The organism is Bordetella genomosp. 9 (genome assembly GCF_002261425.1).
In the GTDB taxonomy this organism is placed as follows: domain Bacteria; phylum Pseudomonadota; class Gammaproteobacteria; order Burkholderiales; family Burkholderiaceae_B; genus Bordetella_C.
Genome location: NZ_NEVJ01000001.1, coordinates 1 through 55,648, shown reverse-complemented (window position 1 = coordinate 55,648; position 55,648 = coordinate 1). Strand labels below are relative to the sequence as shown.

The 55,648-nt window shown below is 67.1% G+C and carries 54 protein-coding genes (1 of these 54 cut by a window edge); 19 read left to right on the top strand and 35 right to left on the bottom strand.

Going from position 1 to position 55,648, the window contains the following annotated elements; genetic code table 11:
* The 8 genes from CAL26_RS00270 to CAL26_RS00235 form a co-directional block, all read right to left on the bottom strand.
* Positions 1-439, bottom strand: partial view of an ABC transporter permease gene (locus tag CAL26_RS00270; RefSeq protein ID WP_179283268.1) — the 5' portion only. 320 nt of this gene lie to the left of the window's left edge; the window shows 439 of its 759 coding nt (coding positions 1-439); its start codon is at positions 437-439; its stop codon lies beyond the left edge, outside the window.
* 246 nt (positions 440-685) lie between these two features.
* Positions 686-2,044, bottom strand: a complete 1,359-nt coding sequence (locus tag CAL26_RS00265; protein ID WP_094844972.1) for an FAD-binding oxidoreductase — start codon at positions 2,042-2,044, stop codon at positions 686-688.
* Positions 2,028-3,251, bottom strand: coding sequence for an SAM-dependent methyltransferase (locus tag CAL26_RS00260; protein ID WP_256987823.1), 1,224 nt, complete (start codon positions 3,249-3,251; stop codon positions 2,028-2,030). The genes CAL26_RS00265 and CAL26_RS00260 overlap by 17 nt, the downstream gene beginning before the upstream one ends.
* A gap of 170 nt (positions 3,252-3,421) precedes the next feature.
* On the bottom strand, positions 3,422-4,759 hold the full coding sequence (locus CAL26_RS00255) for an NAD(P)/FAD-dependent oxidoreductase (protein WP_094844971.1): 1,338 nt from the start codon (positions 4,757-4,759) through the stop codon (positions 3,422-3,424).
* A gap of 13 nt (positions 4,760-4,772) precedes the next feature.
* Complete coding sequence (locus CAL26_RS00250; protein WP_094844970.1) at positions 4,773-5,504, bottom strand: amino acid ABC transporter ATP-binding protein; 732 nt, start codon at positions 5,502-5,504, stop codon at positions 4,773-4,775.
* A complete protein-coding gene (locus CAL26_RS00245) occupies positions 5,501-6,154 on the bottom strand; it encodes an amino acid ABC transporter permease (RefSeq protein ID WP_094844969.1) in 654 nt (217 codons plus the stop codon). Before CAL26_RS00245 ends, CAL26_RS00250 begins: the two co-directional genes overlap by 4 nt.
* Positions 6,155-6,187: 33 nt before the next feature.
* Positions 6,188-6,952 (bottom strand): ABC transporter substrate-binding protein, encoded by a 765-nt coding sequence (locus CAL26_RS00240; protein WP_086062833.1) that lies wholly within the window; start codon positions 6,950-6,952, stop codon positions 6,188-6,190.
* Positions 6,953-7,057: 105 nt separating this feature from the next.
* Positions 7,058-7,777 carry a helix-turn-helix domain-containing protein gene (locus tag CAL26_RS00235; protein WP_094844968.1) on the bottom strand — a complete coding sequence of 240 codons (720 nt, stop codon included), beginning with the start codon at positions 7,775-7,777 and terminating at the stop codon, positions 7,058-7,060.
* Between the two features lie 217 nt (positions 7,778-7,994).
* Between CAL26_RS00235 and CAL26_RS00230 the strand changes: the two genes are divergently transcribed.
* Both CAL26_RS00230 and CAL26_RS00225 read left to right on the top strand, forming a co-directional pair.
* On the top strand, positions 7,995-8,315 hold the full coding sequence (locus CAL26_RS00230) for a PsiF family protein (RefSeq protein WP_094844967.1): 321 nt from the start codon (positions 7,995-7,997) through the stop codon (positions 8,313-8,315).
* 16 nt (positions 8,316-8,331) lie between these two features.
* Positions 8,332-9,063, top strand: coding sequence for a ribonuclease activity regulator RraA (locus CAL26_RS00225; protein ID WP_094844966.1), 732 nt, complete (start codon positions 8,332-8,334; stop codon positions 9,061-9,063).
* Positions 9,064-9,091: 28 nt separating this feature from the next.
* Here the strand turns inward: CAL26_RS00225 and CAL26_RS00220 are convergent, their stop codons facing one another.
* Complete coding sequence (locus CAL26_RS00220; RefSeq protein WP_094844965.1) at positions 9,092-9,832, bottom strand: GntR family transcriptional regulator; 741 nt, start codon at positions 9,830-9,832, stop codon at positions 9,092-9,094.
* 137 nt (positions 9,833-9,969) lie between these two features.
* Here CAL26_RS00220 and CAL26_RS00215 point away from each other — a divergent pair, with 137 nt between their 5' ends.
* Positions 9,970-10,401: a VOC family protein gene (locus CAL26_RS00215; protein ID WP_094844964.1), complete on the top strand. Its 432-nt coding sequence runs from the start codon at positions 9,970-9,972 to the stop codon at positions 10,399-10,401.
* Between the two features lie 76 nt (positions 10,402-10,477).
* On the opposite strand, the gene CAL26_RS00210 is transcribed toward CAL26_RS00215, so the two are convergent.
* The 4 genes from CAL26_RS00210 to CAL26_RS00195 all read right to left on the bottom strand — a co-directional run bounded on the left by CAL26_RS00210 (position 10,478) and on the right by CAL26_RS00195 (position 14,973).
* The gene (locus CAL26_RS00210) at positions 10,478-11,635 is read right to left on the bottom strand and encodes an HPP family protein (protein WP_094844963.1); all 1,158 of its coding nucleotides are present in this window, start codon (positions 11,633-11,635) and stop codon (positions 10,478-10,480) included.
* 114 nt (positions 11,636-11,749) lie between these two features.
* Positions 11,750-12,790, bottom strand: coding sequence for a GlxA family transcriptional regulator (locus tag CAL26_RS00205; RefSeq protein WP_094844962.1), 1,041 nt, complete (start codon positions 12,788-12,790; stop codon positions 11,750-11,752).
* On the bottom strand, positions 12,787-14,025 hold the full coding sequence (locus CAL26_RS00200; protein ID WP_094844961.1) for an MFS transporter: 1,239 nt from the start codon (positions 14,023-14,025) through the stop codon (positions 12,787-12,789). Before CAL26_RS00200 ends, CAL26_RS00205 begins: the two co-directional genes overlap by 4 nt.
* Positions 14,026-14,154: 129 nt before the next feature.
* Positions 14,155-14,973: an SDR family NAD(P)-dependent oxidoreductase gene (locus CAL26_RS00195; protein WP_094845936.1), complete on the bottom strand. Its 819-nt coding sequence runs from the start codon at positions 14,971-14,973 to the stop codon at positions 14,155-14,157.
* 166 nt (positions 14,974-15,139) lie between these two features.
* Between CAL26_RS00195 and CAL26_RS00190 the strand changes: the two genes are divergently transcribed.
* From CAL26_RS00190 to CAL26_RS00165, 6 genes are all read left to right on the top strand, one after another.
* Entirely contained in the window at positions 15,140-16,129 is a 990-nt protein-coding gene (locus CAL26_RS00190) for a GlxA family transcriptional regulator (protein ID WP_094844960.1), read from the top strand.
* A gap of 176 nt (positions 16,130-16,305) precedes the next feature.
* Positions 16,306-17,274 carry a tripartite tricarboxylate transporter substrate binding protein gene (locus CAL26_RS00185; protein WP_094844959.1) on the top strand — a complete coding sequence of 323 codons (969 nt, stop codon included), beginning with the start codon at positions 16,306-16,308 and terminating at the stop codon, positions 17,272-17,274.
* Between the two features lie 43 nt (positions 17,275-17,317).
* Complete coding sequence (locus CAL26_RS00180; protein WP_094844958.1) at positions 17,318-18,088, top strand: GntR family transcriptional regulator; 771 nt, start codon at positions 17,318-17,320, stop codon at positions 18,086-18,088.
* A gap of 39 nt (positions 18,089-18,127) precedes the next feature.
* Positions 18,128-19,393, top strand: a complete 1,266-nt coding sequence (locus CAL26_RS00175) for a 3-isopropylmalate dehydratase large subunit (RefSeq protein ID WP_094844957.1) — start codon at positions 18,128-18,130, stop codon at positions 19,391-19,393.
* Complete coding sequence (locus CAL26_RS00170; RefSeq protein WP_094844956.1) at positions 19,390-19,902, top strand: LeuD/DmdB family oxidoreductase small subunit; 513 nt, start codon at positions 19,390-19,392, stop codon at positions 19,900-19,902. Before CAL26_RS00175 ends, CAL26_RS00170 begins: the two co-directional genes overlap by 4 nt.
* Complete coding sequence (locus tag CAL26_RS00165; RefSeq protein WP_094844955.1) at positions 19,899-20,762, top strand: isocitrate lyase/PEP mutase family protein; 864 nt, start codon at positions 19,899-19,901, stop codon at positions 20,760-20,762. The genes CAL26_RS00170 and CAL26_RS00165 overlap by 4 nt, the downstream gene beginning before the upstream one ends.
* A gap of 1 nt (position 20,763) precedes the next feature.
* Here CAL26_RS00165 and CAL26_RS00160 read toward each other — a convergent pair whose 3' ends face one another.
* A complete protein-coding gene (locus tag CAL26_RS00160) occupies positions 20,764-21,135 on the bottom strand; it encodes a DUF427 domain-containing protein (RefSeq protein ID WP_094844954.1) in 372 nt (123 codons plus the stop codon).
* Positions 21,136-21,288: 153 nt separating this feature from the next.
* On the opposite strand from CAL26_RS00160, the gene CAL26_RS00155 reads away from it, so the two are divergent.
* Positions 21,289-22,665, top strand: a complete 1,377-nt coding sequence (locus tag CAL26_RS00155) for an MFS transporter (protein WP_094844953.1) — start codon at positions 21,289-21,291, stop codon at positions 22,663-22,665.
* A 17-nt stretch (positions 22,666-22,682) separates the two neighbouring features.
* On the opposite strand, the gene CAL26_RS00150 is transcribed toward CAL26_RS00155, so the two are convergent.
* The gene (locus tag CAL26_RS00150) at positions 22,683-23,627 is read right to left on the bottom strand and encodes a DUF2242 domain-containing protein (protein ID WP_094844952.1); all 945 of its coding nucleotides are present in this window, start codon (positions 23,625-23,627) and stop codon (positions 22,683-22,685) included.
* Positions 23,628-24,002: 375 nt separating this feature from the next.
* On the opposite strand from CAL26_RS00150, the gene CAL26_RS00145 reads away from it, so the two are divergent.
* Positions 24,003-25,193, top strand: coding sequence for a GGDEF domain-containing protein (locus CAL26_RS00145; RefSeq protein WP_094844951.1), 1,191 nt, complete (start codon positions 24,003-24,005; stop codon positions 25,191-25,193).
* 130 nt (positions 25,194-25,323) lie between these two features.
* On the opposite strand, the gene CAL26_RS00140 is transcribed toward CAL26_RS00145, so the two are convergent.
* The 11 genes from CAL26_RS00140 to CAL26_RS00090 all read right to left on the bottom strand — a co-directional run bounded on the left by CAL26_RS00140 (position 25,324) and on the right by CAL26_RS00090 (position 35,426).
* Positions 25,324-26,127, bottom strand: coding sequence for a DUF3800 domain-containing protein (locus CAL26_RS00140; RefSeq protein WP_256987820.1), 804 nt, complete (start codon positions 26,125-26,127; stop codon positions 25,324-25,326).
* A gap of 216 nt (positions 26,128-26,343) precedes the next feature.
* Positions 26,344-27,108 carry an amino acid ABC transporter ATP-binding protein gene (locus CAL26_RS00135; RefSeq protein ID WP_094844950.1) on the bottom strand — a complete coding sequence of 255 codons (765 nt, stop codon included), beginning with the start codon at positions 27,106-27,108 and terminating at the stop codon, positions 26,344-26,346.
* The gene (locus CAL26_RS00130; RefSeq protein ID WP_094844949.1) at positions 27,105-27,779 is read right to left on the bottom strand and encodes an amino acid ABC transporter permease; all 675 of its coding nucleotides are present in this window, start codon (positions 27,777-27,779) and stop codon (positions 27,105-27,107) included. The genes CAL26_RS00135 and CAL26_RS00130 overlap by 4 nt, the downstream gene beginning before the upstream one ends.
* Positions 27,780-27,877: 98 nt before the next feature.
* Entirely contained in the window at positions 27,878-28,711 is an 834-nt protein-coding gene (locus tag CAL26_RS00125; RefSeq protein WP_256987819.1) for a transporter substrate-binding domain-containing protein, read from the bottom strand.
* Positions 28,712-28,939: 228 nt separating this feature from the next.
* Positions 28,940-29,650: an aspartate/glutamate racemase family protein gene (locus tag CAL26_RS00120; protein ID WP_094844948.1), complete on the bottom strand. Its 711-nt coding sequence runs from the start codon at positions 29,648-29,650 to the stop codon at positions 28,940-28,942.
* 52 nt (positions 29,651-29,702) lie between these two features.
* Complete coding sequence (locus CAL26_RS00115; RefSeq protein WP_256987818.1) at positions 29,703-31,055, bottom strand: FAD-dependent oxidoreductase; 1,353 nt, start codon at positions 31,053-31,055, stop codon at positions 29,703-29,705.
* A complete protein-coding gene (locus CAL26_RS00110) occupies positions 31,042-31,308 on the bottom strand; it encodes a 2Fe-2S iron-sulfur cluster-binding protein (protein ID WP_094844946.1) in 267 nt (88 codons plus the stop codon). Before CAL26_RS00110 ends, CAL26_RS00115 begins: the two co-directional genes overlap by 14 nt.
* Positions 31,305-32,483, bottom strand: coding sequence for an NAD(P)/FAD-dependent oxidoreductase (locus CAL26_RS00105; protein ID WP_094844945.1), 1,179 nt, complete (start codon positions 32,481-32,483; stop codon positions 31,305-31,307). The genes CAL26_RS00110 and CAL26_RS00105 overlap by 4 nt, the downstream gene beginning before the upstream one ends.
* 97 nt (positions 32,484-32,580) lie before the next feature.
* Positions 32,581-33,717, bottom strand: coding sequence for a DSD1 family PLP-dependent enzyme (locus tag CAL26_RS00100; protein WP_094844944.1), 1,137 nt, complete (start codon positions 33,715-33,717; stop codon positions 32,581-32,583).
* A 7-nt stretch (positions 33,718-33,724) separates the two neighbouring features.
* The gene (locus CAL26_RS00095; protein WP_256987812.1) at positions 33,725-34,744 is read right to left on the bottom strand and encodes a tripartite tricarboxylate transporter substrate-binding protein; all 1,020 of its coding nucleotides are present in this window, start codon (positions 34,742-34,744) and stop codon (positions 33,725-33,727) included.
* A gap of 13 nt (positions 34,745-34,757) precedes the next feature.
* Complete coding sequence (locus CAL26_RS00090) at positions 34,758-35,426, bottom strand: HAD family hydrolase (protein ID WP_094844942.1); 669 nt, start codon at positions 35,424-35,426, stop codon at positions 34,758-34,760.
* Positions 35,427-35,500: 74 nt separating this feature from the next.
* Between CAL26_RS00090 and CAL26_RS00085 the strand changes: the two genes are divergently transcribed.
* The gene (locus CAL26_RS00085) at positions 35,501-36,460 is read left to right on the top strand and encodes a LysR family transcriptional regulator (protein WP_094845934.1); all 960 of its coding nucleotides are present in this window, start codon (positions 35,501-35,503) and stop codon (positions 36,458-36,460) included.
* 17 nt (positions 36,461-36,477) lie between these two features.
* Here CAL26_RS00085 and CAL26_RS00080 read toward each other — a convergent pair whose 3' ends face one another.
* The 4 genes from CAL26_RS00080 to CAL26_RS00065 form a co-directional block, all read right to left on the bottom strand.
* Positions 36,478-37,020 (bottom strand): MOSC domain-containing protein, encoded by a 543-nt coding sequence (locus CAL26_RS00080; protein ID WP_094844941.1) that lies wholly within the window; start codon positions 37,018-37,020, stop codon positions 36,478-36,480.
* 121 nt (positions 37,021-37,141) lie between these two features.
* Positions 37,142-37,813 carry an RraA family protein gene (locus CAL26_RS00075; protein ID WP_094844940.1) on the bottom strand — a complete coding sequence of 224 codons (672 nt, stop codon included), beginning with the start codon at positions 37,811-37,813 and terminating at the stop codon, positions 37,142-37,144.
* 55 nt (positions 37,814-37,868) lie between these two features.
* Positions 37,869-38,837, bottom strand: coding sequence for a Bug family tripartite tricarboxylate transporter substrate binding protein (locus CAL26_RS00070; RefSeq protein ID WP_094844939.1), 969 nt, complete (start codon positions 38,835-38,837; stop codon positions 37,869-37,871).
* 84 nt (positions 38,838-38,921) lie between these two features.
* A complete protein-coding gene (locus CAL26_RS00065) occupies positions 38,922-39,779 on the bottom strand; it encodes a DUF1932 domain-containing protein (RefSeq protein WP_094845933.1) in 858 nt (285 codons plus the stop codon).
* Between the two features lie 306 nt (positions 39,780-40,085).
* Here CAL26_RS00065 and CAL26_RS00060 point away from each other — a divergent pair, with 306 nt between their 5' ends.
* Together CAL26_RS00060 and CAL26_RS00055 are read left to right on the top strand one after the other, a co-directional pair.
* Positions 40,086-40,739, top strand: a complete 654-nt coding sequence (locus tag CAL26_RS00060) for a GntR family transcriptional regulator (protein ID WP_094844938.1) — start codon at positions 40,086-40,088, stop codon at positions 40,737-40,739.
* A gap of 66 nt (positions 40,740-40,805) precedes the next feature.
* The gene (locus CAL26_RS00055) at positions 40,806-41,273 is read left to right on the top strand and encodes a MarR family winged helix-turn-helix transcriptional regulator (RefSeq protein WP_094844937.1); all 468 of its coding nucleotides are present in this window, start codon (positions 40,806-40,808) and stop codon (positions 41,271-41,273) included.
* 56 nt (positions 41,274-41,329) lie between these two features.
* Here the strand turns inward: CAL26_RS00055 and CAL26_RS00050 are convergent, their stop codons facing one another.
* From CAL26_RS00050 to CAL26_RS00035, 4 genes are all read right to left on the bottom strand, one after another.
* Complete coding sequence (locus CAL26_RS00050) at positions 41,330-42,646, bottom strand: MFS transporter (protein WP_094844936.1); 1,317 nt, start codon at positions 42,644-42,646, stop codon at positions 41,330-41,332.
* Between the two features lie 57 nt (positions 42,647-42,703).
* Positions 42,704-45,832 (bottom strand): cytochrome c, encoded by a 3,129-nt coding sequence (locus CAL26_RS00045; RefSeq protein ID WP_094844935.1) that lies wholly within the window; start codon positions 45,830-45,832, stop codon positions 42,704-42,706.
* Positions 45,829-46,392, bottom strand: a complete 564-nt coding sequence (locus CAL26_RS00040; protein WP_094844934.1) for a (2Fe-2S)-binding protein — start codon at positions 46,390-46,392, stop codon at positions 45,829-45,831. Before CAL26_RS00040 ends, CAL26_RS00045 begins: the two co-directional genes overlap by 4 nt.
* A 94-nt stretch (positions 46,393-46,486) precedes the next feature.
* Positions 46,487-47,644: an FAD-dependent monooxygenase gene (locus tag CAL26_RS00035; protein ID WP_094844933.1), complete on the bottom strand. Its 1,158-nt coding sequence runs from the start codon at positions 47,642-47,644 to the stop codon at positions 46,487-46,489.
* Between the two features lie 273 nt (positions 47,645-47,917).
* On the opposite strand from CAL26_RS00035, the gene CAL26_RS00030 reads away from it, so the two are divergent.
* Genes CAL26_RS00030 through CAL26_RS00010 form a run of 5 tightly spaced genes read left to right on the top strand, consistent with a single transcriptional unit; the run spans position 47,918 to position 53,696 of the window.
* The gene (locus CAL26_RS00030) at positions 47,918-48,694 is read left to right on the top strand and encodes a maleate cis-trans isomerase family protein (protein WP_094844932.1); all 777 of its coding nucleotides are present in this window, start codon (positions 47,918-47,920) and stop codon (positions 48,692-48,694) included.
* A complete protein-coding gene (locus tag CAL26_RS00025; protein ID WP_094844931.1) occupies positions 48,691-49,542 on the top strand; it encodes an alpha/beta fold hydrolase in 852 nt (283 codons plus the stop codon). The genes CAL26_RS00030 and CAL26_RS00025 overlap by 4 nt, the downstream gene beginning before the upstream one ends.
* A 31-nt stretch (positions 49,543-49,573) precedes the next feature.
* Entirely contained in the window at positions 49,574-50,647 is a 1,074-nt protein-coding gene (locus CAL26_RS00020; protein WP_094844930.1) for a 2,5-dihydroxypyridine 5,6-dioxygenase, read from the top strand.
* Positions 50,644-51,294 (top strand): isochorismatase family protein, encoded by a 651-nt coding sequence (locus tag CAL26_RS00015; protein WP_094844929.1) that lies wholly within the window; start codon positions 50,644-50,646, stop codon positions 51,292-51,294. Before CAL26_RS00020 ends, CAL26_RS00015 begins: the two co-directional genes overlap by 4 nt.
* Positions 51,295-51,332: 38 nt before the next feature.
* Entirely contained in the window at positions 51,333-53,696 is a 2,364-nt protein-coding gene (locus tag CAL26_RS00010; protein ID WP_094844928.1) for a xanthine dehydrogenase family protein molybdopterin-binding subunit, read from the top strand.
* A 316-nt stretch (positions 53,697-54,012) separates the two neighbouring features.
* On the opposite strand, the gene CAL26_RS27975 is transcribed toward CAL26_RS00010, so the two are convergent.
* Positions 54,013-55,212, bottom strand: coding sequence for a HEPN domain-containing protein (locus CAL26_RS27975; RefSeq protein ID WP_143277326.1), 1,200 nt, complete (start codon positions 55,210-55,212; stop codon positions 54,013-54,015).
* Positions 55,213-55,648 lie beyond the last annotated feature (436 nt).

Sequence of the window (55,648 nt, the reverse complement as noted above, 5' to 3'; positions counted from 1 at the left end):
CCGCCATGCTGGCCGTCACCAGCCGCACGGTCCATGGAATGGTCAGGCATACATGGGCCGCGACCAGGCCGCCGTAGGTGCCGACGATGTCGTGGTCCAGCAGGTTTTCCGCGCGCAGATAGAACAGGTAGATGGCGATGCCGGCGACGATGCCGGGCACCAGCAGCGGCGACAGCAGCATGGTGTTGACCCAGGCCGCCCCCGCGAAGCGATAGCGCGTGAGCGCCAGCGCGGCCATGACGCCCAGCACGACGCCGCAAGCCGCCGCCAGCAGGGCCACCTGCAGGCTGAAGACAAAGCCGTTGGCGAACGCGTCGTTGGCCCAGGCCTTGACGTACCACTGGACGGTATAACCCGACGGCGGGAAATACAGGATGGCGTCCTTGAAGAAACTGAGCCACACCACCACGACCAGGGGGCACAGCATGAAGCCGTACATCAAGGCCACGAACGCGCGATGCAGGAACCTGGCCCAGGGGATGCGGGCGCCGCGCCGCGCCACCGAGGTCGCCGCACCCGCGGTGGAATGAGCTGTACTGGCCAAGAAACTTGTCCTCCGAACGTATCGCGCCGGCGGCAGGGAAAACCCCCGCTAGAAAGACAACGGCCACGATGGTGGAACCGGCATCTTAGGAAGCCGGGCCGCGGGTTGGAATAATGGTTAACCTCAATACAATCCCCGGCGCTAACGCCGGCCCACGCATTTTTCGTAGAGGCCCAGCATCGCCCCGCCGGGGTCGTAGCGGTCCTTCAGCGCCTGGTATTGCCGCATCGCGTAGGCGCGATCGAATTCCTCGCGGCTGAAATACACGTCCGAGTACAGGGACTTGATGCCCTCGCAACGCAGGACTTCCTGTTCGATCAGGCGGTTGAAGTGGCCTTCGCCATGCGGCTCCCTGGCTTGCACCACGTCCCAGAAGCCGAAGTTCACGTAGAGCTGTCCCGCGCGCACGGGATAGAGCGTGAAGCCGGGCCCCGACGCCGGCGTGCGGATCGGGCAGATCCAGATGGGCAGCACGCCGATTTCGCGCAGCAGGAATTCCAGGAAGCCGGCGGCGCGATCGATGGGGATGTCGACGTCCTGGATCACCGATTCCGGATGCAGGCCGCGCCAGCGCGCCAGCCGGCGCGTCAGGCCCCAGCGCGAATTCCAGCGCATCAGCCGCGTATAGGTGCGCGAGTTCAGGCGCGCGCGGCCGTACAGGCGCCGCAGCAGCGGCTGCTGGGCGCCCAGGTTCTTCGAGCACCAGAACCAGTCCGTATCCCAGCGCCAGAGATAGCCGTAGGTGGTCAGGTGATCGACCTGCCTTTCCAGCAGAGACCGATAGTAGATATGTTCATAGGTGTAGTCGCTGACCCTGGCGGCGTCCGCGACGAAACGGCCCTCGCTGAGCACCATGGTATCGGCGCCGAACACGACGCCGTCGACAAAGTCCGCTTCGCCATCGCAGGCCCGCGCCAGCGCGTCGAAGAACGCGCGCGGCGCGGCGCAGCGGCTGTGCTCGACCCGCACGTAGGGCTGCACAGGCAGGGTCCGCATGACCATGCGCAACGCATAGCCCAGCGTCCCGTAGGAGTTGGGAAAGCCATGGAACAGGTCGCGGTGCGCGTTGTCGGGCGTGCAGGTCACGATGTCGCCGCCCGGTAGCAGCACGTCGAGCGACAGCATGGTGTCGTGCGCCAGCCCCTGGCGGAAGGACGTCGCTTCGATGCCGACGCCCGCGACCGCGCCGCCCACGGTGATCGTCTTCAACTGCGGCACCACCGCCGGCATGACGCCATGCGGCAGCGTCGCGTCGACCAGGGCTTCGTAGGTCGCCAGGCCTTCCACTTCCACCGTGCCCGCGGCCGTGTCCACGCCGTTCACGTGGTGGAAGGCGCCCAGGTCCAGCCGGCGCTTCGCCCCTTCGGCGCGGTCGCGGAACAGGTTGGAGGTGCGCTTGGACAAGCCCAGCGGCGCGCCTTGCGGGCCGGCCCCCTGCCGCCGCAATTCGGCCCGCAGGGCGGCGACGCGCCCGGCGTAGGTATCAGCGTTCGCGGTCATACAGGTGCGCCCGCGACATCGGGTAGTTCGCGCGCGTGATGTTGCCCTTGCTGAATACGATCTGGAACAAATGTGTATAACCATTGGACAGCCGGAACATCTCCGCGCAGCCCGTCAGGTAGGTCATCCAGACGCGGCGGAAGCGCTCGTCGAAACGGCGCGGATCCAGCGCCTGGATGGTGTCCCAGCCGGCCTCGAAGCGGCTGGCCCAGGCATCCAGCGTGGGCGCGTAATGGCGGCGCAGGTTCTCGATGTCGACCACCTCCAGTCCGGCGCGCTCCATCTCGACGATGACGTCCGCCAGGCCGGGGATCCAGCCGCCGGGAAAGACGTGCTTGCGGATGAACAGCTCGGTTTCGAAACGGCCCACGTGGCCGATGAAGTGCAGCATGCCCAGCCCGCCCGGCTTGAGGAAATCCGCGTGCGCGCGCACCACGTCGCGCAGCTGGTCGCGGCCGGCGTGTTCCAGCACCCCGATGGACACCACCTTGTCGTACTGCCCGTCGACCTCGCGGAAGTCCGCTTCGCGCACGGCCAGGCGCTCGCCCAGCTGGCGGCGGCCGATTTCCTCGCGCAGCCAATCGACCTGCTCGGTGGTGGTGTTGAGCCCCACGCCCGAGGCCTGGTGGCGTTCCGCGGCATGGAACATGAAGCCGCCGAAGCCGCAGCCGATGTCGATGAAGCGCTCGCCCGGCGACAGCAGGATCTTGCGGCAGACGTGCTCGACCTTGTTGCGCTGCGCTTCCTCCAGCGTGCGGGTGTTCTCGTCCCAGTAGCCGCAGGTGTACATCATCAGCTCGCGGTCCAGCCACGGCGTGTAGAACGGCGTGCCCAAGCCGTAATGGAAGCGCGCATTCGCCTTGGCACGTGCCGGATCGCGATTGGAATGCCGCCATTCGTGCAGGCGGTTCTCGGCGATGTTGGCGATCCTGGGCCGCGTTTCGAAGCCGCCGGACATGGCGGCGGCCAGCGCGGCGCCCAGGTTGTCCACGTCGACCTGCTGGTCGAAGTAGGCTTCCAGCAAGCCCATGTGCCCGCGCAGCGCGGTGGCGATCACGGCGCGGCGCGTGTGGAACGTCAGGGTGAAGGCCGGATCGCCGCCGCCCATCGCATGCCTGACGCCACCCGGCAGCTGCACCGCGAAGGGCGCTCCCGTGAGCATGCTGAGGTTTTCCAATGCACCGTTCAAGGCGAGTGACAGCGTCATCCGGAAATCCTTTACCGTGATGGCCGCGGGGCCACGGTGTTAGTCCAGGAGAGAAGCGCAGACAACTCTAACCGCGGGCCGCGCGGCCGCAAACACCCGCGCCTGCCGGTTACGTACCACGATGCTACAAGGTCTTACCGCCGCCGGATTGATCCGGCTCAAACGATGCGTCAAACGCCGCCGTCCGTCAGCCGATACCAGGTCACGACGGCATTCACGTAGATACGCCGCAAGCCGTACAGCGGAAAAGGCTTGATGGGCGACAGCGGCACCGGCAGCGCCGCGGCCGAGCCGGTGGCCACGTAGTCGGCCATCGCCTTGCCCATGGCGGTCTGCAAGCCGACGCCACGCCCCTGGCAGCCGATGTCGATCAGCAGCCCGGGCTCGGGTTCATGCAGATGGGGCAGATAATCGCGCGTGATGGCGACCCGGCCGCACCAGCGGAATTCGAACGGCACGCCGGCCACGCGCGGGAACATCTTGACCATGACGCGCTCCAGGTGGCGCCAGTCCGCCACGCCGCGCGGCTCGCGGAACGGTCCGCGCCCGCCCATCAGCAGACGGCCCTGGTGATCCATCCGGAAGTACAGCAGCAGGTTGCGCGTATCGGAGCAGACCTGGCCCTGCGGCAGGATGCCGGCGCGCACGTCTTCCGGCAGCGGCCGCGTGGCCACCTGGAAGGTGTTGGCGTCGATGATCGTCGGCTTCAGCCCGGGCCACAGGCCGGCGCCGTAGGCGTTGGTGCACATCACCACCCGGTCGGCCGCGACGGTGGCCCCGGACACCGTCGTGGCGATCCATTTGCCGCCGTCGCGCCGCAGGTCCGCCACCGGACTTGCCGTGTGCACGCGGGCGCCGGCATTCATCGCCGCGCGCGCCAGTCCGCGCACGTAGCTCAGGGGCTGTATGGCGCCGGCGCGGGTGTCCATCCAGCCGCCCAGGTATTTGTCGGTGCCCAGCAGCGCGCCGACCTGTTCGCGGTCCAGCGGGCGCGCATCGACCCCGCGCCGCGCCCACTGCGCCGCGCGCTTGTGCGCCAGCGCCAGCGCCTGCGGAGTGTGGGCGCCCTGGATCCAGCCGGTGCGTCTGCGCGGCACGTCCATGCCGTGCCGTTCGATCAGATCGAAGACGATATCGGCCGTGCGCCCGGCGAAGTCGATGACCTGCTCGCCGCGTTCCGGTCCGTAGTGCGCCAGCAGTTCGTCCGGGTCGTACTTCAAGCCGGGGATGACCTGGCCGCCGTTGCGGCCCGAGCCGCCGAAGCCGATATCGCGGGCCTCCAGCACGACGACGTTGACGCCGCGCTCGGCCAGGTGCAGCGCGGTGCTCAGGCCGGCGTAGCCGCCGCCGATCACCAGCACATCGGCGCTGGCCGCGCCCGCCAGGGCCTCGGTGGGCGGCGCCGTGCCGGCGGTGGCCGCCCACAGGGACGGCGACAGCGGGAACGGTCCCTTGCCGTCGCCATCGAATACGCCGTCGTCGGCGCTGCGGCTCTGAGCTTGCGGCATGATGAAGCGGTCCTTACATGGGATGCAGCACGCGGCGCAGGAAGTCCTGCGTGCGCGGATGAGTGGGATGATTCAGCACTTCGCGCGCGACGCCCTGTTCCACCACCACGCCGCCGTCGAAGAACAGCACGCGGTCGGCCACTTCACGGGCGAAGCTGATTTCATGGGTGACGACGACCATGGTCATGCCGTCGTCGGCCAGCTTGCGCATGACGCCCAGCACGTCGCCCACCAGTTCGGGATCCAGCGCGGAGGTCGGCTCGTCGAACAGGATGGCCTTGGGCTGCATCGCCAGCGCGCGCGCGATCGCCACGCGCTGCTGCTGGCCGCCGGACAGCTGCGGCGGATGCGCATCGGCCTTGTCGGCCAGGCCGACGCTGGCCAGCAATTCCCGCCCGCGTTCGGTGGCCTGCGCGCGCGGTTCGCCCTTGACGTAGATCGGCCCTTCGATGACATTCTCCAGCGCGGTTCGATGCGGGAACAGGTTGAAGCGCTGGAACACCATGGACACCTGCGTGCGGATCGACACGATGGACGCGGCGTCGCAATCCACGCGTTGCCCGTCGACGGTGATCTCGCCCTGGTTGTAGCGCTCCAGTCCGTTGATGCAGCGCAGGATGGTCGACTTGCCCGAGCCCGACGGGCCGATGATGCACACCACCTCGCCCTTGCTGATTTCGGCGTCGATGCCCTTCAATACCTCCAGGGCGCCGAACCGCTTGTGCACGCCTCGCATCGCGATCATTTGGCGGCGCTCCTTTTTTCCAGGTGGCGCACCAGCAGGATGAGCGGCACGCACATCACCAGGTACATCAGCGCGACCAGCGTGAATACCGTGGCGTTCTTGAAGGTCGACACGGCGATCAGCTTGCCCTGCAGCGCCAGTTCCGCCACCGTGATGGTGGACGCCTGGGAAGAATCCTTCAACATCATGATCATGATGTTGCCGTAGGGCGGCAGCACGATGCGCACGGCCTGCGGCAGCACCACGCGGCGCATGGTCAGGCTCCAGCTCATGCCCATCGCCATGGCCGCTTCCACCTGCCCGCGGTCGATGGCCTCGATGCCGGCGCGGAAGTTCTCCGCCTGGTAGGCGGAGTAGGCGATGCCCAGGCCGATGATGGCGGCCTGCACCGCCGTCAGCGCGATGCCGGCATCCGGCATGACGAAGTAGATGTAGAACAGCAGCACGATGATGGGGATGCCGCGCAGCACATTGATCAGGCCGGCGCTGAACCTGGACAGGGCCTTGATGCCGGACACGCGCATCAGGGCCCAGACCAGGCCCAGCACGGTCGACAAGGCCAGCGAGCCCACCGTCACCAGGATGGTGAGCTTGGCGCCCTGCAGCAGGATGGGCAGGTATTCCCGCGCATCCTGGAAGAATTCCATCATCGTTTTATCCCCCGTTGCCTGGGTGCGCCAGGATCAGGCCAGGCCCCACTTCTTCAGGATGGCGTCGACCGTGCCGTCGGCCTTCAGCTTCTTCAGCGCCGTATCGATCTTCTTCAGCAATTCGGGATCGTCCTTGCGCGTGGCGATGCCCACGCTGCCGGTCACGGCGGGCTTGTAGCTCTTGACCATGCGCAGGTTGCTGAAGGCGCCGCTGGCATTCTGGTTGATGGTGTAGGCCGCGATCGGATAATCCATGAAGCCGCCCTGGATGCGGCCCGCGTTGACGTCGCGCATCATGTCCGGCGGATTGTCGTAGAGCTTGACCTCCTTGAACACGCCGCTGTCCTGGATGGGCTTGACGAAGGCCGTGCCGACCTGCACGCCCACGGTCATGCCTTTCATGTCGGCGAAGCTGGTGTATTCCTTGGTGTCGCTCTTGGGCACCATCAGGCCTTCGCCATAGGTGTAGACGGGATCGGAGAAGGACACCACCTTCTGCCGTTCGGGCGTGATGAACATCGCCGCGGAAATCACGTCGATGCGCTTGGATTGCAGCGAACCGATCAAGGCGGAGAACGCCATGGGTTCGATCTGCACCTGGAAGCCGGCCTCCTTGCCGACCGCCTTCATGATGTCCACCATCACGCCTTCGATGGAGTTGGTCTTGGTATCCAGAAAGGTGAACGGACTGCCGGTGGGCGTGGAGCCCACCTTCACGACCGCCTGCGCGCCGGCCGTGGCGGCCGCGGCCAGCGAAATCGCGGCGAACAGGGATGCGGCGATGGATCTGAGCTTCATGGATCGTCCTTTTGTGCGTGAAGTGAAATCGCGTGACGTTGACGTGCCGGCGGCGGCGGACCACGGCCCGTTGACGTTGAAGAAAAGTCCTTCGGTCAACGGGCGCTAGGTTCGCCGGCGCCGTCCTTCCCGAGGCCGTGGCGGCGGTGCGTTCGCATCGCCGTCCGTATCAGCCGCGATATTGCTGATGGCCCAGATCACTTCCGTGCGGACATCGCCCGGATTGCGCCAGCGGCGCGGCGTGCGGCTGGCATAGCAAAAGCTGTCGCCCGCGCGCAGCAGCATGACGCGGTCTTCGATGCGCAACTCCAGCAGGCCGCTCAGGACCACGCCCACCTGCTCGCCCTTGTCCGTGACGAACAGGTCGTCGCCGGTGGAGCCGCCGGGCGCGATGGAGATACGGCACAGGTCCATGGTGCGCGCGGCGGGCGGCGTCACCACTTCCTTGGCAATGCCTTTTTCGTCCAGGCGCAGCATGCGATGCGTGCCGGCGCGTTCGACGTTGTCGCCAGCGGCCGTGTCGTCGCATTCGGCGTTGCGCAACAGCGTATCGGCCGACACGCTCAGCTCGCGCGCCAGCACCCGCAGCGTCTTCACCGATATCGAACTCAGTCCGCGCTCGATCTGGCTAAGCAGGCCCAGCGACATGCCGCAGGCCGCCGCGACGTCGGCCAGCGAGCGGCCCTGGTCCTTGCGCAGCTGGCGAAGTTGTTCGCCCAGCCAGAGATCGACCAGCGAATGCCCCTGGCGCACGGCGCGCGGCCGGATCGCGGCTCGCGCGTCCGGCGCCGGCGTAGGCTTGCGTGCGGCGGTCGACAGGGCCATGGAAATGAAATTTTCACGATTCTGGAATTTTCAATGCTAGCGGCGCGCCGCTGCCAGCGGCAACCTAGGGACATCCCGCGTTTGCCCCCTTGCGAGCGGCCCCGCTTTGGAACATGATCGCCGCACCGGCGGAGCGCGCCGGCGTGTGCAGGGGCGGCAGGCGTACGCGCGAGCATGCAGGACGGCACGCGGCCGGCCCTCTTATCGAGAGGACATCATGCTTTTTCGACATCGCACGTTGATCATGGCCGCCATGGCGGCAAGCCTGGCCGCTTCGGTATCCATCGCGCAGACCACCGCGCCCGCCAAGACTCCCACGCCGCAACAGGAGCGGATGGCGAAATGCAGCGCCGCCAACAAGGGGAAGACCGGCGACACCTACAAATCCGCCATGAGCGCCTGCCTGAAAGGCGAACAGCCCGCCGCCACCCTGACGCCGCAGCAACAGAAGATGAAGGACTGCAATGCCCAGGCCAGCAAGCAGGCGCTGAAGGGCGACCAGCGCAAGACCTTCATGAGCACCTGCCTGAAGGGTTGACCAGGAGAAGACCCACATGACCACGCAAGCCGCACCGCTGGATGGCAGTATCGTCCAGGCCCTGACGCACATCACCACGGCGACGCTGACCACCGTTTTGCTGAAGAAAGGCCTGCGCAATGTGTGGATCCGCGGCGCGGCGCCATTGCGGTCGGACAGCCCCCGCATCGTGGGGCGGGCCTTCACCCTGCGTTTCGTCCCGGCACGGGAAGACCTGGCGACGCCGGCATCATGGGCGTCGCCGATTTCCACGCGGGCCGCCATCGAGGCGATGCCCGATGGCGGCATCGCCGTCGTCGACGCGCTCGGTGTGACGGACGCCGGCATCTTCGGCGACATCCTGTGCGCGCGCATGCGCAAGCGCGGCGTGGCGGCGCTGGTCACCGACGGCGTGGTGCGGGACCTGGCCGGCGTGCTGGGCACGCAGCTGCCGGTCTGGTGCCGCGGCGCGGCGGCACCGCCTTCGGTCGCCGGCCTGACCTTCGTCGGCTGGCAGGAACCCATCAGCTGCGGTGGCGTGGCGGTGTTTCCCAATGACGTCATCGTGCTCGATGCCGACGGCGCGGTGCTGATACCCGCCGCCCTGCTGGAAGAAGTCGTGCAGGCCGCCGTCGAACAGGAACAGCAGGAAGCCTGGATCATGGAACAGGTGGAAGGCGGCGCGCAGTTGCCGGGCCTGTATCCGCCCAATGCCGAGAACCAGGCGCGCTACCAGGCCTGGCGCGCGCAGCGGCGCGATCGGCCCTGAACCCGCCCGCCCACGGGAGTCGGGCGGATCAATCCTGCAAGCCGCGCACGTTGCGATACGCGCAATGCCGCGTGTCCACGTAGCGCCGCCGGAATTCGACCGGCTTGTCCTGGAAGGTGTATGCCGTACGCTCGACCTGGAGCACCGAGGTCCCGGGCTTGAGCCCGAAGGCCGCGGCCACGCCGGCGTCGGCATCCGCCGCGGTGACGTCCTCCTGCACGCGCACGACCGACACGCCGTAGCGTTCCTGGTAGTACCCGTAGATCGAACCGCGCCGCGCCGCGAAATCGTCCCCGGACAAATTCGGGAACACGTTCAAGGGCATCCACAGGCGGTCCAGCATTACCGGTACGCCGTCCATCCGGCGCAGGTTCTCCACATGGGCGAGCGAGCCGTTGCGTTCGATGCCGAACAGCGCGGCGAAACGCGCGGTGGCGCGCTCCCTGGCGAAGGACAGCAACTCGGCCGTCACCTTGATGGCCGCGCCCGTCGGATCGACGTAGTTGAAATACAGGTCGAAGGCGTGGTCGTCGGTAAAGCGCGCGACTTCCGTGCCGCGCCCGGCACGGCGCGTCAGCAGCCGCTCGGCCACCAGCGCTTCGACCGCCCTGCGTACCGTGCCGATGCCGACGCCGAACAATCTGGCCAGCTCGGGCTCCGGCGGCAGGCGGTCGCCGGCGGTCCACACACCGGTGCGCAGGCGCTCGACGATTCCGGCACGGACGATTTCATAGAGAGGCTGGTCGTAAGAAGGCGCGCTGGCGGGCATGGCTGGGATCCGGCGGAAGGCTGGCCGCCATTGTATCAATTCGAATCATTCGAATGATTCGTTTGACTCGTGCGGGGCCCGAGGCCTACACTCGCCGCACGCCATGCCGGACGGCAGGCGCCACCAGGAGGACTGACATGCCCAATCCCATCAAGCACATCGCCTTCCGGGTCGAAGACCTGGACAGGGAAAGCGCGTTCTACGAGAACGTCTTCGGCTATACCCACGTGAACACGGTACGGCGCAAAGGCAAGCGCGGCGACCACATCTCCCGCCACATGACCGACGGCTACATGGACCTGACGCTGATCCAGTACGAATCGGCGGATGCTGACGAAGCGGAATTCGCCGGCCCGTCGCCGTGCATCCACCACATCGGCATGGAGGTCGACGATCTGGACGCCTTCATCGCGGCGATAAAGAAAAACGGCGGGGAGATCCTGACCGAGCCCGGCCATCTGCCGGTCAAGTTCCGTTCACCGGGCGGGCCAGTGGCCGAAGTGGTGCCGCGCAAGCGCTGGGAAAGCGAAACGCTGGCCGCCGGCGTGCACGGCGAAGTGCTGCAATAGGCCACGACGCCGGCTGCCGCGCATCGGCGCGGCGTGGTCAGTCGGCGTGGTCGATTGGCGTGCTCAGTTGGCGTGCTCAGGCGGCCACGTCCAGGGCGCGTCTCGCCGCGGGATTGCCCGCCGCGGAATCGCCGGAAGCCAGCGCCAGCTGATACAGGGCGTCGATCAGTTGCGACGCATGGATGACGCCGACCAGCCGACGGGCATCGTCCACGACCGGCACGCAGGCGATGCCGGACGCCATCGGCCGGGCCAGCTCGATGGCCGGCATGGCGGGCGTGGCATAGGCCACTTCGGAGCGCATGCAATCGCGCGCCAGCGAGGCGCGTGAAGGCGCTCCGGGCGCCGACGCCAGCCGCACCGTGCGGGCGGACGCGTCGCCGTGCGCCAGCAGGCCGAGCAGATGGCCCTGGCCATCCACGACGGGCAGGGCTGCCAGCCGATGGCGATCGAGCAGGCGCAGGGCGGCGTCCAGCGGCTCGTCATCGCGCACCACGACCGCGTCCCGCAGCATGACCTGCCCGCAGGCCAGGCCGCCGAAGCGCCGCAGGCTGGCACGGCGTTCCGCCTCCAGCACGATATCCGCCAGGTCTTCCCGGCTGATGTCCAGCAACTGGTCATGCGAACGCAGGGCTTCGTCCAGATCGGCGCCGGTGAAGCCCAGCGGCGTGGCCGCGCGGTTCAGCGCGGCCGGCGCCGCCTGGACGTGGCGGTGCGGATAATTGCGCTTGAGCACGCCATTGAAGACCACCGCGATGCACAGCAGTACCGCGGAGTTCACCGCCACCGGGTACAGGGCATAGCCATAGCCCAGCTGCGCGATGGAAGGGCCGCCCAGCACCGCGGTCAGCGCGACCGCGCCGCTGGGCGGATGCAGGCAGCGCAGGGCAAACATGACGGCGATGGCCGCGGCGACGCTACAGGCCGCCGCCAGGCCCGGCGCCGGAATCAGGTGCGAGAAGAACACGCCGACCAGCGCGGCGCTGACGTTGCCCACCATCAACGACCAGGGCTGCGCCAGCGGGCTGGCCGGCGCGGCGAACGCCAGCACGGCCGACGCGCCCATCGGCGCGATGAACCACGGACTAGCCTCGCCCAGCGCATGGCGGGCGATCCATTCCGTGCATGACAGGCCGAGCAGCGCGCCCAAGGCGCCCAGGATTTTGTCGCGCCGGCTGGCGCCGACGGGGGCCGGCGCGTATGCGCCCAGGCCTTGCTTGAACCAGCTGAACACGCGTTGTCTCCAAGCCGGCGCCTATGGACTGGAACGTGGTGGCGCGCGGACGGCCGTGAAATTTATCACGCGGCTACATAGCTGAAAGGCATACCGTTATGCGCCGCGCGGCGCTCATGCGTGCAGCGGATGATTCGGCGCGAAGCGCGCCCGATACTGCTGCGGCGTGACGCGCAGCCGGCGCAGGAACAGGCGGCGCAGGTTCTGCTCGCTGCCGTGCCCCGTATCGACGGCGATGCGCTTGAGCGGCGCGACGCTGGCTTCCAAGGCCCGGCAGGCCGCTTCGAAACGCATACCTTCCACCGTCTTCGCCGGCGTCCGGCCGACCGCCGCCACGTAGGCGCGGGCGAAGGTGCGCGGCGCCATGCCGGCCTGTTCGGCCAGCCGCTCCACGCGCAGGTCTTCGTGCAGGTGCGCGGCCATCCAGGCATGCAGTTCGGCGAACTGCGGCTGCCCGGATTCGTGCTGCGCGAGCAAAGGCACGCTGAATTGCGACTGCCCGCCCGGCCGCTTGATGAACATGACCAGGTCGCGCGCCGTCCCCAGCGCGATGCGATGGCCCAGGTCGGCCTCGACCAAGGCCAGCGCCAGGTCGATGCCCGCGGTGACGCCGGCCGAGGTCCAGATGTTGTCCTGCTGGATGAAGATGGGATCCGCATCGACGCGCAAACCGGGATACATGGCCTGCAGGCGGCCGGCCCAGCGCCAGTGCGTCGTCACGCGCAGCCCCTGCAGCAGACCGGCTTCCGCCAGCAGGAAGGTACCCGTGCACACGGAGCACAACCGCCGCGCCTGGCTGGCCTGCCGCGCGATCCAGCGCGCCAGCGCCGGCTCGGCGACCGCCTGGCCATCGGGACTGCCGCCCGGCGCGATCAGGGTATCGATGGCCCGGCCCGCCAGCGCATCCAGCGCTTCGGTGGCGACCGCCACCCCCGCGCCGGTCAGCACGGGACCGCCGTTTTCCGAGGCGACGACGATCTCGTACGGCGGCGACCGCTGTTCGCCCGACGCCACGGCCTGCCGGTTCGCCGTTTCGAAGGCCTGCACGGGCCCGCTGATGTCCAGCAGGTTGGCGCCGCGATAGCTCAGCATCACGACGAGTCTCCGCTGCGCGGGTAATGCGTCCTCGGGTACGTCCAGGCTTGCGCGCGTCATTCCATCCTCGGTGTTTTCAGGTGCCACCATAGGGTCATGGCGGCCGCCAGCGCTACCACCGGCAGCATAGCCGCGTTCAGCGTGAACCAGCCGAAGCGTTCCAGCACCGGGCCCGCCGCCAGCGTGGCGAGCGCGGTCGCGACGTAGCGCAGCAGCTCGGCGCAGCCCTGCGTCGCCGCGCGTTCGGCCGGACGGTAGCTGCGCGCCAGCAAGGTGGTGCCGCCCACGAACATGAAATTCCAGCCCACGCCCAGCGCGAACAGCGAGACGTAGAACGCGTCCAGGCTGGTCGACGCCATGGCCGCCAGCGCGCTGATCACGTTCAGCGCCATGCCCGCGTAGAGTACCGCCGGCAGCCCGAAGCGGGCGATCAGCGCGCCCGCGAAGAACGAGGGCGCGTACATCCCCACCAGGTGCCATTGGATGATGCCGGCGCCCTGGTCCATCGTATGGGAGCACGCCACGGCGGCCAGCGGCGCGGCCGTCATCACCGCCATCATCGATACCGAGCCGACGACATTGTTGGCGATGGCGGCCACGAACACCGGCTGGCGCGCGATCCGCGCCAAGGGCCGCTGCGCCGGGCTGGCGGTTCCCGGGGACGCGAGCCCGCCCGCCGTAGCGGACGCGGGAGCAGAGGCGGCATGGGGGTCCGGACCGTCGCGGTAACCTGTCCACAGGATCGCCGCCGAGATAAAGCCCAGCAGGGCCACCATCAGATAGGCCCCCGCGAACAGGACGGCCGGGAATAGATCCTTGGCCCAGTTCGCCAGCGCCGGCCCCAGTATCGCCGCCACCACGCCGCCCGCCAGCACCAGCGAAATGGCGCGGCTCTTGTCGGCATTCGGCACGGCGTCGGCGGCCGCCAGGCGGTAGTACTGGGCGAACGCCTGGAAGACGCCGACCGCGGCGGTGCCGGCGCAGAACAGCCAGAAATTGGCGTGGAAGACGGCCCACACCGACACCAGGCCGCCCGCGCCGCAGGTCATGGCCCCCAGCACGAAGCCCGCGCGCCGTCCCCAGCGTTGCAGCAGGAAGGACGCGAACCAGGTGGTCACCGCGCCGGCCACCGTGATCAGGGCGAATGGCAGCGTCGCCAGCGACTTGTCCGGCGCCAGTTGGTAGCCGGTCAGGCCGGTCAGCGTCAGGTCTATGGATATCGCGCAGGTATACAGGCCCTGGCAGAGCGCCAGGACGCGGGCGTTGCGTCCGCCCGCGGCAGCCGTCGTGAACATCGTCGTCTTGTTCCATGCACCCGGGCGCCGACGTGGCGCCCGTGACGAACTAGGCTATCGAGGCGGCGGCGCGTGCGTGGGACAACAAACCTTCAATTCCTGCCAAACCCTGCAAGACTCCCCGCGGACTCAGCGTCCCACGCCGTAGCGCGGGCCCGGCTTGCCCACCGCCAGCCGCTGCGCCAGTTCCTGGCGCTGGGCGTCGTAGCGCAGCCAGTCCTCGCCGTCCTGCAGCGACGGGATGGTCACGGCTTCGCCCTGGTCCAGGCCGGCCAGCGACGCGTCCACCATGTCCTCGGCGCTCATCACCCAACCCTCGGGCAGCTTGGCGTGGTCCATGCCGGCGACGCCCCAGAACTCGGTGGCCGTGGGGCCAGGCAGCACCGCCTGCACCCGCACGCCCTTGTCGCGGAGTTCATATTGCATCGCCTGCGACAGCGCCAGGACATAGGCCTTGGTGCCGCTGTAGACGCCGTTCAACACATCGGTATTGATGGCCGCGATGGAAGAAATATTGATGACGTCGCCCTTGCCGCGCGCCAGGAAAGCCGCGGCGGCGGCGTGAGCCAGGCGCGTCAGCGCCGTGACGTTCAGGTCGATCATCGCTTCCATGCGATCGAGGTCGGCCTGCAGGAAAGGCGCGACCAGGCCGAAGCCGGCGTTGTTCACCAGGACGTCGATGCTGGCGTCATCGCGCAGCAGCGCTTCGACGCGGCGCTGGCCGTCGCGCTGGCCCAGGTCGGCCACCAGCACGGCGGCCTTGCGGCCATGGGCTGCCTGCAGCCGATCGGCAAGTTCCCGCAGGCGTTGTTCGCCGCGCGCGGCCAGGATGAGGTCGTAGCCGCGCCGCGCCAGGCGGTCGGCATAGATGGCGCCGATGCCGGACGACGCGCCGGTGACGAGTGCGGTGCGCTGGCGGGAAGCGGTGTGGCTGGTGGTGGCATTCATGATGTGATCCGGAAAGGTTTTCGATGCCGCCATTCTGCGGGCCGGAGCCCGGGTCTCAAATGACGCAAAACCCACTTTTCCTGCCATGACGGAAAATACGCCGCCGGAGCCTTGGCGGCCTACAATGCCGTATCGACCAACGCCCCGACCAACCCCGCGAGACATCATGGCCACGCGCATCGCCCTTGTGGTATTTCCCGGCTTCCAGATCCTGGACCTGTCCGCGCTGACCGTCTTCGAACTGGCCAACCTGCACCTGACCGACCGCGGCAAGGACGCGCATTACGCCATGGACGTGGTTTCGCAGGACGGCGGGCTGGTGCCGTCATCGTCCGGGGTCGCCATCCAGACCCGGCCCATCGGCCGCAGGCACTACGACACGCTGATGGTAGGCGGCGCGGTGGAAATTCCCGCCAGCACGCCGGCGCTGATCGCCAGCCTGCGCCGCGTCGCGCGCCGCACACGGCGCGTCGCCAGCATCTGCACGGGCGCCTTCCTGCTGGCCGAAGCCGGCCTGCTCGATGGCCGCCCGGCCACGACGCACTGGGCCCTGGCCCACGAGCTGCAACGCCGCTATCCCGCGATCCGCATGGACGAAGACAAGATCTTCGTCAGCGACGGCGTGCTGTGGACCTCGGCCGGCATGACGGCGTGCATCGACCTGGCCCTGGCGCTGCTGTCGGACGACCTGGGCCCGGACGCGGCGCGCGCCGTGGCGCGCAAGATGGTCATCCACTACCGCCGCAGCGGCGGCCAGTCGCAGTTTTCCACGCTGGCCGAGCTGGAGCCGGATTCCGACCGCATACGCGCCGCGCTCGACTATGCGCGCGAGAACCTGCGCGAACCGCTCAGCGTCGAACAGCTGGCGGACCAGGTGCACTGGAGCCCGCGGCATTTCAGCCGGGCGTTCCAGGCGCAGACCGGGCTGTCGCCCGCCAAGGCGGTGGAGAAGCTGCGGCTGGAAGCGGCGCGCGCCTTGATCGAGGAAGGCGAAAGCTCGATCGCGCGCGTGGCGACGCTGACCGGATTCGGCGACGAGGAACGCATGCGGCGCGCCTTCCTGCGCACCCTGGGCCGGCCGCCGCGCGACCTGCAGCGGGAAGCGCGGCGCCGGACGTCCGCCGCGCCGCTCGCCGGCCTGGCCGCAACGGCCTGAACCACCCTGGTTGCCATGGCCTGAACCGGTCCGGCCGCCGTGGCCTGAACCGGACCCGGATGAATCGGATCGCTTGAACCGGACCCGCCCGGACCGTCTACGCGGGTTGCTACGCCCGCGCCACAGGTTGTATTCTTATCAATACAACCATACATCAACGATACCGGAGACAAGATATGCGAGCCTCTCGCCGCGCCTTCGCCATTTCCCTCGCGGCCCTGGCCGCCGCCAGCGCCGCCATCCCCGCCCACGCCCAGCAGACGCCGCCCATCAAGCTGGTGGTCGGCGCGCCGCCGGGAGGCACCACCGACACCGTCGCGCGCAGCATCGGCACGACCATGGGCAAGGAACTGGGCCGCACCGTGATCGTCGAAAACCGTCCTGGCGCCGGCGGCAATATCGCCGCGGACTACGTCGCCAAGAGCGCGGCCGACGGCAATACGCTGCTGGTGAGTTTCAACAGCTTCTCCATCAACGCCAGCCTGTACAAGAACCTGCCCTTCGACCCGCGCAAGGACTTCACGCCCATCAGCATGCTGGCCAGCGTCCCCAGCGTACTGGTGGCGCGCAAGGACTTTCCCGCCAGCAACATGGCCGAACTGATCACGCTGGCCAAGGCCCATCCCGGCAAGTACACGATGGCCCTGGGCGGCATCGGTTCGTCGCTGCACATGGCCGGCGAGCGCATGAAGATGATGGCGGGCCTGGACATCATCAATGTTCCCTACAAGGGCACGACCCCGGCCGTGACCGACCTGCTGGGCGGGCAGGTGGACATGATGTTCGGCAGCACCCTGAACGTCATCCCGCACGTCAGGAGCGGATCCTTGAAGGCGCTGGGCGTCAGCAGCGCCAAGCCGCTGGAATCGCTGCCCGGCGTGCCGCCCATCGGCGACACCATCAAGGGCTTCGAGTCCAACGCCTGGTTCGCGCTGTTCGGACCGGCCAGACTGCCAGCCGACACCCTGGCCAGGCTGAACGACGCCGCGCGCAAGGCCGTCGCGGCGCCGGATTTCCGCCGCCTGCTGGAACGGGAATCGGCCACGGCCGTCAGCAGCACGCCAGAAGAACTCGTTAAATTCGTCAACGAAGACATCGACCGCTATGCGGAAGTCGTGAAGTTCACGGGCGCCACGGTGGAATAAGGCGCGTCCGGGGCGCCGCGCATGCCCGCACCACGAAGGACACATGAACAGCCCGCTGCCGCTCTATCACAAGGTCTACCTGCTGCTGCGCCAGCGCCTGCTGGACGGCGTATACCAGGCCGACCAGCCCTTGCCCGGCGAAAACGCGCTGGCGCAGGAATACGGCGTGTCGCGCCTGACGGTGCGGCGCGCGCTGGACGCGCTCGCCAGCGATGGCCTGATCGCGCGGCGCCAGGGGCGCGGCACCTTCGCCCAGGCGCCGTCCCAGCTATCGGCGCCGCAGCGGGGCGGCACCGTGGACGCGTTGATGGCGCACCTGGCCCGCATGGGCATGAGCACCCAGGTCAAGCTGCTGGAGCTGGCGACCGAAGCCGCGCCGCCGGCCGTCGCCGCGCGCCTGGAAGTGCCGCCCGGCTCGCTGGTCCATCGTTCCGTGCGCGTGCGCAGCCACCAGGGCGAACCCTTCTCCTATCTGCGCACCTACGTGCCGGACGCCATCGGCCGCCGCATCTCGCGCAAGGCGCTGGGCAGCAAGCCGCTGCTGCAGATCTTCGGCGAACTGGGCATCCGCGTCTCGGGCGCGGAGCAGGCCATCAGCGCGGTGCTGGCCGACCCGGCGGAGGCGGAAGCCCTGGGCGTGCCGGTCGCCTCCGCGCTGCTGAACATCCGCCGCCTGGTGCGCGACGCCGCCGGCAGGCCGGTGGAATACCTGGACGCCCGCTACCGTCCCGATCGTTTCGAATATCGCCTGGACATGGCCGCCCACGAAACCGCCGGCACGCCGGTGTGGCTGCCCGCCGGGCCGGGTGCGTAATACCGCGCGCCATGACATAAGGACATAACGGAGACTCGCATGCCTTCCCAGACATTGGCCCAGAAACTCCTGGCCGCCGCCAGCGGGCGCGCCGCCGTCGCGGTCGGCGAAATCGTGACCTGCCGCGTCGACCTGGCGATGTTCCACGATTCCAGCGGGCCGCGCCGCCTCAAGCCCATGCTGGAATCGCTCGGCACCGGAATCTGGGACCGCGACAAGGTCGTGCTGGTCATGGACCACTACGTGCCCGAGGCCGACGACGAATCGCGCAAGATCGTCCGCATCGCCCGCGACTGGGCCGCGGAGCAGGCGTTGCCGCACGTGTACGACTCCGTCGGCATCTGTCACGTGGTGGTGCCCGAACATGGCCACATCCGGCCGGGCATGCTGTGCGTGGGCGGGGATTCGCACTCGCCTACCGGCGGCGCGTTCGGCGCCTACATGTTCGGCGTGGGCAGCACCGAAATGCTGGGCGTGGTCGCCAGCGGCGAGATCTGGATCCAGGTTCCGCAAACGCTGATGATGCAATGGGACGGCGCGCTGGCGCCGGGCGTCACCGCCAAGGACATGATGCTGCACATGATCGGCCGCTTCGGCATGAACGGCGGCCGCTACCAAGCGGTGGAGTTCTGCGGCGACGCCGTGCGGGCGCTGTCGATGCAGGAGCGCATGACCCTGTCCAACATGTCGGCGGAGATCGGCTCGCAGGTCGGGCTGGTGGCGCCGGACGACACGACGGCCGCCTATCTGGCGCAGGCGGGGGTCGACGAGCCCATCGACGTCGCCCGCTGGCAGTCCGATGCGGACGCGCAGGCCGAGCGCTACCGTTTCGACGCCGGCACGCTGGCGCCGCACGTCGCCGCGCCGCACAGCCCCGCCAACTCGCGCCCGATCGCCGAGTATGAAGCGACGCCCATGCAGGTCGCCTACATCGGCGCCTGTACGGGCGCCAAGCTGGAAGACCTGCGCGCCGCCGCCAGCGTGCTGCGCGGCCGGCGTATCGCGCCGGGCATGTCGCTGATGGTGGCCCCGGCCAGCCTGCGCGACCAGCGCCAGGCCGACAGCGAAGGCGTGATGGCCGCGCTGGTGGACGCGGGGGCGACCTTGCTGCCCAATTCGTGCGGCGCCTGTTCCGGCTACGGCGGCTCGATTCCCGAAGGCGCCAACGTCATCGCCAGCACGGCGCGCAACTTCCAGGGCCGTATGGGCGCGCGCACCGCGCAGGTGTACCTGGCCTCGCCCTACACCGTCGCCGCGGCCGCCGTGGCCGGCCACCTCATCGACCCCAGGGAGATGCTGCAATGACCACGCACCGAGCCTGGCGCCTGGGCGCCGACGTCGACACCGACCAGCTCGCGCCCGGCGCCTACATGAAGTTCGGCATCGACGAGATCGCCCGCCACTGCCTGGAGCGGGTGCGGCCCGACTTTGCCGCCGCCGTCCGGCCGGGCGACGCCATCGTCGCCGGCCCCAACTTCGGCATCGGTTCTTCGCGCGAACAGGCCGCGTCCGCGCTGGTCGCGCTGGGCCTGCGCGCCGTCATCGCGCCCAGCTTCAGCGGCCTGTATTTCCGCAATGCCTATAACGTGGGCCTGCTGCTGCTGACCTGCCCCGATGCCGAATCCATCCAGGAAGGCGAAGCGATCACCATCGACCTGGATGCCTGCCGCGTCGTCCGCGCCGACGGCACCGCGTTGGCCTGCGAACCCATCCCGGATTTCCTGCGGGACATGGTGCGGGCCGGCGGCCTGCTGAACCTGTTGAAACGCCGCCTGGCCGACGGCACGCTGAAACCCAATCCCGTGAGAGCATGATGCCGCATACCCTGAAACAGAAACTCGCCGCCGGGCAAGCCGTACTGGCGCCTGGCATCTACGACGCGCTGTCGGCCCTCATCGCCGAACAGGCCGGCTTCGATGCGCTGTACCTGTCGGGCGCATCCATCGCCTACACGCGGCTGGGCCGCTCCGACGTGGGCCTGACCACCTATACCGAAGTGGAACAGACGCTGGCGCGCATCACCGAACGCGTGGCCTGCCCCGTCATCGTCGACGGCGATACCGGCTTCGGCAATGCGCTGAACGTGCAGCGCACCGTGCGCGGCTTCGAACGCGCCGGCGCCGCGATGATCCAGCTGGAAGACCAGGGCTTTCCCAAGCGCTGCGGCCATCTGAACGGCAAGAGCGTCGTCCCGGTGGCGGAGATGCGCGGCAAGCTGCGCGCCGCGCTGGACGCGCGCCACCATGCCGACACCTTGATCCTGGCGCGCACGGATGCCGTCGCCGTCGAAGGCCTGGACGCGGCGCTGGAACGCGCCGAGCAGTACCTGGAATGCGGCGTGGACGCGATCTTCGTCGAAGCGCTGCGCACCGACGAACAGATGGAAGCCGCCTGCAAGCGCTTCGGCAAGCGCGTGCCGCTGCTGGCCAATATGGTGGAAGGCGGGATGACGCCGGTGAAGAGCGCGGCCGAGCTGGCCGCCAAGGGCTTTTCCATCGTCATCTTCCCGGGCGGCACCGCGCGCGCCGTGTCCCACCTGCTGCAGCGCTACTACGGCAGCCTGCGCGAACACGGCACCACCGCGCCGTGGCGCGACGCCATGCTGGACTTCGATCAGCTCAACGCGCTGATCGGCACGCCCGAACTGCTGGCGCTGGGCAAGACGTACGAGTAGGTCAGTCCTTCTCCTCGATCGCGTCGACGCGATCGGGGTAGAAGGCCAGATGCCCGGCGATCTGCGCCACCGCGGGATGCGGGTTTTCGTAGGTCCACACCGCATTCGCCGCCCTCGCGCCGCCATGCGGGATGCTGTAGTACGAACAATCTCCCTTGTACGGACAGTACGTGGCGTGATCCGTGCGCTGCAGGCTCGCCATGTCCGCATCCTTGCGCGGGATATACTGCACCGCAGGGTAGTTGGCCTCGCGCAAGGTCAGCGCCTCGCGCGTATCGGCGATCACGCGCCCCGCCAGCGTTACGACCACGCGTCTCGGATTGTGCTCGATGATGATCGGGTGATCGGGACCAGGCGTCTTGACCGGTTTCATAGCAGCTTTCCTTTGCGCCACGCGCATGAAGATCCGTGCTTCCGCCCTGCGTGCATGAGCACCCGCGGGCTTGGACGGGCAATCCAAGCCCATCCATCGTAAGGCCGCCGCGCGGCATCCCCCGGCAAACCCACGTTAACGACAGGAGAATCGATGGCGATATCCAAAGCCACACCGCAAGCCCCCAAACACGTATTGAATCGCGCCATCGCCGCTTCGGCGATAGGCAACGCCACGGAATGGTTCGACTACGGCATCTACGCCTACGGCGTGTCGTACATCTCCGCGGCTTTCTTTCCCGGCGATGTGCAGCAGGCCACGCTGTTCGCGCTGGCGACCTTCGCCATATCCTTCCTGATGCGTCCCTTCGGCGGCCTGTTCTGGGGCCCGCTCGGGGACCGCCTGGGACGCAAGGCCGTGCTGGCCCTGACCATCCTGCTGATGTCGGGCGCGACCGTCTGCATCGGCCTGATCCCCACGCACGACACCATCGGCCTGTGGGCCCCGGCGCTGCTCATCCTGCTGCGCATGGTGCAGGGCTTTTCGACCGGCGGCGAGTACGGCGGCGCGGCGACGTTCATGGCCGAGTACGCGCCGGACAATAAACGCGGCTTCTGCGGCAGCTTCCTGGAACTGGGCACGCTGGGCGGCTTTTCGCTGGGCGCCCTGCTGATGCTGGGCTTTTCCGTCGCGCTGGACGACGCGGCCATGCACGCGTGGGGTTGGCGCATTCCGTTCTTCATGGCGCTGCCCATGGGGATGGTCGGCATGTATCTGCGTTCGCGCCTGAAGGAAACGCCGGTGTTCCGCGAAGCGGAAGAGGCCCTGAACCAGAACGCCGAACCGCGGACGGGCGGCGTCAAGGAAGTGTGCACGGACTACAAAGGGCAGGTGCTGTCCATGGCGGGCCTGGTGGTCGCGCTGAACGTCGTCAACTACACGCTGCTGAGCTTCGCGCCCACCTATTTCGCCAACCAGCTGGGGCTGAGCACGCAGGAAGCGCTGATCGTGCCCATCATCGGCATGGTGTTCATGATGATATGCCTGCCCTTCATCGGGCGGCTGTCCGACCGCGTCGGCCGCAAGCCGGTATGGTGGGTATCGCTGGTCGGCCTGTTCGTCCTGGCGATCCCCATGTTCCACCTGATGGCGGCGGGCCTGGCGGGCGCCATCATCGGCTACGCGGTGCTGGGCCTGTTCTATGTGCCGCAGCTGGCGACCATCTCCGCCACCTTTCCGGCCATGTTCCCGACGCATGTGCGTTTTGCCGGCTTCGCCATCGCGTACAACGTCTCGACCTCGCTGTTCGGCGGCACCGCGCCCGCGATCAACGAATGGCTGATCGCGCGCACGGGCAGCAGCATGGTGCCGGCGTACTACATGATGGCCGCCTGCGTCGTCGGCGCCTGGGCGCTACGGCATGTCGTCGAAACCGCCGGGCATTCGATACGGGGTTCGGAAATCCCCGGCACGCGCGCCTCGGTGGCCGAGGTGCGCGACCTGGACACGCAGCAGGCCGGCGGGACCTGAACGCCGGGCGCGGCGTATCACGGGTTCGTGGTCTTGCCGGGGTCCTTGCTGGCGTCCTGGCCGCCGTCCTGGCCGGCATCCGTGCTGATGCCCGGATCGTGGGCCGGCTTGGCGGCGCCTGCGTCCTGGCCCGCGCTGGTCGCGCCCGCATCCTGGCCCGGCTTGCCGGTGTCGGCGGCGGCCGGTGCGGCGGCAGGGGTCGCGGCGGGAGTCGCCGCCTTGTCGGCCGGCGCATCCGCGCCCTTCGCCGCCGGCGTGGGTGCGGCCGTGGGCGCGGGTGGGGATGCGGGCGTAGATGCGGGCGTGGCCGCTGGCGACGGCGTGGCCCCCGCGCCATTGGCGGCTGCCCCTTGCGGCGGAGCAACCTTGCCGCCGGCCTCGGCCTGGGGCAGATAACGCTGCACCAGATCGAAGAATCCCTCGTAGAACCCGGGCGCGGATATGGTCTCGCTGCTCACCTTGGACAGCGAATCCTCATAGGAACCGAAGGGCATGGACACCGACCCCAGCACGCTGAGCCCGACACCCGCCGACGCGCTGGTCTTCTTGATGATGTAGCGGTCCTGCACCGCGTTCACGAAGACGGTGGTGTGCGGCGAGGCCTGCTGGTCCGACGTGCAGACCACATGGAAGGAAATCACCTGGTGCTGCTGATCGTCGTCCTTCACCTGGAAATTCTTCTGGCCTTCCACGCCGTCCTTCTGCGCCTTGCCTATGGTGTAGCCCTGGCTGAGCAGCGCGCGCCGCGCCGCTTCGCAGGTGGCCGAATCGCTGGCCGGATAGTTACGTGAATAGGTATTCGTATCCTGGAAGGTTTCCGGGTAGGCCTGCCTGCTGGCGCCCGAGCAGCCGGCCAGGGCCAGGCAACCCAAGGCGAGCGCCGCGGTCAACCGGGCGGGGCCGTCCCATCCACGGGTCTGGACGGTAGGGATGTAGCGATCAGGAGACAGCGGGCTGGGCATGGTGTGCGCCTTGTAATGAACGCCCTCAGGGTACCTTCGGCTCGTCCTATTCCTAGAGGCGTGACGGTTTCAGATGTTTCGCACGGTTAATCGTGCCTACGGCGCGCTCCGTATGGGGACGGAGCGCGAGGCGCGTGCGAGATTTCAGGGCCTGCTCATCCGTACGCGCTCGCCGGCCCGGCGACGCAACACGCCCGTGATAAAAACGCGTCCCTGCAATTAATTACATTGTTTACGGGCAATAATAAGATTTCTCCGATTGACGGCCCCCGCCTCCGTCGTGATGGCTTGACGGCTTGACGGCGCTCCCCCCGTTGCCGGGCCGACGCCCCACCTCGCTCCTACCGATCGCCGAACTTGCCGGCGCGCCCCCGAATGCATTTGGACCTGTTGACGCTTTATCTGCTCGCCATCGGAACGCTCCTGGCCAGCGCCGGGATGATGTTCTGGGAGCATCGGGGCAATCCCGCGCGTGGCGGCACGCTGCGCACCCTGGCCGCCGCCTTCGCGGTGATCGCGATCGGCTGCGCGGCCGCCTTGTTCCGGCGCGCGTTGCCAGGCGTCGCCGGTTCTGCCATCAGCAACCTGGTCATCCTGACCGGCTACCTGCTCGTGCTCGAAGGCGTCGCGTCCCTGAGCGGCCGACGCCATCGCGCCGCGTCGGCCGGCCTGCTGGTCGCCATGGCACTGGTGTGGCTGGCGGGCGGCACGCGCTGGCAGGACGTCATATGGAACTACCTGAGCGCGATTCCCATCGCCCTGGTCAGCGGCATGACGGCGTGGGAAATGCTGCGATGTCCCGCGATGAAGTCCCTGCCGTCGCGCTACATCGTGGCCGCGGTGACCAGCGTGCACGCCCTGGCGTATGCCGGCAGGGCGCTGATCCTGCCCTGGCTGGTGACCGACTACGGCGGCGCGATACAGCTGGTGGCCAGCAAGATCACGATGTACGAAGGCGTGCTGTATTCGGTCCTGCTGCCGATGAGCCTGCTCAAGCTCATGCGTGAAGAATCGCACGCCCAACTGCTGCGCGAATCGCGTACGGACTACCTGACGCGCCTGGGCAACCGCCGCTGGTTCTTCGAAGAGAGCGCACGCATCGCGGGCGGCGAGGACGCCCGCCACCCGCTGTCGATACTGGCGTTCGACCTGGACCACTTCAAGGCGATCAACGACCTGCATGGTCACCAGACCGGCGACGAAGTGCTGAAGTCCTTCGCGGAAATCGCGCGCGGCGTGGTGGGTCCGGATGTCGTCCTGGCACGCATCGGCGGCGAAGAGTTCGCCGCCCTGCTGGCGGGCCGCGACGCGCTGCGCGCACAGGCCCTGGGCGAAACCGTCGCGCGGCGTTTCGCCGAAACGATCTCAGACCGCATCGCCAGCCTGGGCGTGCCGGCCACGGTCAGCATCGGCCTGGCGCGATTGGATGCCCAGCGTGACGATGCCAGCACGGGCGGCAACAAGGCCTCCGCCCTGGCGGAAGCCCTCGCCGCCGCCGACCGCGCCCTGTATCGCGCCAAGTCCCTGGGCGGCAATCGCCTGGAACTGGCGGATGGCATCGCCTAGCCACATCTGCCCAGGATCCGTCATCGCTCAATGGCCGTTGGCTTCAAAACCCAGCCCTAGTACAATGCACCTAAGTGGACTGGGAGTGCCCGGTCGGCGTCACGGCCCCGTTATCGGGGCCTTTCGCTTTTCAAGGCCACACCTGCAGCCCTCTATCCTGGGATCCTCGAGAGCCGGAATTCAGGTTTGAGCGATAGAGCTTACGCTTGATGACTTCAAAAGCCCTGTTGGGCTGGTGCGGCCGCAACACACTGATTCCAATCGGCCGCGCAACCAGATCAGCCAGTTGCAAACCCGGCGAGTTCGCTTTCTTATCCGCGAATATGATCTCGAAGGGCAAACAGATCTTGAGACAGTTTTGCCCGCTGCAAATACGGCGGAATTCCAACTCAAGCTCGTAGTCTTCTTTCTTGCCGCGACACTCCACAACGATGTGCGTAATGCCATCCTCCTCGCCTTTCTCAGCGACGTATTCGTACATAGCTTCCAGGCAAAGGCGCAGCGCAATATGGTATGGATTTTCGCACCGTTCGGGCCGTAGCAGTAATCGTCTTTTGTCGATTACGCAGCAGATCAAGACGACTTCGGCAGCGTCCACGATTTGCGTGAGGCCCTCCAGGAACTGTTGCTTGTGCAGGCGATCGCGAAATCGGAAGTGACCTTTCTCTTTCCGGATGTCGTGTTCGTGCAGCACCGTCAAATCGTGGCCGAAATGTCGAAATTTGAAGTGGTGCAATGCGGGTACGACCCGTTCTGCATAGTGACTTTTGTCAACGGCACAGAGTGCGAGTACGAAAACAGGATAGTCACGGTCCAATGTGGGCATACAGTGGTCGCCGCTCTCGTCCACATAAGCCACGAAAGGACTGAACTTCACGGCTTCCTTTTTTGTCTCCCGGCCGCCTTGCGTCCTTGCTGTGCCGTCACTGATCACGCCCTGACATCCTTAATCTCAGTCCTGCGGCTCGCGTACGCCGCCCTTGAGAGAGTATGTGAGTCATGGCGAGGCAACCACGAGGCTGCTGAAGATAGGACGCTCCCGTAGACCATGGTCATCGTCCCTATCATTTCGCTTCGGCAGGGGCCGACGGCGACGATGATTCCGCGCAAGGACATCACCGCCGCAAAAGCGACCTCGCCTAAGCTCCCGTCAGGACTTGTTGAAGCGCGCCAGGAATGACTGCGTGGCCGGCTGCGTGGGATTGTCGATCACCTGCCGCGCAGGGCCGGCTTCGACCACGACGCCGTCGCGCATGAAGACCACCTGGTCCGCGACTTCGCGCGCGAAGGCGATTTCGTGCGTGACCAGGATCATGGTCATGCCGTCTTCCGCCAGCGCCTTGATGACCGCCAGCACTTCACCGACCAGTTCGGGATCCAGGGCGGACGTCGCCTCGTCGAACAGCATGACCTCCGGCCGCAGCGCCAGGGCCCGCGCGATCGCCACGCGCTGCTTCTGGCCGCCCGACAGCATGTCCGGGTAGCTGTCCGCCTTGGCGGCAAGCCCCACGCGGGTCAGCAGATCCATGGCCTGCTCGCGGGCCTCGGGCTTGGATACCCGCTTGACCGTGACCGGTCCTTCCATGACGTTCTGCACCACCGTCATGTGCGGGAACAGGTTGAAGTGCTGGAACACCATGCCCGTGGTCGCGCGATAGCTGGCCAGCTCCTTCTCATGCATGCGGCGGCCCTGGCCGCTGTTGAAATCCATGCTGCGGTCACCCACGCGTATCGTGCCGCCGTCCGGCATGGTCAGCAGGTTGATGCAGCGTAGCAGCGTGGACTTGCCCGAGCCCGACGGCCCGATCATCGCCACCGCCGTGCCCTTGGGCACCTGCAGCGAAATATCCTTCAGCACGACATGGTCGCCGAAGCGCTTGCTGAGGTTGCCGATCTCTATCATCGCGTCGCTCATGCCGCGCTCCTGTCCTGCTTGGCGAGACGATTCTCGATGCGCTTGGACCACAGCGTCGCGGGGAACAGCACGATGAAATAGCACACGGCGGCGATCGTGTAGATCTCCAGCGGACGATAGGAATCGTGCGCGGCGGATTGCGCCTGGTACAGCAGGTCGGGCACCGCGATCACCGACAGCAGCGAGGTGTTCTTCAACTGCATGATGGATTGGCTCATCAGCGGCGGCACCATGTGGCGGAAGGCCTGCGGCAGGATGATGCGCCGCATGACCTGCTTGTTGCGCATGCCCATGGCCAGCCCCGCCTCGGTCTGGCCCCAGTCCACGCCCAGTATGCCCGCGCGCACGATCTCCGAATAGAACGCGCCGCCGTACAGGGTCAGCGACAACGCGGCCGCGCTGGTGGGCGACATCTCGATATTCGTCAGGATGGGCAGGGCGTAATAGAACCAGATCAGCTGCACCAGCACCGGCGTGCAGCGGAATACTTCCACATAGGCGCGCAGGATGCCCGCGATGAAACGCGGCGCGCGCACTCGCCCGATGCCGACGACCAGCCCCACGGCCAGGCCGGCCGCCACGACGATGACCGTGTACACGATGGTATAGGCCAGGCCGCTGAGCAATAGCTTGTGGTAGACCCAGACGGCGCCAAAGTCCCAGTGGTACACAACAACTCCTTGATAGTCCCGCTATAGTGGACCGCGCCCCGGGCATGGCGCGGCCTGTGCGAAGGGAGGACGGCCGCCGTGGCGTCCCTCCCCGCCGGTCAGAACGTGGCTTCCTTGGGGAACAGCTTGGGATCCACGCCGGCCAGCTTCTGCATGTTGTCAACGATGGTCTGCTTGATCAGGCCCTTGGAGCGCTCGGTATTCAGCCACTGGTTGACGTACTCGGTGAAGGCCTGGTCGGGCTCCTTCTGCACGCCGATCGCGGTGGGCGCGGTGGCGGCCGGCGTGGGGATCACCAGATGGCCCAACTGGGGCGACTTCGACAACACGGTGGCGGCCAGCAGGATGACCAGGACCTGCGCGTCCACGCGTCCGGTCTGCAGCGCCAGCGTGGCGTCGCCCGAAGTCTCGAAGCGATTCAGCGTCGCCTTGGGCAGCGATTGCGTGGCGAAGGTGTCCTGGTTGGAGCCCTGGTCGACGGACAAGCGGACTTCCGGCTTGTTCACGTCGTCCCAGGTCTTGGGATCGAAGCCCTTCTTGGCGACCAGCGTGAAAGTGTTCTGGAACAGCGGATCGGTGAAGCCGACGGTCTTCTTGCGCTGCTCCGTGGGCGCCAGGCCGAACATGCAGTCGATCTTGTTCGATTGCAGGTCCAGCACCGCGTTGCCCCAGGTGGTGTCGATGGCCTGCAGCTTCACCCCCATGGACTCGGCCAGCTGGTTGGCGAAGTCCACGCAGAACCCCTGCCATTGCCCGGTGGCGACCGATTTGACGAAGTAAGGCGCGGCGCCCGCGACGAAGCCGGTGCGCAGGACCTTGGTGCGCTTGATGCGCGCCATGGTCGATTCGGTCTGCGCCAGCGCCGGCATCGAGATCATCGAGCCCAGACCGAACGCGCACGTGGCCGATACGAAACTTCTACGTGTGATCAAGGAATTCTCCTGAAGGCGTAAAGCGCCTGGAAGCGTCAAGGACGTCCGGTGCGTCAGGCCCGGACATATCCACCGGAAGGCATTCTAATCGCGCCCATCCTTCCACCAGGGCCCGGAGGCCCGGAAATCGCGGGGATTTTGGCATCCGATGGCCCGGACGTTGCCGAATTGCCTACCCTGCCGGCCAGGAGGCCGGCGGCAATGCGGGCAAACCCTAAAAACGCCCGCCTACCGCAACGAGCCGATGAACCACTTCAGCATGCCCACCACGTCGAATACCGGCACGCCGGTCGCCGCGCGCACGGCGGCGGCGAAGGGCGGCATATTGGTGCACTCGCAGACGATCGCGCCCACGTCCGGATGCTGGGCCATGAGCGCACGCGCGGCGTCGACCATTTCCCTTTCCAGGACGGCGTAATCGGCCTCGTCCGGGCCCGCGCGATCGGTGAAGACGCGGCGGAACAGGCTGTCGTCCGGCATGCCCACGATGGGCGTGGCGGGGTCGACGCCGACGGCGGCAAGATGCGCCCCGGTCAGGGACTGGCGATCGATGGTCAATATGCCGACGCGCCGGCCGGCCGGCAGCATGCTTGCGACCATGGGCACCTGCAGCAGGGAGCTGGTCGCCACCGGCACCGGCAGCCGCTCGCTCAGTTCGCGCTGGAACAGGGCCAGGAAGCCGCAACTGGTGGTGATGCCGCGCACGCCCAGGTCGACCAGTTCCAGCGCGGCGTCGACGAAGGGATCCAGCAGGCCGCGGCCGCGGTCCTGGATCACGCGCTCCGGCGTCGCGCCGCGCACGATCCTGTACTGCAGCGGTACCGACCAGGTCGCGCCGTTGCCGATCTCGCCGGGGAAGCGCACGAAACGGGTATCGAGCATGAGCACGCCCAGCGTCAGGCCGTGGACGACGGGGCGGGAAGTCGGGTTGGAAGTCATGGCGGACCGGATGGAGTGGAGTCGGATGGGCAGGCGCGGCGCTGTCGTTCGTTCATAGATCCCCGGCGTCGGCCAGCGCCTTCACGGAAACGGGGCGGATGGGCCAGCGGGGGACATCGCCGTCGATCTCGGCCAGCGTCAGCGCGTTCGCCTCGTCGCCCGCCCGGGTCGCGGCATGGGCGCAATAGCGTCCCTGGCACAGGCCCATGCCGACGCGGCCGACCAGCCTGGTCTCGCGTCCGGAATGCAGGTCCCGGGCCGCGAGATCGCGGGCGGTCACGCCTTCGCAACGGCAAAGTATCGTATCGCCATCCACGGGCGGCCGGGGGTTTTCGTACAGGCGCCAGATCGATTCCTGGAACACCTCGGCGGCCAGGCGCCTGGGCGCGCGCGGGGGCGCGCCGGCGAGCCTGGCCATGACCATCGCGGCCACGCGGCGGCCTTCGCCCAGCGCGGCATCGGCGCCCAGGACGCGATGGCAATCGCCCGCGCTGGCGATGACGATCCCGTGCAGATCGCCGCGCGGAATGCCTCGATCGTTGCGGGCCAGCCCCGCGTGCAGCACCAGCACGTCGACCTGGTAGTCTCGCGTCGCGTCGCGGGGGCCCTGGGTGCGCACCCGCAGCGCGCCGTCCACGCGGCTGACCGCGCTGACGGCGACGGCCGTCCGGTAAGGCACCCGCGCCGCGCGCAGGCGCCGGAAATAGCCGGCGGCCTCCAGCAATTGCCTGGGACCCGCCGCCAGGCCTGCCGCCAGGCCTGCCGCCAGGCCCGCCGCCGCGAACGGCCGGCGCCAAAGGTTGCGACAGGGGGCGGCGGCCTCCAGTACCGCGACCGGCGCGTTGCCCAGCGCGGCCAGCTGCGCGCCCAGGGCCAGCGGCAGGGGGCCATTGCCGGCCACCAGGATGCGGCCTTGCGGCGCCTGGCCGCTTTCCTTCATCTGCACCTGCAGGCCGCCGGCCGTGACGACGCCAGGCAGCTCCCAGCCGGGGATGTGCGGCGCGCGCTCGGTGGCGCCGATGGCGTAGATGACGGCCCGCGCCCGGACCAGCTTCACCTGGCCAGCGGCACGGTTGTCGAGCATGCACACGCCGTCGCCATCGATACCCAGGAACACGGTCGACGTCAGCAGGCGGATACGATCGGACAGCGCCGCCAATTGCCGCAGCAGCCTGGCCCAATTGCGTTTGTGCCGTGCCGGCATGGGCACGGCGCTGGGGCCGCCGTCATGCGCGGCGCGGTGGATGGCGCCGCCCGCGTGGGGACGCTGCTCCACCAGCAAGACCCGCGCACCGCGCCTGGCCGCTTCGATCGCCGCGCTGACGCCGGCGGGGCCGGCTCCCACCACGAGTACGTCGATGCCGGCCGGGGTGCCCGCGCCGTGCCGGTCGTCATGGGCCGACATGCCGCTCTCCCTGGAACGCGCCCGGCGCGACGACCGCATCGGGCCGCGCCGGTGTCAGGCAGGCCTCGACCGCGGCACCGCCGTCGATCGACACCAGGCAGGCCTGGCATTGCCCGATGCCGCAGAAGTAGCGGGCCTGTTGACCGCCAGCGGCGGGCCCGAAGGCTTCGATGCCGGCGCGCCGCAAGGCCAGGGCCACCGTTTCGCCGGGACGGAATGGAATCGCCGTTTCGTTCCAGTGGAAGTGGTTCATGGTCGGGCTCCGGCCGCGGCGGCTGCGGCGGCGAAGCGCGCCGGGGACAATGCGTCGATATCCAGGTCGCAGCCGCGGCCCAGCGCGATGTCGGCGGCCAAGCGGCCCATCAGCGGGCCCAGGCAGATGCCGTCGCCTTCGAATCCGGTGGCGATCGTCAGCCCTTCGATCATGGGATGCCTGCCGACGATAGGCAGGCCATCGACGCTGGCGGTGCGCACACCCGAAAACGTACGTATCACGCGACGCCGCTCCAGCGGTGGATAGACGGCCAGCGCTTCCCGCAGGATGCGCGACACGTGGTTCACGGTGGTCTCGCGGTCCGCCAGGCCGTCCTCGCGCGTGCCGCCGATCAATAGTTGTCCGGTGTTCAGCGGATCGATCACCAAGCTGACCGGGTCGCGCCTGGAAGCATCGGCATTGCGTTTCGCGGCCAAGTACGCGGCGGACATCAGCGGCCCGGCGAAGGCGGCGACGTTGTCGCTCGCCCGGTCCGTGATGATGATCTGGCCTTTGCGGGGAATGAGGATGTCGCCCAGGCCCACCAGCGCGGTGGACCCCAGGCCGGCGGCGATCAGCACCGCGTCGCCGTCGTAGTCGCTGGCATCGGTCGCCACGCCCACGGCCCGCCCGCGCTCGGCCTTGATGCGGCGTACGGGCGCCTGCCGCACCACGCGTGCGCCGGATTGCTTCAGCATGCGATCGACGATCTCGTAGCCCAGCGCGTGGCCGTCGTCGGGCACCGCCAGGGCAGCCACGATCGCGGGCGACACACCCGGCACCGCACGCGCGAACGCCGCGCCGTCCAGGCTTTCCACCCGTACGCCGGCCTGCAGCAGGTCGCGCCCGTGCAAGGCCATGATCTCCGCCTCGGTCTCGTTGCGCGCGAACAGGAAAGTCGGGCGCTGCTGGAACAGTCCCCGCAGCAGCCCGTCGCTTTCCAGTTCGACGTAGAAATCGCGCGCATGGCGGGCGATGTTCATCAGGAAGCCGGGCTTCTTGCTGCCCACCGACACCAGGCCATCCGACGCCCCCGACGCCCCGGCCGCCGGCGTCGAAGCATCCAGCACCGTGACGTCGCAGCCCGCCCGCCGCAGAAAATACGCCGCCGACGCGCCGACGATGCCCGCGCCGATGATGACGATACGCGTGCTGGCGCCACCACTCAGAATCATCGCTTGCTACTCATCCCTTACTACTTCAAGGGCTCTCAAATATTCTCAACGCCGTTGAGCACGGAAAAGCAGGACGATGATTATAGAGAAGGGCCGGTCACCACCCGTGAAAACGGCCCCAGGCTTCCAGCGTGCCGTCCGCCGATAGCGCCTGGTAGTGCTCGAACTGCGCGCCCGTGGCGCAGGCGTGGTTGGGCAGGATGCGCAGGCGCGTGCCGATGGGAAAGCGGGTGACGATGTCGTCGTCTGCGCCGCTGGCGCGCGCGACGATGCCGTGTTCCTGGTTGGCGCCGACCAGCAGGTAGCCGTCGACCGCTTGCCCGTCGATGCCGCGGATCTGGCCGTACTTGTAGTCGCGCTGCTGTTTCGACGTGCCGACGTCGCGGCTCATGGCCATCCAGCCGGCGTCCACAATGGCCCAGCCTTTTTCCGCCTGGTGGCCGATCACGGTCGCCAGCACGCTCAAGGCGATGTCGTCCATGGCGCACACGCCGACATTGTGCATGACCAGGTCGAAGAACACGTACACGCCGGCCCGGACTTCCGTCACGCCGTGCAGGTCCGTGGCGCTCAGCGCGGTGGGCGTGGAGCCGACACTGACCACGGGACACGGAATACCGGCGGCCCGCACCCGTTCCGCCGCGCGCACGCACCCCGCGCGTTCCTGCTCCGCCAGCGCCGCCAAGGCTTCCGCCGTGTTCAGTTCATAGCTCGATCCGGCATGGGTCATCACGCCCTTGACCTGCATGCCGCCCTCATGCAGCACCGCCGCGACCTCCAGCAACTCGTCGCTGTCAGGATGCAGCCCAGACCGGTGGCCGTCCGTATCGACTTCGATCAGCACGGGAAACCGTTCGTCCTGGCCACGGCCGAACTCGGCGATCTGGCGCGCGGACACCACGCTGTCGGTGATGATGGTCAGGTCGCATCCGCGGCGGCGCAGCGCCAGCGCCAGCGGCAGCCGATGCGCCGCCATGCCGACGGCGTAGAGGATGTCCTCGATGCCGGCGGCGAAGAACTGCTCGGCCTCCTTGAGCGTGGACACGGTGATGCCGCGCGCGCCCGCGTCCACCTGCGCGCGGACGACGTTGTCGCACTTCGAGGTCTTCACGTGAGGCCGGAAAGCGACCCCCAGCGTATCCATGCGGTCCTGCATGCGCCGGATATTCCGCATGGCGCGCGGCAGATCGATGATAGCGGCGGGCGTATCGATGGTGTTCAAAGTGGCGTTCATGAGTGCATTAATCCAGCGTATCGACCTTGGCCTTGAGCGCGGGAACGTCGTCGCGCAAACCGCGCGTGATCAGGCCGGTCACGACGTCCGGGGCCGCGCCGGCGCCGGACGGCAGGTCGACGCCCACGCCCTGCATCTGTTTACGGAAATCCGGATCCGCCGCCGACGCCGTCAATGCCTCGGTCAGGCGCGCCATGACCGGCGCGGGCGTGCCGCGCGGCGCGAAGATGGCGTTCCAGGCCCGCACGTCCAGCGCATAGCCCGCCTCGCTCGCCGTGCCCACGTTCGGCAGCTGCGGCAGCCGCGACGACGACAGCACCGCCAGGGCCTTGATCTTGCCCCCGGCGACCTGCGGCAATGCCGTCGTGGTCTGGTCGCACATGAAGTCGGTCTGTCCGCCCATCAGGTCATTCATCGCGGGCGCCACGCCCTTGTACGGCACGTGGGTCACATTGGCCTTCAGCGACGCCAGCAGGAGCACGCAGCCGTAGTGCGAAATCGACCCCACGCCGGCGCTGCCGTAGGAAGCACCGTCCTTGTTGGCGCCCAGCCAGGCGACGAACTCCCTCAGGTTGCTGGCGGGCAGATTGGCCTTGCCGAGCAGCAGCATGGGCGCGGAACCGGCCAGGCCGACCGGCTGGAAATCCGCGATCGGGTCGTAGGGCAGCTTCTTGTACAGGGCGACATTCGCCACATGCGTGCCTATGGTGCCGAAGCCCAGCGTATAGCCGTCGGGCGCCGACCTGGCCACCTTGGCCAGCCCGATGGTGCCGCCCGCGCCCGCCAGGTTCTCGACCACGACGGCCTGGCCCAGGCGCTTGCCCATCTGCTGCGCGAAGCCGCGCGCCAGCGCGTCGCTGGGCCCACCGGGAGGAAACGGCACGACCAGGGTCACGGCACGCTGCGGAAAGGCAGCCGCCGGCGCCTGGGCAAGGGCCGGCGCGGCCAGCAGGCCGGCGAACGCGAGCGCGGCGACGGCGATCGAGTCGCGCGCAAGGCGGGTGCGAGTCAGGGGGATACGAATCACGGCCGGCTCCTGGTCAGGATGATACGGGTGGGGTTGCATGCAGGGTTTGCAGCCACGGCAAGGCCGGCGCCAGGGTCGCGGCCTGGGCGTCCGGCTCCCTCGCGCCCGCCGGCAATGCCAGTCCCACGCGGTTGTGCCAGAACGTCCGCAGCCCGACCGCCGCGGTGCCGAACATGTCGTAGCCCGACCCCGCGACGAAAGCGGCATCGCGCGCCTCGATCCCCAATCGATCGAGCGCCATCCGGTAAGGACGCGGATCTGGCTTGTAGAAGCCGGCCTCTTCGGACGTCACCACGACATCCCAATCGATACCCATGAGCGCCGCGGCCCGCGTCCCCAGCACGCGGGAGCAGTTCGTCACCACAGCCAATTTGCAGTGCGGCCGCAACGCGGCCAGCAGCTCGCGCGCGCCGTCCCACGGCGGCAGTTCGTCCCAGTGCGCCTCCAGCGCGGCCGGCGCCGACAAGGGCAGGCCGGTGTCGCGGGCCGCCTGGCGGACCAGCTCCTCATAGGGCTCGTAGGCGCCGCAGCCGTAGGTCAGCTGCAGATATCGGGCGCGCCATGCGCGGCCCTGCTCCTCCGAGCCGGCGGCGGCGTTCCAGACGGTCCAGGAGTCCAGCAGCGCGGTCAGCAGATCGAACAGCACCGCACGCGGATAGGTGGGGATGGAGGTCGTGTTCATGAGCCGCACTCTACCTTCCGGAACCGGCGCCGTGGTTTAATCCTTCCACATCAATCGTTAAACACCATTTAATGATGGTCCAGATCGAAGACCTGCGGTTGGCGGCGGCATTGCTGAACGGAACGTCGCTGAGCGCCGCCGCGCGCGCGCTCGACGTCACGCCGCCGGCCCTGTCGATCAGGCTGCGGAAACTGGAGGCCGCGCTGGGCGTGACGCTGGCTTCGCGTACCGCCAGACGGCTGAGCCTGACGGCCGAAGGCGAGCGTTTCGCCCGCGACGCCAGCGCGATGCTCGCGCAACTGGACAGCCTGTGCGATTCGCTGCAGCAGGACGCCCGCCAGCTGACCGGCACGCTGCGCGTCTCGGCGCCGTTCGGCTACGGACGCCAACACATCGCGCCCCTGATCGCCGAGTTCGCCAGGGCGCATCCTGCCCTGCGCCTGGAGCTCGAGCTGCGCGAGACGCCCTGGCCCGACAGGCACGATGCGGACGCCATCATCCATATCGGCGCGGTACGCGATTCATCGTGGATCGCGCGTACCCTGGCCTCCAACGAACGCTGGCTCTGCGCCAGCCCCGCCTACCTGCGCACCCATGGCGTGCCCCGCACGCCACGCGACGTGGTCCGACACAGCTGCATCTGCATCCGCGAGAACAATGAGGACGTCACCCTGTGGCACGTGCGTCCGCGCAGCGCCGGACGCGGGCAGCGGCGCGCCGAACAGGAAACCCTGCGCATCGCGCCGGCCTACTCCACCAACGACGGCGTGGTCGCGCGGCAGTGGGCCGAAGAAGGGCTGGGACTGGTGTTGCGATCCGAATGGGATGCCGCGGAGGCGGTGTCCGCCGGCAGGCTGGTTCGCGTGCTGGCCGATTGGGAGTTCGACAGCGCGCCCATCGTGATGCTGGTGCCGACGCGCATCGGACGCACCGCGCGGGTACAGGCCTTGATCGAATTCCTGGAGCATCGCATCGGCAAACAGGCGCCGCCACGCGGACGGCCTGCGGCCAAACGAACGCCAACGCGGCGCTAGCGGACGTTAGCGGACGTTCAGACCCTTTCCAGCGGCTGATGCGGCTCCGCCGGCAGGACCACGCGTATCGCTTCGCCCGCCCGCACCGTCCCGCCGGTCAGGACCACGCTCATCACCCCGGCCTTGCGCACCAGGCTGCCATCGGGGGCGCGATCCAGTACCGCCGCCGTCAGGCCTTGCCGATAGGTATCCAGCTGGATGCAGGGATTGCGCAAGCCGGTCACGCGCAGGCGCACTTGCTCGCCGATATGCAGGACGGTATCCACCGGCAAGGCCAGCAGGTCTATCCCGACGGTGGTGATGTTCTCGCCGAGCTGGCCCGGTTCGATCTCGAACCCCTTGCCGGCCAGTTCGGTGAACAGCTCACTGTGGATCAGATGCACCTGCCGCAGGTTCGGCTGCGTGGGATCCCGCGCCACGCGCGAGCGATGCTGGACCGTGATCCCATAATGCGCGTCGTCCTGCACGCCGTAGCCGGCAACCAGCGCGATGGAAGGCAGGACCTGTTTCGAGAATGCATGCGCCGGGCTGGCGCTGACGGCGGTGACGTGGGCGGTCATGGGACGAGGCATCGGGCGGAAGCGCCGATTGTAGAAGCCTTACATGACTGGAAGATGTACGCCGGCGACGTGGCCGGCGGGCCAGCGGGCCGATGAGATGACCGGCCCGCCGCCGACCCGATCAGACGCCCATGCACCCCAGGGCCTTCAGCCGCGCATCGATCCAGCTCGTGTCCAGCCGATCCGCGGCGATGTCCGCCATCATCTTTTCTTCGACGTGATGCTTCTCGCGCGTGGCCGCCAGCACCTCGTCAACCTGCCCGTAGGGCACGCACAGCAGCCCGTCGTCATCGCCGATGACCAGGTCGCCGGGCTCTATCACCATGCCGGCCAGCGCCACCGGCCCATTGATCACGCCCGGGCCGTCCTTGTAGGGACCGCGATGCGTGACGCCCGCGGCGAACACCGGGAAGCTGCCGCGCCGCAGCGTGGCCGAATCGCGGATGGCGCCATGGATGACGATGCCGCCCAGGCCCCGGCGGATCGCATAGGCCACCATGATCTCGCCGATGATGGCATTGGTCAGGTCGCCGCCGGCGTCGACCACGATCACGTCGCCCGGCTGCGCCAGGTCCAGCGCCTTGTGCACCAGCAGGTTGTCGCCCGGCCGGCAGCGCACGGTCAGCGCCGGTCCGGCCATATAGGTGCCATCGTGCATGGGACGCAGGGTCGGCCCGCCGGCCGGCATGCGCGACATCACGTCGCTGACATTGGCCACGGGCAGGCCACGAAAATCCGCCACGGTCTGGGCGGACACCGCACGCTGGCGGGCATGGATCGAAAAACCTATCATCGCTTTCATTCCTTGTTCGGTGGACGGTCCGGATCGGGCGCGCGGCGCCAGACGCTTATTGCTTCTCGATGCCGGACTCGGTGATGACGGCGCCGAAGGCGTCATAGTCCTGCTTGTAGCGCTTGGCGAAATCGGCGCTCGTGCCGCCCAGCGCCTGATAACCCGCGTCGCGCAGTTTCGCCTGGAACTCGGGCTTGGAGATGGCCTTGTTCACCGCGGTATTCAACTGCTGGACGACGTCGTCGGGTGTCTGCCCTGGCGCCATCAAGCCCCACCAGATGGTCTGGTCGATCTTCTTGTACCCCTTCTCGACAAAGGTGGGCACGTCAGGCAGGGATTGCGAACGCTGGTCCGCCACGACGCCGATCGCATGCACGGCGCCGCCCTTGATCTGCGACAGCAGCGTGGCGACGGAACCGTTGTAGATGTCGATCCGGCCGCTGGACAGGTCGGGGAAGGCCTGGCCCCAGCCGCGATACGGCACGGTCATGATGTCGATGCCGGCCTCCTTGCGCCATAGTTGGCTGATCAGGTCGCCGCTCGAACCCACGCCGGGCACGCCCACGGAGAGGCGGCCGGGATTCTTCTTGGCGAACTTCTCCACGTCGTCGACCGTGCGATACGGCGACTTGGGCATGGTCACGTACACGCTCGGCGACGATGCCACCAGCACGACCGGCTTGAAATCCTTGAAGGTGTCGTAGGTGAGCTTCTTGTACAGCCACGGGTTCAGCACGACGTTGTCGGTCTGCGCCATGACCAGGGTATGGCCGTCCGGCTTCGCTCGTGCGACCGAATCGAGCGCCAGGTTGCCGCCGGCGCCGGGCTTGTTCTCGACCACGATGTTCCAGCCCGTGTCGGCCGCCACCGCCGCGCCGAGCATGCGCGTCAGCGTGTCGGTGCCGCCGCCTGGCGGGAAAGGCGAAATCAGGGTGATGGGCGATGAGCCCAGGTCGGCGGCGCTCGCCACGTTGGCGGCGCAGGCCAGGGCGGCGCATGCCGCGAGATATGCGGGGTATTTCATGGTTGTCGTCCTCTCGGTTTGCTTGTTCTTTGGATTGCGGCCCAGCCCGATCGGGGGCGGGGCTCAAGGCTCAGGGCATGTCGATCATTCCCGTCGCGCCAGCGGCTCCAGCCAGCGCAGGCTGGACGCCACGGACGTGGCGTCCTCGGTGCCGTCCAGCGCGGCGGCGGTGCGCTCGAACAGCGCGGCGACGCCCGGCATGACGCGGGGCGAAAAACCGTCGAGCTCCAGTTGGCGCGTGGCTTCCCGCACTTCGACCAGGCGGCGGCGGGCGTGCACGACGTGGGTGCGCACCAGCATTTCCAGGAACACCCGCAGCGATTGCTGATCGAGGTCCTGCAAAACGCGATACAGATCCTCCCGCAGGCCCTTGGCCTCGGCTGCCACCAGGCATTCCACCGCCAGCGCCTCGCAGCCCTTGGTGTACACGCTGCGCAGCAGCTTCAAGGTCGCGGCGTCGCCCGCCTGCGTGCCCACCTGCTGGATGGGCGCGCCCGCGCCGCGCATCAAGGTTTCAATCGCCGCCGCGCCAGGGCCCGCGCACAGCAGCGGGGTCTTGCCCTTGCCGAGGCTGATGGCGCCGGTGATGGCGACGTCCGCGAACACGACCTTATCGCCGGCCGCCAGCTCGGCCGCGGCGCGCATGTCCTGCGGGCTGGCCGTGGTGAAGTCGGCATAGAGCGCGCCGTCCGCCACGTAGGGCAGGGCGCGGGCGCAGGTGTCCAGCGCCACCGAGCCGAAAACCGCGCTGATCACGACCTGCGCCTGGCCCAGCCAGGGGCCCAGGTCGTCGTGCAGGGGGATGCCCTTGGCCTCGCAGTACTGATTCAAAGTCTCCGACGGGCGGGTGTCGCAGATGCCCAGGATGCGGTGGCCCGCGTCTCCCAGACTGTCGGCGTAGCACCGACCCACTTCCCCGCCACCTATGATGGTGATGTCCATGATGTACAAAAAAAATACAATAGGCGCCATTGTGGGTGCAGCGATGGATGTCCGCCAATGCTGGTAAACCCTTAGGTTGTTATGTGCGACTGCACAAAATATGGCGCTACACGCCTCGGCTCGCCCGACGTTCACGCCGGACACCGGTGCGTCAAAAAATACAGTTAAAAAACAATCTATCCCGTCGCGCCGCTCCCGCGCACCGGCCGGCAACGGCATCCTGTGTTAGCCTGCGCGACATCGCGCCCGGCGCGGCGCCGGCAACGCCCACTCTTATTCCTTTCCACACGCACGGCTGCACACACCATGGCCAGCGATTCGCACCTAGCCTACGAAACCCTCAAGCACCGGATCCTGGCGGGCCAATACAAGCCGGGTACGCAGCTGAAGGAAGAACCCCTGGCCGACGCCTTCGGCATCAGCCGCACGCCGGTACGCGCCGCCCTGCGGCGCCTGGTGGAAGACGGCCTGGCCGTGGCCGAATCGGGAAGAGGCGTGCACGTGGCCGCCTGGACCGAATGGGATATCGAGGAAGTATTCCAGCTCAGGCTGCGGCTCGAACCGTTCTGCGCCCAACTGGCCGCCGAGCGCCGCAGCGACGATGCGCTGGCCACGCTCATGCAAAGCAACGAACAAATGGCCAAGGCCATCAAGGCCGGCGGCGCCGGCATGGCGGACGCGACGCAAGCCGCGAATCGCGTCTTCCATCACACCCTGCTGGAAGCCAGCGGCTCGCACCGCCTGCAATCCATCCTGGCCACGATGATCGACATGCCCATCGTCATCCGCTCCTTTCACCTGTACAGCCGCGATGAAATGCAGCAGAGCCTGAGCCATCACCAGGACCTGACCCTGGCCGTCCAGGATCGCGATGGCGCCCTGGCGCATGACATCATGCAGCTGCACCTGAGCATGACGCGCCGGCGACTGATGAAGGCACGCGCGGCGGGTACTCAATAGGCCCCGCACAAAGCGTGTACCGTTGACAATAATCATCATATTTACAGCATTGCTTCGGATAGGCTTATGCGCAACGTAAAAGGCAAATCCTCGTCCACCAAGGATCGCTATTTGTTTTCCGATCAGATAGGGCACCTGCTGCGGCGTGTCTATCAGCGGCATACCGCCCTATTCCAGCAGTACATACCCGATTCCCAGCTCACCGCCGCACAGTTCGTCGTGTTGTGTTCGGTTCGGGATCACGGGGCGAGTTCGCTTGCGGACCTGGTCAAGGCCACGGTGATCGACCAGGCCACCGTGCGTGGGGTCGTAGACCGGTTGAAGCAGCGCGAATTGGTGAAGGTGGATCACGACCCCGTTGACCGGCGCAAGGTCGTCATCAACCTGACGCCTGCCGGGCAGGCGCTGGTGCAAGAGATGGAGCCGTTCGCCATGCAGATCACCGAAAGCACGTATGGCAACCTGAACCCGGCCGAGCGGCTGGCGCTGGATTTTCTGTTGACCAAAATGCTGAACGGCGACGAACCGGCATAAGGCCGGTTCGTCGCCGTCAACATTGGTGAAAGCAAAGGGCGCGCGCCCCTGCCCTGTCAATCCAACGCGCGGTTGCGCGATTCCACGTCCACCGACCAGATTGCGATGGCGCCCGCCACCAGCATGCTGGACAGCACCACCAGCGATAGCGTGAAGTGGCTGGTCATGATGGGCGCGATGATGGCCGGCGCGAACAGCCCGCCAAAACGCGCCACCGCGCCGGCCAGGCCCATGCCGCTGGCGCGCAGGTCGGTGGGGTAGACCTCGGGCGTGAAGGCGTACAGCGCGCCCCAGGTGCCCAGGAGCGAGAAGCTCATCAACAGGGTGGACCCGATCACCAAGGCGGGCGACGTGCCCAGGCTATACAGCATGCAGCCGACCGCGCTCAGGATCAGGAATCCGACTAGCGTGGGTTTGCGGCCCCAGCGTTCGACCCCGTAGGCGGACAGCGCAAAGCCGGGCAGTTGCACCAGCGCCAGCAGCACCAGGAATTCCTGGCCGCGCATGAAGGCGAAGCCCGCGGTGCTGAGCTTGATCGGCAGGTAGACGAAAACGCCGTAGTACGCGATGGAGATCAGCGCCCACGCCAGGAACAGGCCGATGCTGCGGCGCCGGTGGCTGGCCGAGAACAGCGCGAACATCGACGCATGCGCGGGCGTTTCCGGTTGCAGATGCGGCACGTCGACATTGCTGCGGTTGACGCGCGCGACGCGCTCCAGCACCTTGCGTGCTTGATCGGATTTGCCGTTGCGGTTCAGGAACATCGGCGATTCGGGAATATAGAAGCGCAGCACCAGGCCGATCAGCGCGGGCAGACCCGTCACGAAGAAGATGACCCGCCAGGCATCGTCGCCCCAGGCCACGGCGGCCAGCGCCAGCACGGCCAGCAGGATGGTGCCCACGGCCCAGAACGATTCCAGCAGCACCAGCCAGCGGCCACGGCGGTCGCTGGGCAGGAATTCGGCCATCATCGTGTAGTCCACCGGCAGGGTGCCGCCCACGCCGATGCCGGTCAGGAAGCGCAGGAAGAGCAACCACGTGAACTCGGGCGCGAAGGCCGAAGCCACGCCCGCGCAGGCGTCGATGACGACGGCCGCCATCAGCACGGGGCGGCGTCCGATGCGGTCGGCCAGACGGCCGAACGCAAACGCGCCGATCAGCATGCCGATGAAAAAGAACGTGCCGCTTTGCAGCGCTTGCGGCACGGTGATGCCGAAGGTCTTGGCGATGGACGGCGCGCTGAAACCGATGGATAGCACCTGCATCGCGTCGGCCATCCACACCAGGCCGAATATCACGAAGAGCCGGTACTGGAACGTGCCGACCCCCGCCGCCTGTATCGCTTTGTCCACGGAAACCAATGAAGCTGACATAGATAAAACCCCTTGATGTGATCGTCGTTGAAGTTGCACGTGTTGTGTCCGTGGTTCCTAATGCTGCTCCGAGAAGTCGCGTAGCCGTTCAATGGTTGCAGTGGGATCGGGCCAAGCCGGCTCCCCAGGCGCGAAACGTTGCCGCAGATAGCCCACCAGGTCCGCCACCTGCGCATCGTTCAGGCTGTCGCGAAAGGCGGGCATGTAGCCCAAGGCATCCTCGGCCGGATCCTGGATGCCATGCAGGATGACCTGGATCAGGTTGTCCGGCGTGGCGGCGTGGACGTTGGTGTTCGCGCCCAGCAAGGGCCGCGCGCCGAACAGGGTCGGACCGCTGCCCGCGTCATGGCAGGCCGCGCAGGCGTTCTGATAGACCCGTTCGCCGTTGGCGTGGCGGGCTTGCAGGGCGTAAAGGGTGGCGGTATCCGGTGCCGATGCGGGTGCCGATGTGGACACTGACGCGGCCGCCCCGCCTTGGTTCGGCAAATCCATCAGATACGTCGTGATGGCCCGCAGGTCGCTATCCGGCAATTCAGCCAGGCCGTGGATCACGGGCGCCATCGGCCCCGCGGCCACGCCATGTTTTGGCGCGTAACCGGTCCGCAGGTACTGGAACAGTTCTTCGCTGCTCCACGCGCGCGGGCCGCTGGCAAGCGCGTTCAAGGCGGGCGCGGTCCAGCCTTCGGCCTCTCCGCCCGCCAGATAGTGCACGCCGGTCTTCTCCGCGCCCAGGCGATTGCGCGGCGTGTGGCAGGCGGAACAATGGCCCGCGCCTTCCACCAGATACGCGCCACGCAACCACGCTGCGCTGCGCGTGGAGTCGGGCGTGAAGGGCGCGGCATCGTGAAACAGCGCGTTCCAGCCGGCCAGCAGCGGACGCATGTTGAATGGAAACGCCAGTTGCGTCTTGGGCGGCTCGGCCTTCACGGCCGGTTGCGACATCAGGTAGCCATACAGTGCCTGCATGTCCGCATCGCTGAGCTTGGCGTACGCCGTGTACGGAAACGCGGGGTAGAGCTGGCGGCCGTCCTGGTGCACGCCCTGGCGCATGGCGCGTTCGAAGGCCGCATAGGACCAGCGGCCGATGCCCGTGTCGTTGTCGGGCGTGATGTTGGTGGTGTAGATGACGCCGAAGGGGGTGTCCAGCGCAAGTCCCCCGGCATTGGTCTTGCCGCCGGCCGCCGTGTGGCAGGCCATGCAGTCGCCCGCGGCGGCGACAAGCCGGCCACGCTCGATGGCGCTCGCCGAATACAGTGAAACGTCGGGTCCGGGGGTCAACGGCAAGGCCGGCTTCATCGGCCACAAGGCCACGGCAACGCCCGCCAATCCTGCCATGCCTGCCGCCAGCCACTTCCATCCGCGCGACATGGGGTTGCGCACGCGGGCCTGCCCGGCCAACGCGCGTCGCAAGGACTCGGCCTGGAAAGGCACTTGGCGCAGGCGCACGCCGGTTGCATCGTGGATGGCGTTGGCGATGGCCGCCGAGGCGGGCAAAGTCACCACACCGTCAACGTCCAGACTGCCTTGCGCGATGCGCATGGCGGCGGAGTCCGCGCGGCTCAGGTCGCGGTGTTCGTCCCGCTTTTCTAGCGCGCCGGCGGCGACGTTCGGCGAGGGCCGCGCAGGACTCGTCCAGGTATCGAACGCGGCGGGCTCGGCAAGCAGGCGGCGGGCGCTGTCCAGCATCCACGGGGCTTGATGGTCGATGCGAGGATGATCGGGCGCGTCGATACGTGTATCGATGGGTGCGCCTTGCGCCGTGCGCAGGTGCTGGCTGTCATGCCCGGCCACGATGCGCGTGACGTCGATACGGCCCGTATCGGGTTGCACGGCCACCTCGGCCACCCATGCGGTCCAGACCGTGCGCGCGGAGCCGGTCTCGTCCACGCATTGGACCTGCGCGGTGGCAAAGCCCGTGCCTCGCAGCAGGCCATCCGGCTCGCTTTGCGCTGCCCGCGCGGCCGGCGCCGTTTTGCCCGCGACCTGCGCCGCCCGCGCAGCCACCTGCTGCGCCAGATCTTGCCCCCTGCCCGGCGGCAGGTGAGACAGCCGCCACGCCTGCGGGTCATGGCCCTGGGCTTGCGCCTGTTCGTGCCAATAGCTTTCCTCGGCGAACACCTGCGCGGCGTTCAGCTCTTGCACGCTGGCGCGCAGCGGCGGGCGCGCGTGCGTGCCCGAGACCACCGGCATGCTGCCGCACAGCGTTGCGTGCGCGGCGGCGCTGGCGTGCGTGGGTTGGCTCAACAGCCGCGCGAGGCTGGGCCGCAACGCCCACGGCGACCGGGATGTCAGAGCAGCGCCGGCGCCGCCGGTGACGGGATGGGGAACGTTCTCGTCCGGGATCTGCGCATGGAGCGAGGTCGCATCCATGTGCGGCGCATCGGGAAGCAGTCCCGACCTGACGCCCAAAATCCGCTCATCGGACTCGCCCGCGACACACGCCACCGACACCGGCCTGCCCACTGCCTGCGACAACAACGCGGCATCGGCGGCGGCGTCCATCAGGTCCATGGGATGACAGGCATCGTGCCGGTCGGCAGCCGCGCCGATCGCGCCGTTCGTGCCGTTCGCGCCGTTCGCGCCGCCACCCCGCGACGCGTCATTCGCAAGGCCTTGCCCGCCCACCGTGACGGTGATCGCGGCCAACGGCTGCTCCAGCAATGCCGACAGTTCTTGCCGGATCAACGCTTGCGTGTCGGGCGAGCAGGCTGGCAGCCACACGCGGGTACGACCGTTCAGCGACCACGCGACCACCTGCGTGCCGGCGGCGGCGGCGGGCTGGGCGCTCAGCGTGTAGCGTATGGGATCGGTGTCCGAGGACACCCCCGACGGCGTATCCACGAACGCGTCCGAGCGCTCGTCCCCCTTCGGCGATTCATCGCCATGAAGTTCCGGGTCCGGCTTCGCCCGTTGCCATTCAGGCGCCAGCGCCAACGCAGCCTGCCGCGCATAGAGCGGCGTCACCGCGACCACGCCCGCGAAATGCTTGTGCCGCACCACGGCCGCCACGCCCGGCTGGCCCTGCGCCGCGTCCTGCTGCACGCCTAGCAGCGCACTGCCCCGATAACGCGCACCGTCCCACAAGACCTCGGGCGGACGCAAGGCAACGCCATGCAGCAAGTCGGCCGGCAGCTCGGTCAGCGAACCCGATGCCCCCGTGGACATACCCACCGAGAACCCGCTCATCGCGCGCACTCGCCCGCCTGGCAGGGCGGGGACTCGGGCACCGCTGCCGGCACGCCGGTTTCGCGTTGCGCCCGCAGCTCCACCGCCCGATGCGCCGCCATCATGATTTCCACATGCGTGCCGCAGCGGCACAGGTTGTGATGCAGTTCGCGGCGGATCGTGTCGTCAGAAGGGTTGGGATTGCGCCGCAGCAGCGCTTCCACCGTCATGATCATGCCATTGAGGCAGTAGCCGCATTGCGCCGCCTGACAGTCGATGAAGGCCTGCTGCGTCGCGCCGGGCTGCTGGCACGTGCCCAGACCTTCCAGGGTGGTGACCTCGCGCCCTTGCACCGCCTTGATCGGGATGACGCAGGAACGCGCCGCCACGCCGTCGATCAACACCGTGCACGCGCCGCACTCGCCCAGGCCGCAACCGAACTTGGGGCCATTCAGCCCCAGATCGTTGCGCAGCACGTGCAGCAACGCCGTGCCCGGCGCGGCGGACACATCGACCGCGCTGGCGTTGACGCTCAGCCGGAGCGAAGGCGGCCGATTGCTTGAGTTGACGGGCGATTCCATGGGCGTGGCGCAAATGGACGATTCGGAGGATATGAAAGTCGCCGCGAGGCGGGCAGGGGCAAGGGCAAGGGCAAACCCCTTCAGCGGACACCCATCAAGCGGCAGCCCGGGGTTTTGCGTCCACCAGCGGTTCGTTGAACACGTCATACCCGAAGCACCACGACGGGTCTTCGTTGGTGCGCAGCCAGGTATTGTCGTGCGAAATCCGTTGTACCTTGCTGGCGCGTTCGGCCCGGTTGGCCTCGTACAGCGCGAACGCGAGCTCGTGATTGTGCACACCCGCTTCCTTGAAGCAGCGCGCCAGCATGGCCCCGTCTTCGATGGCCATGGCCGCGCCCTGCGCCATATGCGGCTTCATGGGATGGCAGGCGTCGCCCAGCAGCACCAGACGGCCGCGGCTCCACAGCGGCAGCGGGTCGCGCTCCAGCAGCGACCACTTGGTGACTTCCACCGTGGCGTCGATCAGCGCCTGCACGGTGGGATGCCAGCCTTTGAATGCTTCGCGCATTTCGGCCTTGCTGCTGGGCAGCCAACGGTCGTTCAAGTCCCAGTGTTCCACGGGTACGCCAGTGACGTAGTAGAGCTCGTCGGCCTTGCTGGTGACGAAGTACGTCACCAGGTGGCGGTCGTCGCTCCACCACTTCACGCAGGCATCGAAGGGCAGCATGCCCGCCTTGACCTGCGGCGTGGGGAATACGGCGCGATGCGCCAGGTAGCCCGCATACTTGGGCGGCTCGGGCCCCAACAATTCTTCGCGGATGCGGGAATTCACGCCGTCGGCGCCGATCACGATGTCGGCTTCTTCCGACGTGCCATCGGCGAAGTGCATGACGACGACGTCGCCCCGGTCTTCCACCCGCGTCAGGCTCTTGTCATAGACCACGGCGCTCTTGGGCAGCGCGTCGATCAGCAAGGCATGGAAGTCGCCACGGTGCACGGTCAGATACGACGCGCCATATTGCTTGACCGCGTAATCGCCCAGTGGAATCTGCGCCAGGATGTCGCCGGTTTCCCAGTGGCGGCTGTACCAGTAATCCGGGTGCGAACCCTGCGCATTGAGCGCGTCCTCAATGCCGATACGGCGCAGGATCTTCATGACATTGGGCCCGACGTGGATCCCCGCCCCCAGCCGCGAAAAACCGGCCGCCTGCTCATAGACGCGGACATTCAGCCCGTCCTTGAGCAGCAGCGCGGCGGTGGCGGCGCCGCCAAGGCCCGCGCCGACGACGGCGATACGAGGGGATGTAGACACGGAACTTCTCCTTGCTGGATGGTGATGAACCTGAATTCTGCTGGCAGATAATTAGCGTGTACACGCTTTATTTTTGACGGCACCGACTGGGTGGCGAAGCGCACACCCTTAAACAGATCACCAAAATCCTGCCGAATTTCACTGAATTAGGTGAAAACCACTACGGAAATCGGGCTGGATATCTGCTTCGCTCTTTGCAAGAATAGAGCGTATACACCTTTTTTAAATTTATCGGAAACCCTAGGTCCGACTTTTACTCACAAGGCGCTCCGCATGGCGAAGACATTTCGAATTGGCCAGATCGTTCCCAGTTCCAACACCACGATGGAAACCGAAGTGCCCGCCATGCTGCGGGCACATTCCTCGTTGCGCCCGAGCGACCGCTTCACCTTCCATTCCAGCCGCATGCGCATGAAAAAGGTGCAGAAGGAAGAACTGGCCGCCATGGACGCCGAAAGCGACCGCTGCGCGCTGGAACTGAGCGACGCCCGGGTCGACGTCCTGGGCTACGCCTGCCTGGTCGCCATCATGGCCATGGGGCGTGGCTATCACCGCGTATCGCAAAAGCGGCTGGCCGAACGCACGGCGGAAAACGGCGCATCGGCCCCCGTCATCACCAGCGCCGGGGCGCTGGTGGACGCGCTGCACGTGATGGGCGCCAGGAAGATCGCGCTGGTGGCGCCCTACATGGTGCCGCTGACTGAACTCGTCATGGATTACATCGCCGCCGAAGGGTTCGAGATCGTGGACTGGCGCGCGCTGGAAATTCCGGACAACCTGGAAGTGGGCCGCCACGACCCGGCCAGGCTGCCCGCGATCGTCGCCGGCATGAACGTGGCCGATGCCGACGTCATCGTGCTGTCGGCCTGCGTGCAAATGCCGTCGCTGCCCGCCGTGGCGCAAGTCGAAGCCGAAACCGGCAAGCCTGTGCTGACGGCCTCCATCGCCACTACCTACGCCATCCTGAAAGCGCTGGGCCTGGACCCGGTCGTACCGGGCGCCGGCGCGCTGCTGTCGGGTGCATACCCCTATTCGAAGGCCGCACAATGACGCACGCCACCGCTACCCATCCCGCCTCCACCTACCTCTACGGCGGCAACGTCCACGCCAACGGCATCCGCCAGCACTATCTGCGCTACGGCGGCGCGTCGGCCGGACGCGCCGAGCACCCCGCCGTCATCGTCATTCCCGGCATCACCAGCCCGGCCGTGACCTGGGGCTTCGTCGGCGAACGGCTCGGTCGGCAGTTCGACACCTATGTGCTCGACGTGCGCGGACGCGGCCTGTCGTCATCCGGCCCGGGTCTGGACTACAGCCTGGACGCGCAGGCGGCCGATGTCATCGCCTTCGCCCAGGCCTTGGGGTTGACCCGGTATGCGCTGCTCGGCCATTCCATGGGCGGACGCATCGCCGTGCGCGCCGCGCGCAGCGCACCGGCCGGTCTCGAGCGCCTGGCGATCGTCGACCCGCCGGTCTCCGGCCCCGGCCGGCGCGCCTACCCGGCGAATCTGGCGTGGTACGTCGACTCCATCCGCCAGGCCACCCTAGGCATGTCGGCCGAGGACATGCGCGCGTTCTGCCCCACCTGGACCGACGCGCAGCGCCAGCTGCGCGCAGAGTGGCTGCACACGTGCCATGAACCGGCCATTGTGCGGAGCTTCGAAGACTTCGGCCGCGACGACATCCATGCCGACCTGCCCCGCATCCACGTGCCGATGCTGCTGATGACGGCGGAAAAAGGCGGCGTCGTGGGCGACGACGATGTTGCCGAATGGCAGGGCCTGGCGCCGCAGACGCGGCACGTGCGCGTGCCCGCTGCGGGCCACATGATTCCCTGGGACAACGAGGCGGGCTTCTACGCTGCCTTCGGCGACTTCCTGGGCCGCGCGCTTCACTGAAGCGTCCCTCCGAACTGCCAAGGAGATCCACATGTCCGTCAGCGACATCGATTTGATCCACGCCTGGAAACAGGTGCTGACGCTGTCCCGGCTGGAAGCGGGCCAGATCGTCACCGTACTGACCGGCGCCGATACGCATCCGCAAACCCTGCGCTGCGCCATCACCGCCGCCAGCGACATGGGCGCGCGCGTCAACCGGCTGGACCTGCCGCCCGTCAATGCCGAGAAGTCCATCAGCCGCGACGCGCTGGCGTATCTGGGCACGACGCCGCTGACCGGCAACCCGGCCGCCATCGCCGCGCTGAACGCCAGCGATCTGGTGCTGGACCTGATGACGCTGCTGTTCTCGAACGAACAGCACGACATCCTGAAAACCGGCACCAAGATCCTGCTGGCCATCGAACCGCCCGAGGTGCTGTGCCGGCTCGTGCCCACCGCTGCCGACCGTGAGCGCGTACGGGCCGCCGCGCACCGGATCGAAGCGGCGCGGCAGATGCACATCACGTCCGACGCGGGCACCGACCTGCGCTGCGCGCTGGGCGAATTTCCCGCCATCTCCGAATATGGCTTCGTGGACGAGCCCGGCCGTTGGGACCACTGGCCCAGCGGCTTCGTGCTGACCTGGCCTAATGAAGGCCACAGCAATGGCCGCGTGGTGCTGGACCGCGGCGACATCCTGCTGCCCATGAAGGACTACGTCACCGACCCCATCGAGCTTGTCATCGAAAACGGCTACGTCACGCGCATCCAAGGCGGCGTGCAGGCCGACATCCTGAAGGAATACATGGCCGCATACGAGGATCCGGAAGCCTATGCCGTGTCGCATATCGGCTGGGGACTGCAGCCGCGCGCGCAATGGTCCATGCTGGCGCACTACAACAAGGAAGCCCATATCGGCATGGACGCCCGCGCCTTCGAGGGCAACTTCCTGTGGTCCATGGGCCCGAACAACGAAGCGGGCGGCAGCCGCAACACCGCCTGCCACATCGATATTCCCATGCGCCATTGCACTGTGGCGCTGGACGGCACGCCCGTCGTTGTCAACGGCGTGGTGCAGGACGAACCCGGGCTGGCGCGCGCCGCCCGCCGCAAGGACGCGCCATGACGTCTTCCCCCCCGAATGCGGCGCCCCCCGCCGCCGGTGACATCTCCGCCTATGCACGCCAGGGCTTCGGCACGCCCTTGCCGCTGAAACCGCCCTATGGCCTGCTGATCGTGGACTTCGTCAACGGCTTTGCGGACCCGGACGTATTGGGCGGGGGCAACATCGCGCCCGCCATCGCGCAGACGCGCCACCTGCTGGCCCACGCCCGCGAACGCGGCTGGCCCGTGGCGCACAGCCGCATCGTGTTTGCGGACGACGACGCCGACAGCAATATCTTCTGCATCAAGGTGCCCGCGATGCTGGCGCTGAAAGAGCACAGCCACAACAGCGCCATCGTCCCGGAACTCGCCCCCATGCCGGGTGAATACGTGGTGCGCAAGAGCACGCCGTCCGCGTTCTTCGGCACCATGCTGGCGCCGTGGCTGGCGCAACGCGGCGTACAGACCTTGCTGGTGGCCGGCTGCGTCACCAGCGGCTGCGTCCGCGCCAGCGTGGTGGATGCGATGCAGGCGGGCTTTCGGCCGCTGGTCGTGGCCGATTGCTGCGGTGACCGGGCGTTGGGGCCGCATGACGCCAATCTGTTCGACATGGCGCAGAAGTACGCCGCCGTGATGCCCTTGGCGCAGGCGATGGCCGATACGCGCTGACGCCGGCATAATCGTCCATCGGCACTATCCTGCCCGCCATGAACCTGCCCGCGCCCCAGCATCTTTACGCCGCGCTGCTTGCGCATCCCGACGCCTTGCTGGTCGTGCGCGAGCCGTCCGCTCCGCCACGCCCCGCACCGGGTCAGCCGGGGTCGGCGTCGGACTATGTGCAGCCCACGCCCGAGATATTCGTTGCCGTGGTGGGTACCGCCGATGACGAGGTGGACAGCCGTGGCGCGCCGACGTCTGGTTGGCGCGTGCTGGCCTTCAACGGCCACGTGGACTTGGGCACCGGCATCCGCACGGCGCTGGCGCAGATTGTTGCGGAGGAACTCGACATACCGCTGGCACGGTTGGACATGGTGCTGGGCCATACCAACGCCACCCCGAACCAGGGGCCCACCATCGCCAGCGCCAGCATCCAGATCTCAGCCGTGCCGCTGCGCCGCGCGGCTGCGCAGGCGCGAGAATACCTGCTGGAGCGCGCGGCGCGGCGATGGAACCTGCCCAGAGACGCGCTGTGCGTGCGTGACGGCGTGGTGTCCGTGGCCGCTGACGCCAACGCCGGCACCGATGCCACCACCAACGCCGCCGACAACACCGCCCTTGATAGCCCCGCACGCCAACTGCACTACGGCGACCTCATCGCCGGCCAACACGTCCGGCTAACCTTGGCCGCTCAGGATCAACCGGTGCGCCTGAAACCCGCAAGCGAATACCGCATCGTCGGCCACGGCGTGGCGCGCGTGGACATCCCCGCCAAGGCCACCGGTGAACTCAGCTTCGTGCACGACGTGCGCGTGCCTGGCATGCGCCACGGCCGCGTGATCCGGCCGCCCCACCCGGGACGCGACGCGGGCGACTTCATCGGCCGCTGCCTCATCGACGTGGACGCCGACTCCGTGGCGCACCTGCCCGGCAATGTCCAGGTCGTGACGCAAGGCGACTTCGTCGGCGTCGTGGCCGACCGCGAAGAGCAGGCCATTGCCGCCATGCGCGCGCTGAAGGTGCGTTGGCGCCCGGTGCCGCCCGCGCCTCGCCTGGACGATCTGGCCGCCGCCATACGCGCCCACCCCGCCCGTGCGCGAACGCTGATCGACGATGGCGATGTCGATGCCGCGCTGGCGGCGGATTCCTCCACGACGTTACTGCGCCGCAGCTATGTGTGGCCTTATCAGATGCACGCGTCCATCGGCCCGTCCTGCGCGGTAGCGGATTTTCGTGAGGGCAGGCTGACGGTATGGACCGGCACGCAGAACCCGCACATGCTGCGCACCGACCTGGACCGCCTGCTGAAACTGGGTGAAGGCCAGATCGACCTGATCCGCATGGAGGCAGCTGGCTGCTACGGCCGCAATTGCGCCGACGACGTCTGCGCCGACGCGGCGCTGCTCGCCATGGCCGTGGGCGCGCCGGTACGCGTGCAGCTCACGCGTGAACAGGAACACCAATGGGAACCCAAGGGCACAGGCCAGTTGATGGACGTCAGCGCGGCGATGGATGCGCAGGGCGAGCTGCTGGCCTATGACTTCGCCGTGCGCTACCCGTCCAACGACGCGCCCTTGCTGGCGCTGCTCCTGACGGGCGCTGTATCGGGCGAGCCTCGCACCTTGGAGATGGGCGACCGCACCGCCGTCCCGCCCTACCGTTACGCCAAGCGCCGCATCGTCTGCCACGACATGCCGCCGCTGGTGCGCTCGTCATGGCTGCGCGGCGTGTCGGCCTTGCCCAATTCCTTCGCGCACGATTGCATGATCGACGAACTGGCGCACGTCGCGGGCGAAGACCCGGTCCGGTTCCGTTTGCGGCATCTGGACGACCCGCGCGCCAGCGCCCTCATCGACGCCACCGCCAGCCGAGCGGGATGGCAGACGGGCGCTAGCGGGTCACGGGGCCAGCCCGATGCCGACGGTATGCTGCACGGACGCGGTGTGTCGTACGCCCGGTATGTGCACAGCAAGTTTCCGGGATTCGGCGCGGCGTGGGCAGCCTGGGTCATCGACCTACGGGTAGAGGCAGCCACCGGGCGCATCCGCGTGACGCGCGTCGTGGTGGGCCAGGACACGGGCATGATCGTGAACCCCGATGGCGTGCGCCACCAGATTCATGGCAACGTCAATCAGACGCTCAGCCGCTGCCTGCTGGAGAAAGTGGATTTCGATGCGGCGGGCGTGGCCAGCCGGGAATGGGGCGGCTACCCGATCATCGGTTTCAAGGAGCTGCCGGAGATTGACGTGCTGCTAATGCCCCGCCAGGACGAACCGCCGATGGGCGCCGGGGAATCCGCGTCGGTACCTGGCCCCGCCGCTATCGCCAATGCATTGTTCGACGCGACCGGTAGGCGCTTCTACGAAGCGCCTTTCACGGCGGACGCGGTGCGAGCCGTGCTGTTGGCGCGCTGAATGACGGCGGTGTGAGATTAAACGCTGCCCAGCCATAAGGAAGGCCGAGTGTTTTTGGTGCTGGCCTAACTTGCCATGCTGACATGCTGGTACGAGCGATGCCGACCTTCTCGCCATGCGCGACGAACTTTCGGGCCTGGTCCCGACGGCGGACGAACTAGGGCGAGCTTCTGCTTTCGGCCAATAGCTGTCATTGGCGCGCAGACCACCGCAACTGCGTGGCCTTTCAGCTCACAAGAGATTGAAATTTGTGCGGCACACGTAGGTGTCGCTACACTACTCTACGCGGCGTGGGGCCTGCATGGCAGGCTATGCGCTAGTGTTCTGTATCCGTTTGAAGAATGATCGAGTCCCAATTTATCGTGAACCCATTGCTCAGGACGAATCTAAAGCATTTTTCCGCTATCTCAAACGATTGTGATAGCGAGTCACGCATCTTTTCTTGCAACCCCGTTTCTATCCTGCCGGTGTGAGCGACTTTAGAACGTGCAGTATATAGCTGCTTAAGATTCGAATAGATTGTTTTACGACCCGCGGCGTCCTTTCCTAATAGCCAGGCGCCTCGAACACGGAAACTCAGGGATAATTGTTCTGTTTTGTTCTCACTTAATAGCAACATCTCGAGTGCGATGCAGAGATCCAGAATCTTATCGCTTTGATCCGATCTGCGCTTGGCCTGAGCCAATCTCCTCAAAACTGTTAGTAGGCGCTGTTTCTCGCTCGCGCTTCGATGAATCCACTCATTGATTAGAAGAACGAAGCTGTCCATCTGAGTACGTCCTATAACGCAGCGCTGCGAACCAACGACGTCAATCGGCATGAACTGTCCACCACGTGTCTGAAAAAAGACCCAGGGGTGTTCGAACGGATTCAAATAGGTGCTAACCATTCCGGGTACCGCGTGCACTCCCGTAACAGCGTTCATAAGGTAGCAGATGTTGGAGTGGTGCTCCAACGTGGACGTCAGCACATCGAAGCTCTGATGCAGCGCGAGATCAATAGCCGTAGGAATTTCAACATTCGAGACCATCGCAGTGGCGGGAGTCGCTCCGCCGGTTATCGCCTCAGGCTCGAACTGCCGACGCTGAAACGCCTGGCGTTCACGTGACGGTGGCATTTGTTCAATTGGTATTAATCGAACCGAGTCGTCCAGGGTATATATACCATCAACAACAGGGCCGTGAACCCAAGTCACGAGTTGGCACTTCACACTTTTGCTATTGCAAAAGGAATGAAGAGCATTTCTTGCATATTCCATTCCACAATGGAGCGCCAACCAGGTGATCCACGAGACTATCGCATCCTCAAAATAGCCAGCTGAAATAAAGCCGGAGTTAATATTCATACCTTTAAATTGATCAAGTGCCCGACAGGACTTGACCAATTCCTCTGCGGCAGATACCCAACCCTTCTGCCGCGCGTTCAGCAAGGCTTTCGCCCATTCCATAAGACCGTCATTGCACAACTGCTGTTCAAAGAGATCTTCATGCGAGAGCCGCGGAAGCCATTCAATCATTTCGCATTGACCTTGTATGCTCGCAAGTGCATTAAGCTTGCGCGGTAAGTCGGGAAGTGCAGAGGCCGACATACTAACATCTGAAAGTATCCTATGGTTAACGTGGAGCCTTCCGTCTTGACACCATTCTGCAGCTTTCATAATGGTTAATCACCGATTTCCATCAATGGCACGGCAGCATGCATTTAGGGGCTCAAAGCGTGACTCCGCTAGACAGGTTCGCCAGCCGGGCAGTCCGACGAAGGCTACTTTCGGCCAGAAACGGGCGTTGGAGGTCGCGTGATAATCTCGTCCGTTTCTTAATCAGTAACTGTCAAGCATGTCTCGAGTTCATTTGATCGAGGGCCCGGTAGGGGCTGGAAAATCCACCTTCGGCGCGGCTCTGGCTGCAAGCAGCAACGGCGTGCACATCCCGCTCGACGAGTGGTTTGCGACG

Excerpts from the sequence above, each read along its gene's own strand:
- CAL26_RS00265 (WP_094844972.1), bottom strand. The coding sequence starts at position 2,044 with ATGACCGCGAACGCTGATACCTACGCCGGGCGCGTCGCCGCCCTGCGG.
- CAL26_RS00260 (WP_256987823.1), bottom strand. The coding sequence starts at position 3,251 with ATGACGCTGTCACTCGCCTTGAACGGTGCATTGGAAAACCTCAGCATG.
- CAL26_RS00255 (WP_094844971.1), bottom strand. The coding sequence starts at position 4,759 with ATGCCGCAAGCTCAGAGCCGCAGCGCCGACGACGGCGTATTCGATGGC.
- CAL26_RS00250 (WP_094844970.1), bottom strand. The coding sequence starts at position 5,504 with ATGATCGCGATGCGAGGCGTGCACAAGCGGTTCGGCGCCCTGGAGGTA.
- CAL26_RS00245 (WP_094844969.1), bottom strand. The coding sequence starts at position 6,154 with ATGATGGAATTCTTCCAGGATGCGCGGGAATACCTGCCCATCCTGCTG.
- CAL26_RS00240 (WP_086062833.1), bottom strand. The coding sequence starts at position 6,952 with ATGAAGCTCAGATCCATCGCCGCATCCCTGTTCGCCGCGATTTCGCTG.
- CAL26_RS00235 (WP_094844968.1), bottom strand. The coding sequence starts at position 7,777 with ATGGCCCTGTCGACCGCCGCACGCAAGCCTACGCCGGCGCCGGACGCG.
- CAL26_RS00230 (WP_094844967.1), top strand. The coding sequence starts at position 7,995 with ATGCTTTTTCGACATCGCACGTTGATCATGGCCGCCATGGCGGCAAGC.
- CAL26_RS00225 (WP_094844966.1), top strand. The coding sequence starts at position 8,332 with ATGACCACGCAAGCCGCACCGCTGGATGGCAGTATCGTCCAGGCCCTG.
- CAL26_RS00220 (WP_094844965.1), bottom strand. The coding sequence starts at position 9,832 with ATGCCCGCCAGCGCGCCTTCTTACGACCAGCCTCTCTATGAAATCGTC.
- CAL26_RS00215 (WP_094844964.1), top strand. The coding sequence starts at position 9,970 with ATGCCCAATCCCATCAAGCACATCGCCTTCCGGGTCGAAGACCTGGAC.
- CAL26_RS00205 (WP_094844962.1), bottom strand. The coding sequence starts at position 12,790 with ATGACGCGCGCAAGCCTGGACGTACCCGAGGACGCATTACCCGCGCAG.
- CAL26_RS00200 (WP_094844961.1), bottom strand. The coding sequence starts at position 14,025 with ATGTTCACGACGGCTGCCGCGGGCGGACGCAACGCCCGCGTCCTGGCG.
- CAL26_RS00195 (WP_094845936.1), bottom strand. The coding sequence starts at position 14,973 with ATGAATGCCACCACCAGCCACACCGCTTCCCGCCAGCGCACCGCACTC.
- CAL26_RS00190 (WP_094844960.1), top strand. The coding sequence starts at position 15,140 with ATGGCCACGCGCATCGCCCTTGTGGTATTTCCCGGCTTCCAGATCCTG.
- CAL26_RS00185 (WP_094844959.1), top strand. The coding sequence starts at position 16,306 with ATGCGAGCCTCTCGCCGCGCCTTCGCCATTTCCCTCGCGGCCCTGGCC.
- CAL26_RS00180 (WP_094844958.1), top strand. The coding sequence starts at position 17,318 with ATGAACAGCCCGCTGCCGCTCTATCACAAGGTCTACCTGCTGCTGCGC.
- CAL26_RS00175 (WP_094844957.1), top strand. The coding sequence starts at position 18,128 with ATGCCTTCCCAGACATTGGCCCAGAAACTCCTGGCCGCCGCCAGCGGG.
- CAL26_RS00170 (WP_094844956.1), top strand. The coding sequence starts at position 19,390 with ATGACCACGCACCGAGCCTGGCGCCTGGGCGCCGACGTCGACACCGAC.
- CAL26_RS00165 (WP_094844955.1), top strand. The coding sequence starts at position 19,899 with ATGATGCCGCATACCCTGAAACAGAAACTCGCCGCCGGGCAAGCCGTA.
- CAL26_RS00160 (WP_094844954.1), bottom strand. The coding sequence starts at position 21,135 with ATGAAACCGGTCAAGACGCCTGGTCCCGATCACCCGATCATCATCGAG.
- CAL26_RS00155 (WP_094844953.1), top strand. The coding sequence starts at position 21,289 with ATGGCGATATCCAAAGCCACACCGCAAGCCCCCAAACACGTATTGAAT.
- CAL26_RS00150 (WP_094844952.1), bottom strand. The coding sequence starts at position 23,627 with ATGCCCAGCCCGCTGTCTCCTGATCGCTACATCCCTACCGTCCAGACC.
- CAL26_RS00145 (WP_094844951.1), top strand. The coding sequence starts at position 24,003 with ATGCATTTGGACCTGTTGACGCTTTATCTGCTCGCCATCGGAACGCTC.
- CAL26_RS00135 (WP_094844950.1), bottom strand. The coding sequence starts at position 27,108 with ATGAGCGACGCGATGATAGAGATCGGCAACCTCAGCAAGCGCTTCGGC.
- CAL26_RS00120 (WP_094844948.1), bottom strand. The coding sequence starts at position 29,650 with ATGACTTCCAACCCGACTTCCCGCCCCGTCGTCCACGGCCTGACGCTG.
- CAL26_RS00115 (WP_256987818.1), bottom strand. The coding sequence starts at position 31,055 with ATGTCGGCCCATGACGACCGGCACGGCGCGGGCACCCCGGCCGGCATC.
- CAL26_RS00110 (WP_094844946.1), bottom strand. The coding sequence starts at position 31,308 with ATGAACCACTTCCACTGGAACGAAACGGCGATTCCATTCCGTCCCGGC.
- CAL26_RS00105 (WP_094844945.1), bottom strand. The coding sequence starts at position 32,483 with ATGATTCTGAGTGGTGGCGCCAGCACGCGTATCGTCATCATCGGCGCG.
- CAL26_RS00100 (WP_094844944.1), bottom strand. The coding sequence starts at position 33,717 with ATGAACGCCACTTTGAACACCATCGATACGCCCGCCGCTATCATCGAT.
- CAL26_RS00090 (WP_094844942.1), bottom strand. The coding sequence starts at position 35,426 with ATGAACACGACCTCCATCCCCACCTATCCGCGTGCGGTGCTGTTCGAT.
- CAL26_RS00085 (WP_094845934.1), top strand. The coding sequence starts at position 35,501 with ATGGTCCAGATCGAAGACCTGCGGTTGGCGGCGGCATTGCTGAACGGA.
- CAL26_RS00080 (WP_094844941.1), bottom strand. The coding sequence starts at position 37,020 with ATGACCGCCCACGTCACCGCCGTCAGCGCCAGCCCGGCGCATGCATTC.
- CAL26_RS00075 (WP_094844940.1), bottom strand. The coding sequence starts at position 37,813 with ATGATAGGTTTTTCGATCCATGCCCGCCAGCGTGCGGTGTCCGCCCAG.
- CAL26_RS00070 (WP_094844939.1), bottom strand. The coding sequence starts at position 38,837 with ATGAAATACCCCGCATATCTCGCGGCATGCGCCGCCCTGGCCTGCGCC.
- CAL26_RS00065 (WP_094845933.1), bottom strand. The coding sequence starts at position 39,779 with ATGGACATCACCATCATAGGTGGCGGGGAAGTGGGTCGGTGCTACGCC.
- CAL26_RS00060 (WP_094844938.1), top strand. The coding sequence starts at position 40,086 with ATGGCCAGCGATTCGCACCTAGCCTACGAAACCCTCAAGCACCGGATC.
- CAL26_RS00055 (WP_094844937.1), top strand. The coding sequence starts at position 40,806 with ATGCGCAACGTAAAAGGCAAATCCTCGTCCACCAAGGATCGCTATTTG.
- CAL26_RS00050 (WP_094844936.1), bottom strand. The coding sequence starts at position 42,646 with ATGTCAGCTTCATTGGTTTCCGTGGACAAAGCGATACAGGCGGCGGGG.
- CAL26_RS00045 (WP_094844935.1), bottom strand. The coding sequence starts at position 45,832 with ATGAGCGGGTTCTCGGTGGGTATGTCCACGGGGGCATCGGGTTCGCTG.
- CAL26_RS00040 (WP_094844934.1), bottom strand. The coding sequence starts at position 46,392 with ATGGAATCGCCCGTCAACTCAAGCAATCGGCCGCCTTCGCTCCGGCTG.
- CAL26_RS00030 (WP_094844932.1), top strand. The coding sequence starts at position 47,918 with ATGGCGAAGACATTTCGAATTGGCCAGATCGTTCCCAGTTCCAACACC.
- CAL26_RS00025 (WP_094844931.1), top strand. The coding sequence starts at position 48,691 with ATGACGCACGCCACCGCTACCCATCCCGCCTCCACCTACCTCTACGGC.
- CAL26_RS00020 (WP_094844930.1), top strand. The coding sequence starts at position 49,574 with ATGTCCGTCAGCGACATCGATTTGATCCACGCCTGGAAACAGGTGCTG.
- CAL26_RS00015 (WP_094844929.1), top strand. The coding sequence starts at position 50,644 with ATGACGTCTTCCCCCCCGAATGCGGCGCCCCCCGCCGCCGGTGACATC.
- CAL26_RS00010 (WP_094844928.1), top strand. The coding sequence starts at position 51,333 with ATGAACCTGCCCGCGCCCCAGCATCTTTACGCCGCGCTGCTTGCGCAT.
- CAL26_RS27975 (WP_143277326.1), bottom strand. The coding sequence starts at position 55,212 with ATGATTGAATGGCTTCCGCGGCTCTCGCATGAAGATCTCTTTGAACAG.